Consider the following 57,671-nt stretch of genomic DNA (forward strand, 5'->3'; position numbering starts at 1 on the left):
TGAGCCATGATCAAACTCTTCAATTAAAAAGTTTTATGTCTTTCGACAGCTCAATGAATTCTGAATTTATTTTAATATCTTTCGATATTGAATTGACTGTGCCGAATAATTACCGAAATAATTATTCTGTTGGTCACTCAGTTTTCAATTGAGACTCTAATTTTTTTGCCTCGCTACCTAAGTAGGTTGGCTGTTAGAACTCAATCTGTACGAGTGCCCACACAGATGATTGCTTTATATTGTTAAAGAACGTTTTGAGTCGCTTTAGCGTCTCAAGGGATGCGAATAATACACCCTTTATTTTTCGAGTCAACACTTAGTTTTAAACTTTCTTTNGTTTTAAACTTTCTTTTTAGAAGATTTAAAACCGAAGTTTTATTTAACTCTCTGAGTTGTTCGTGCCTCGCTATGCGTTGGCGTTTCCCGTCTCAGTGGGGTCGCATTATAGGGAGATCCGAAAACAGATCAACCCTTTTTTGAAGAAAACTTGAAATAATGTGCTGTTCGCACATATTTGCATCGAAATGGTTACTTTAAACACTAAAAAGGCCCTGATGGGCCTTTTTAATTAGTTTACTATGAGCTTCCACCCAAGTTTACCTTGCTGTTTAGACTCTTGTTGTAGCTCGCTGGCCATTAATGGATGATCTTTTAACCAGTTACTTTCAAACTTAAGGTCTAACACTTCATTTTTAGCAGTTAACTTAAACTTAGGCAGTACGTCATCTTGTCTGCGCATTGATAAGATGACTGCTATTCGTAGTAATCTCACTATATATTGCGCTAATAGACTATTTACGCCGAGTGAATTAAAACAGCCTTTTGGAAAATCAGAACGATGCGCATCCGCTACCGCTACTATTAATTTATGCTCTGACTGTGAAAAACCAGGCATATCAGTATTTTCCAAAATATAAGCGGTGTGTTTATGGTACTGCTTATATTCTATTAGTAATCCAATCTCATGAAGCTGAGCTACCGCTTTTAATAGTGGTAACCCATTTAAACTTTCAATTGGCCAATCTTTATCAATACTTACCGCTAACTGCATAGCTAAGCTTGAAACCCGACACGCTTGTTTTTGATCAACGTGATAACGACTCATAAACCCATCAACTGTGCGTTTACGAATGTCGTTATTATGAAACTCCGGAACCATGCTATATAAAACGCCTTCACGCAGTGCTCCACCCGCCAATCCCATTTTTTCTATTTCAAGAGATTCAAATAGTGCGATTAAGATTGCGAGCCCTGATACAAATACCAGTCGACGGTCTTCACTTAATCCAGGAAGGTCTAGCGCTGCAATAGTGCTGAATGCAATTGCTTGCTCTTTTATAGTGTTGAGCTTTTCAAGCGTAAGTAAATCGTCAAGATTTTGAGCTACCATAATTTCTTGAATTGCTTGCACTGTGCCAGAAGCACCAGATGCAATTTGCCATCCCGCTGTTTTATATTCTGGAGAAATTTCATCAATGACTGTACGAGCTGCTTTTATGGCTGCGTTAAAGTTACTCTTACTTAATTGGCAGTCTTTGAAATAGCGTTCAAGATAGGTAACACACCCCATATTGAGGCTTTTGTAATGTAAGGCATCAAATGCTTTACCAATTACAACTTCGGTACTTGCACCACCAATATCAATAACAAGCTGTTTGCCAGTACAAGATGAAGTATGAGCAACACCTTTATAAATTGTACGCGCTTCTAATTCTCCGCTAATAACATTAATGTTATGGCCAAGAATCTTTTCTGCATGATTTTTGAATACTTCGGCGTTAGTGGCTAGCCGTAAGGTGGCTGTTGCTACTATGGTGATGTTTTTATCTGGGATATCTTGTAGACGCTCAGCAAAAAGGGCAAGGCATTCCCAGCCTCGCTGCATTGCTTCAGTGCTCAATACGTTATCTTTATCAAGCCCTGCGGCTAATCGGACTTTGCGTTTAACACGTCCAATTGTTTGTAGACCGCCAGCAATTGATTTGGCTATAAGCATATGAAAGCTATTTGAGCCCAAATCAATAACTGCGTACACATTTTTTTGCGGTTTAAGTTGCCCCACCGTTCAAAAACCTCTAGTTACTACTACTTATACAAACGGTCGTTTACGACCGTCCTTTTTGGTAACTATTATTTGGGCGACGTCCGCTGTTATTACTACGGTTACGTGGACCTGTTGAATAGTTGCGCTTTCTTTGAATAATAGGCTGAGTTAAATCATCTAGCAATGCTGTTTTATCATAATGTGATAAAGGAATGCTGTGCTCTATATATTCTTCAATTTCATGTAAATTATAAGCGTATTGCTCACAAGCAAAGCTTATTGCATGACCTGATGCACCAGCGCGGCCAGTACGGCCAATACGGTGAACATAATCTTCACAATCGTCAGGTAAATCAAAGTTAAATACATGACTTACTTCTGGAATATGAAGACCACGCGCTGCAACATCAGTCGCAACTAAAAAGTCTAAGTCGCCTTTGCTAAACTGCGCTAATATAGTTTGGCGTTTTTTCTGGTTAACATCACCAGTAAGCATACCTACACGATGACCGTCTGACTTAAGCCAAGCATATACTGTTTCACAACTGTGCTTGGTATTTGCAAACACGATTGCTTTCTCTGGCCATTCTTCTTCAATTAAGGTTAACAACAGCTTAATTTTATCTTCTTGCGAAGGATGAAATAGCTCTTCTTGAATACGTTTACCCGTTTTAACGTCAGGTTCAATTTGAACATGTTCTGGGTTTGTCATATGCTCAAAAGCTAATTCTTGTACGCGATACGATAATGTGGCAGAAAATAATAAGTTTAAACGCTTTGATGTATCTGGCATACGATCGAACATATAGCGAATATCTTTGATAAAACCTAAATCGAACATACGATCAGCTTCGTCAAGCACGACTACCTCAATTTCATTAAGGGTGTAACAGCCTTGCTTATACAGATCAATTAGACGACCTGTAGTACCAATTAAAATATCAACGCCTTTTTCTAGTTGTGCACGTTGTTTTTCGTAATCTTCGCCACCATATACTAAACCTAAGTTAAGATTACAGTGCGGCGCTAAAATTTTAGCATCTTTGTGTATCTGAATCGCAAGCTCCCGAGTAGGGGCCATGATCAGGGCTCTTGGATGTTTACTAGGTGCTTTGCTAGATTGTAATAACCGATGGCACGTGGCAGTTAAAAACGCCAACGTTTTGCCTGTACCTGTTTGAGCTTGGCCCGCGATATCGCGTCCATCACAAATAAAAGGTAGGCATTTTGCTTGAATAGGTGTGCAATATTCAAACCCATTCTCGGTTAAACCGGCAACCACTTCCGGTGCGATAGCAAAGTCTGAAAACTTTTTATCGGTTAAATGTGTCTTAGTCATAGCGTTTAAGCATAACGTTTAAACTTGCAATAAGAAACAAGAGTGTTTAAATACGCACTAAATATTTCGCCTAACTAAATCGGAGAGCGCAATGAGCGAGAAAATAATCCAAATTACTGACGATAGCTTTGAAGCTGACGTATTACAATCTGACAAACCAGTACTAGTAGATTTCTGGGCTGAATGGTGTGGACCTTGTAAAATGATCGCCCCTATTCTTCACGAAGTTGCTGATGAATACGACAGCCGTGTGACTGTTGCTAAATTAAACATTGACCAAAATGCTGGCACACCGCCAAAATTTGGTATTCGTGGTATCCCTACTTTACTTCTTTTTAAAGATGGTCAAGTAGCTGCAACGAAAGTAGGTGCTCTTTCAAAAACTCAACTTATTGAGTTTTTAGAAAACAACATCTAACTGTAAGCTAGAACAATAAAAAGGGCTTTTTGCCCTTTTTTAAATTTATTTTGTATAAAGACTGGACGCTTTGCCAGTGAACTGCTAGTTTATAAAGCCAACTAATCCTTAGTTATATTCAACAAACCTCACTCAACGATCAAAGCGATTTTGAGTATGACAACTGTAATAAAGAACCCACCAATATGCATTTACGCGAATTAAAAGACAAGTCCATTAAAGAGCTTGTAGACTTAGCTGAGTCCATGGGGCTCGAAAACGTAGCCCGCTTAAGAAAGCAAGATATCATTTTTGCCATTCTTAAATCCCATGCCAAAGGCGGAGAGAATATCTTCGGCGGCGGTGTATTAGAGATTTTACAAGATGGTTTCGGCTTCTTAAGATCATCAGAAGCCTCTTACTTAGCTGGCCCAGATGACATTTATGTTTCACCTAGCCAAATTCGCCGTTTCAGCATGCGTACTGGCGATTCAATTTCAGGTCTTATTCGTCCACCTAAAGACGGTGAACGTTACTTTGCTTTACTTAAAGTAAATGAAGTTAACTTTGATAAACCTGAAAACTCTCGAACTAAAATTCTTTTTGAAAACCTTACTCCATTACATGCAAACGAACGTTTTCGCATGGAACGTGGTAACGGCAGTAAAGAAGATATTACAGCCCGTGTACTTGATTTAGCATCTCCTATTGGCCGCGGCCAACGTGGTTTGTTAGTAGCTCCGCCAAAAGCGGGTAAAACAATGCTACTTCAAAATATTGCACAATCAATTACGCACAATCATCCTGATGTAACATTAATGGTTTTACTTATTGATGAACGTCCGGAAGAAGTAACAGAGATGCAACGCCTAGTTAAAGGTGAAGTTATTGCATCAACGTTTGATGAACCAGCTTCTCGTCACGTACAAGTTGCCGAAATGGTTATCGAAAAAGCAAAACGCCTAGTTGAACATAAAAAAGATGTTGTTATCTTATTGGATTCAATCACTCGTTTAGCACGTGCTTATAACACCGTTATTCCTTCATCAGGTAAAGTACTTACTGGTGGTGTTGACGCTAACGCATTACATAAACCTAAGCGCTTCTTTGGTGCTGCACGTAACGTTGAGGAAGGTGGTAGCTTAACAATCATAGCTACAGCTCTTATCGATACTGGCTCTAAAATGGATGAAGTTATCTACGAAGAGTTTAAAGGTACTGGTAACATGGAACTTCACCTTAACCGTAAAATTGCGGAAAGACGTGTATTCCCAGCTATCGACTTTAACCGCTCAGGTACTCGTCGTGAAGAATTACTAACAAAACCAGATGAACTTCAAAAGCTTTGGATTTTACGTAAAATTGTTCATGACATGTCAGAAATTGATGCAATGGAATTCTTAATCGATAAACTATCGATGAGCAAAACCAATGATGAATTTTTTGATTCGATGAGACGCCAATAAAAGCGTTTTAATTGAATAAAAAAAGCGCCTTAGGCGCTTTTTTTGTGTCTGGATTAAATACAGTTTAACTTTCATTATACTTTTTAAGTACACCCTGCAGCGTATCAACGAGCGCTTTAAAATCATTTGCACTGCTTTTTTGGCTTCTGCGTAGAAGTGCTCTGTCTAAATTTTTAGTCGATTGCGCAATTTCATCCAAACCAAACATTTGTGCAGCCCCTAAAATGCGATGGCTATCTTTTTGTAGCGCATCTAAATCTTCGCTTATAAAATGCTGCGTAATCGTTTCACTCTCCAAAGCAAAGCTCTGCTTAAAACTAATGACAAGATCGCTCATATCAACTTCATTTTGCTTTGTAATTGGCTGATCTTCTGCATTATGTAGGTGGCTGGAAAGCGCTTTATAAAATGACTCTTTATCTATCGGTTTACCTAAGTAACCACTAAACCCTAACTCTAAATAGCCATCTACTTCATGACTCATAGCATTTGCAGTTAAAGCAAAAATAGGCCGCTCAAAACCACACTGTTTTAATAGCTGAAAAGCAGAACGCCCATCCATCACAGGCATTTGAATATCGAGTAGCACTAAATCAGGATACTCTTTTAAGCACTGCTCTACCGCTTGCTCACCATTTTCAACGGCAATAACCTCGAGCCCCATTGAACGTAAATAGCGGCTTATTAACCTTCGATTATCAGGGTGATCTTCTGCAAGTACAACACGCCCTGCCAATTGCTTATTTACCTTTGGAGCACTTTGAGTTTCAATCAGGCTTTGCGATTTATTTACTTCTGCGCACGGTAAAAAGAACGAAAACTGACTGCCCTTTTTGTATTCGCTTTGTACACTGATATAACCGCCCATCATCGCGGCTAATTGTTGCGATAAGCTAAGGCCTAACCCTGTCCCCCCAAAGCGACGGCTAATACTGTTATCAGCTTGGCTAAAGCATTCAAAAATAAGCTTTAACTGTTTAGAGCTCATACCAATACCGGTATCTTTTACAATAATCACTAGCCCTTGTTCACTCTTATTTAAAGCAATAATGATTTGGCCAGCGTGAGTAAACTTAATAGCATTAGCACATAAATTTATAAGAATTTGTTTTACGCGTATTAAATCCAGCTTAGTGTAAAACTCATTACCCACTTGATTGTCTAAAATGAGGCGTAAATTTTTTGCTTTTGCTTGAGTGATAAACATTGCATGTACGTCATTTACAAGCTCTACAATATCAAAGCACGAAATATTTAACTCTAATCTATTGGCTTCAATTTTACTTAAATCGAGCACGTCGTTTATTAAGCTTTTTAAATGGTCACTGTGACGCTGAATTACTCTTAGTTCATCTTTAAGTGACTCAGGCTCATATAATTCATTAATTAAAGCATCTGTTTGCCCTAAAATAGCCGTTAGTGGAGTGCGGATTTCGTGGCTAATATTGGCCAAAAACTGGCTTTTAACATCGTTAGCTTCTCTTAGCTCCTGTGCTATTGCCTGTAACTCGGCAGTGCGCTGCGTAACTTGCTCTGTTAACTGCTGCTTAGCACGTTTTTCTGCGCCACGGCGGTAAAGCGCAATACCAGTTACAACAACCAAAAGTAATAGTAAAAAAGAGAATAAAGTAAGCTGAGAACGCTGCGACATTTTTAGCTCTTGCACACGTCGATCTTGTTTAAGTTTTTCTATCTCTTGGTTTAATTGGGTTGCTTTAAATTGATGCTGAAGTACCGCTAATGCATTTATAATTGCTGTACTTCTGAGTTTTCGTAGCTCACTAATATATTCTTGTTGCAAGGCCATTGCGCTTGAATAATCGCCTTTACTGGCTTCAAGTAGTGCTTTAGTCCCTAAACCCTCCCTAATTATTCGCTCACTGCCATATTCGTGGGCAAGTGAAATAGCTCTATCTAAACTTATTTTCGCCTCTTCTAAGTTGCCTTTAACAAACTGAATTTTACCAAGTGCATGTAGCGCATTAAGCTCTAAATTATGGTTACCTATTTTAAGCGCATAGTACTCACCTAATTTAGCTTGCTCGTACGCTTCATCTACTTTTTTTAACACTAAATTAGTATTTGCCAAGTTGGTATATTGCGTAGATAACTTATTGTAATCATTGGCTGAAATATAATAACGCAGCGCTAGCTGGTAATAATGAAGTGCCAAGTCAAATTGATTACTCTCCATATGAGCAACACCCATATTGTTGTATACCTGCGCAATACCGCTTTTATCATCTAACCGCTGATAAACTTTAAGTACATCTTGATAAAGACTAAATGCACTATCGTAGCGTGATAAGCGTATATAAACGCCTGCTATATTAAGTAATATGTCGGTTTGATCTTGCTCACTACCGTGCGCTTCGTAAATAGCTTTTGCCTTTAAGTAAAACTCTAGGGTATCGCCTAGCTTATTCATATTAAAATAAGCCAAACCAATATTATTTAGTAAATTTGCTTGTTCAAGTAGTTGTTCATTTTTTTCAGCTAATACTAGGGTGCGGGTATATTCACTTATGGCCTTTTGAAATAAGCCTTGGTAAAAAAGTGCTACACCTTGCATTTTTATTGCACGAAAGTGCTCGTCAGGAAAGAAAGTATCTGAAGTGTTTTTTTCTAATAATTTAAAATAGTGTAAAGATTCTTTAAAATTATCAGCCGATAACGCACTATTACCTAATGCCGAATAAACAGCGACACGCTCTTTTTTAGAAACGTTTTTATTAGCAAGTAACGTATTTGCTAATTGTAATTTAGGCTCCCACTGCACTTCGTTTTTGAATTGCTCAAATAACGAATCATTATTTTGGGCATAGCTAGGAGCTATTAGTACACAGCATATAGTAAATAAGAGGCATTTTAACTTGCCCAGCATAATTTTAATCCTTCAAACCGTTACTTATATCAGTGTAATCTTTATTGAAGATACACCAACTACTAGGGCCTAAACAATGCTTAACCCACTGATTGATGAGATTTTTGAGCTAATACTAACAAAGCAGGTTTGGCAAGTTCATACTTTAGCAGCAGAACTGACAAACCGCAGCGCTATGACCACTCTCGATAAAAGTCCTGAACGTGATTTATTTAAACGTAACTTTTTAATCATGAATGCACTGTACCAACTGCAGGCACAATTACGCCCTCAGAGTTTACTCATTTCAGCTCTGCATATCGAGCTTTTAGAAAAAGGAGATAATAGTTTAGTAACAACAAGCGAAAATTTGCGAGATTATTATTTAGATTGGCATAATTACGATACCAGTGAAGAGCAGATTGATGAGCTTTTAAATAGCTTTTGGCGTCAGTTTAAAACGACATCACCACAACAGGCTTTAAATGAAAATGAATTTAAAGCGTTGGCTTTAGAATGGAAGTTGCCTGAAAATTTCACTCTTAAAAATGTTCAAAAGCGCTGGAGACAACTTGCATTACAAGTGCACCCAGATAAACCAAATGGCTGTGAAGTTGAGTTTAAAAAAATAAAAATACAATACGAGCAGCTAAAGGTAGCTGCTCGTTAATCTATTAATTTAGAAGTTTAAATTAACGAGTAAGGCGGCGTGCGCGTATTTTACGCCCTTTAATATTGCCTTCGGTTAATTTACGAAGCGCAGGTTTTAATGAGTTACGCTCAACAGCAACAAACGCTACGTTATCAAGTACGTTAATTTTACCCACCTGACGACCTGCAACCCCATCTTTACCCGTTAAAGCACCTAAAATATCACCTGCACGTACTTTTTGTTTTTTACCTGAATCAATCATCAAAGTAACCATTTCAGGGCGGTACGGTGGCTTGTCTAATAAATTAAATGGTGGCATTTGCTCTGGAGTAATATCGCGTTCGTAATGTTCGCCTATTTGAGCAATTTTAAACGCTTCTGCTTCACCGTAAATAGAACATGCAATGCCCTTTTTACCAGCGCGACCTGTACGACCAACACGATGCACATGTGTTTGCGTGTCATGTGCTAAATGGTAGTTAATCACCATATCCATATCGTCAATATCTAAACCACGTGCAGCAACATCGGTTGCAACAAGTATTGAAGCACTTTTATTTGAAAAGTGAATTAACGTACGTTCACGATCGCGCTGTTCTAAATCACCGTGTAGCGAAACAGCACTAAAGCCTTCATCAGCTAAATCGTCACACACTTGTTGTGTTTCTACTTTAGTATTACAAAACACAACACAGCTTTGTGGTGTAAATTTAAGTAATAATAATTTTAGCGTTGGGTAGCGCTGCTTATTATTATCCATTTTGTAGAAGTACTGCTTAATTGTGCTTTTGGCTTGCTCTTCTTCTACTTTAACCATTTCTGGATTTTTAAGTACACGCTTAGCAATTGCTTCAATAGCTCTTGGGAATGTTGCACTAAATAACAATGTTTGACGATTTTGTGGGATACGCTCAATAATTGCATCAAGTGTATCTTGAAAACCCATATCAAGCATTTGATCGGCTTCATCAAGTACCAATGTTTCAACATCATCTAAACGTAAAGTACCTTTACGAATATGGTCATCAACACGCCCAGGTGTGCCAACAATAATATGCGCGCCATGTTCAAGCGAGCCTATTTGTGGACCAATTGATACACCGCCACATAACGTTAATATTTTAATGTTATGGATACCGCGCGCTAATTTACGCATTTCAACCGCAACCTGCTCGGCAAGCTCACGAGTAGGACACAACACTAAAGATTGAATACGAAAGCGTTTTACGTTTAATTTAGCTAACACACCCAAGCTAAACGCAGCAGTTTTACCTGAACCGGTTTTTGCCTGAGCAATGATGTCTTTACCAGCAAGTACAGGCGGTAAACTTTGCGCTTGTACAGGTGTCATATGCGCATAACCAAGTGTTGATAAATTATCAACGAGTCCAGCTGGTAAAGCCAAAGATGAAAAAGCAGTTGAAGTCACAGTAAGTTCCATAGCAATAAAAATAACGTGGGGGAAAGCCCCACTAATATGCAGCTTATAATAGCAGAATTCGTAATTGGCAACCATTAACAAACACATTATAAAACATGTTAATGAAAGGTGTTGAAAATGATAGTAGTTTGCATTAAGATCGCGATTGTTTTTTACATACCTGCGCTGGAAGCAATTAATGAAACTGAATTCTATTTACATAGCTCTATTAGCAAGCATTACGACAAGCACATATGCAAACACTACCGACCTTGAACGCATAGAAGTAAAGGGTAGCTACTTTAACGATTACAAAGTAGATAACGCTAATGGCGCAATGAGAACATCAGCTTCATTACTTGAAACTGCGCAATCTGTCACTGTAATAACCGACACTATTATTAGCGAACAGCTTGCCACTACACTTGGCGAAGTACTCACAAATGACGCAAGCTTAACTGCAGGCTCACAACAACGAAATCGTGAGGTATTTAACTTACGCGGCTTTGAGCTGAGCTCATCGACAGGTTATTTACGCGACGGTCATCAGCATTGGTCGCACTATCAGCAACCAATCGAAATTTTGCAGCAAGTTGAAGTAATTAAAGGCCCATCAAGTATTTTATATGGTCAGTCAGGCCCGGGTGGCTTGGTTAACATGGTAACTAAAAAGCCTACCGCACAAACATTATTTAATGCCAGTGCCGATGTAGATCAGCATGGTTCAACTCGCTTTATGGTAGATGCTGCAGGCGCATTAACTGAATCTGAAGATTTACGTGCTCGCGGGATTTTAGTAAAGCAAGACGTTGACTACTGGCGTGAGTACCAAAACGGTGAAAACCGTGAACGCGACCGCTTTTTAGGTGCTTTAGTTGTAGATTACGATATTAGCGATAACGCATTAGTACGTGTGCATTACGACCGCACAGATGACGAAGCAGGTTTAGATACTGGCGCATGGATAGACGATAATGCCAATATAATTGGTAACGATAAAACAATCCGTGATATGTCTTGGGCGTTTACCGATATTACCGTAGAAAACCTAGGTGTAGACCTAGAAGTATTTTTAACCGATAACTGGCAAGTAAAACTTGGTTACAACGAACAAACGTTTGAGCGCCAACGCTTTGAGTCATCTCCTAGTCGAAATTCTTACGACGCGCAAACTAATACATACACCTCGAATCCATACGATCGCTTTGATGATTGGCAGTTTAAAACAGCATTTATCGATTTTATTGGTGAATTTGAAATGGCTGGCATACAACACCAATTTCTAATTGGTGCTAACTCGCTTGACTACTATTATGGTCAACTGCGTACATCTGCTGATTCATTTAGTTTTACAGCAGGACAAAATGAACCTGCCCGTCCAGATATCAGCTATAAAACAGATCTCACTAAAAGCGAAACTGAATACGACTACTATGGTCTATATGCGCAAGACTTAATTACTTTCTCTGAACAATGGCAGGTGTCTGTTGGTGCTCGCTTTGATAAGCAAACACGTGAAGGCCAAAATAACGAATCTTTCTTACCTAAATTTGGCGTACTTTATCATCCAAATGCATCGGCCACTATCTATGCCAGTTATACAGAAGGTTTTGAGCCACAAAATGAAACCATCACTAATGATAAAGATATCAACTTCGGTATGGAAATAGATGCTGTTACCTCTGAACAAAGAGAACTAGGTATAAAATGGCAACTGCTTGATGACCGTTTACTGCTTAGTGGCGCCGTTTTCGATATAAGTAAAAACGGAACGCTGGTAACTGAAGACCTTGAGGCTCCTATTGGCTCAATTACAACCGAGACAAATCAGGTTGGTGAACAACGCCACAAAGGCTTTGAAGTTGCAGCACAAGGCGCTGCAACAGATCGTTTATTTGTAATGGCCTCTGCGATGTATTTAGATGCGAACTATGAAAGAGCGAATGAGGAGCTGCAAGGTAAACGCCCTACCGATGCACCTAAATGGTCAGCATCTCTGTGGACTCGTTATGAGCTAAATGATGCGATTGCTTTTAACGCTGGTGCTTTTTATGAAGGCGAGCGCTTTGCAGATAGCGATAATACAATTACTAAAGATGCATATACACGTGTTGATGTTGGCGCCACTTATAAGTTTAACTTAAGCAATACCGATATTAACTTACGCCTTAACATCGAAAACTTATTTGATAAAAGCTATTTAGGTGGTGGCGGCACGAGTAATGTAACTGTTGGCGAGGGTACAAATCTTCGTTTAGCAGCGCAATTTAGCTTTTAATTAAATGCCTTAAATAACAGTGTTAAAATATAGTCCGCGTACATTTACGCGGGCTTTTTTATATCTAAACGTTTATACCTAACAGCATTAAATCTATTACAAAGCCTATTCATCTCATCTATTTTTTATCATGTTTGTTACATGTTCTAATAGCGCTAATTATTAAAAAGGCTTACCCAAATGAAAAAACTAATTACCGCACTGCTGCTTACTAGCAGTATGGCTGCAAACGCTAACAACGCCGAATTTACCCAAAAGCAATTACAACAAGTCAATGAAGTGCGCACCTCTGCACTAAATAGTGATTTAAGCTATAAATTACTAGAGTCATTAACAACTGAAGTAGGCCCTCGCTTACCTGGTACTGAAAATGATAAAAAAGCAGTGGCATGGGCTAAAGCTAAATTTAATGAGCTTGGTTTTGATAAAGTATGGCTTGAAGAAGCGACTTTTCCTGAATGGCGCCGTTATAGCGAAAGCGGAAAAATACTAACACCAAGCGAGCAACCTCTACATTTAACTGCATTAGGTAACAGTATAAGCACGCCTAAAGATGGGATCACAGCGCCAGTAGTCTTATTCGAAACACTTGATGAGTTAATTGCAGCACCTGCAAATAGCCTAAAAGGTAAAATTGCGTATATTAATTACCGCATGAACCGCGATATAGATGGGAATGGTTACGGACCTGCTGTAAAAGCACGTGGCACAGGCGCTATAGAAGCGTCTAAAAAAGGCGCTGTTGCCTACATGATGCGCTCGGTAAGTACTGGTCATCATCGTTTTGCACACACTGGCGGTAGTTACTACAAAGAAGGTGTTACAAAAATACCTAATGTAACCATTGCTAATCCAGATGCCGATCAAATAGCACGACTCATTGCTTTAGATAAAGACGTATCGGTAAATATTAATGTGCAAACCGAAAGCCTTGGTGAAGGCACTGGTTATAACGTTATTGGCCAATTTAATGGTACCGAAAACCCTGAGCAATATGTATTAATTGGCGGGCATTTAGATTCTTGGGACTTAGGGACTGGCGCACTAGATGACGGTGCAGGCGTTGCGCTAACAATGGCAGCCGCTAAACATATTAGCGATGTAAAACGTCCTAAGCGAAGTATTCGTGTGGTACTTTTTGCAGCTGAAGAGCTAGGTCTTTGGGGTGCAAAAGCTTATTTTGCAGAGCATAAAAACGAGCTAAGCAATATTGTTGCAGCCGCTGAGTCTGATTTTGGCGCCGATGTTGTATATGCTTTTGAATCGAACGTAAGCGCAGAGTCACTTCCTGTAGTTCGCGCTATAGCAAAAGAACTTGCGCCGTTAAATATTGAGCACATTGGTAAAAACCAAGCGAATGGTGGCCCCGATCTAATTCCACTTAAAGCAGCAACGTCAGCGCCTATTTTTGAACTTGCTCAAGATGGAACAGATTACTTTGATTACCACCATACAGCTGACGATACGCTTGATAAAGTAACACCTGCTAAGCTTCGTCAAAATACCGCTGCATATGCTGTATTTGCTCTAATGGCTGCCGATGCAAAAACAACAATTAAGCCTAAAGCTCAAAATAAGTAATAACAGACATACTTACTTACAGTTTGTAGCTTTAACTAACACGCTTCTTGTTTTACCTTTAGGTAATTAAACAAGGAGCGTGCTTTATGTTACTTTTCAACACGAGTGAATCATTTCCATATTTTGCACAAACAACACGCTGCCCTCATTGTCAAAGCGACGCCTATCATTTAGTAAATAAAAGCCGCTATTTACGGTTTAGTATTTTACCTATGTTTGCCTTAAAATTAAGCTATAAACGCGAGTGCTATCAATGCGGAAAAAGCGAACCTGTAAAAATAACGCAACTACCGTTAATAGAAAAACTAAGCCTACCTAAATACTTTATTGGTGTATTTTTATTACTTTGGATTGTTTTATTTTTTTATCAACAGCACCTTAATAGCGAGACTCGAAAGGAAGGCTATTTAAATACGCCTAAAATATATGATACTTACTTAGTACACGCCGACAAATTTACACACGAGCCCTGGACCCTAACCAATTTAAGAATTGCTCAAATTTTAAATTTTGACGAACAATTTATTACCTTTCAGATAAGCAACTACAGCTATAAACGTAATAATAGTATTACTTTGGCAATGCGTACTAGCCAGCTAATTCAAGACAATTACTTTTCCACTAAAACAATCACCCTCCCTCGTGATGAAGTAGCACGCCTTTACAACGACGAAGCTATTTACGACGTGCTGCGCCCCTATGCCAACATCCTTTATGGTGGGTTTGTGATGCATCCTCCCAAACCTAAGCCACTATATAAAGGCTTAAAGCTCGATAAAAACAATCAACAAGGCATTATTTATTTTAAAGATGGTTTGTTTGTTGAAGCATTTAATAGTTTTAAACAAGCTGCTGAAGCGGGCTCTCAATGGGGGCAATTAAATTTAGCGCAAATGTATCGTGATGGTCAGAGAATAGATCAGGATCAACAGCAGGCTATTTATTGGTACAAAAAGGCCATTGAGCAAAAAAATACTAAAGCACAATTTGAATTGGAATCTCTTTGTAAAATAGCTAACTGTGAATGAGTGAATTTCAATATAGCTGGCGCAACAAGTACGCCAGCTATAAACTATTTTTTAAATAACTTTGTATAACTTACATGTATAAGCACAACAACTAAGCCGGCAATAACACCTAGCAAACCATCAAATAATAGAGGCGCTAATACTTCTCCTGTGCCGCCAGCAACAGACTGAGCATAGCTCGTTACATCTATCTGCGTGTGATGCAGTAACTCAACACCATGCACTAAAATCCCCCCACCTACTAAAAACATCGCAATAGTGCCCGCAAATGCTAAAAACTGCATTAATCTAGGCGCTGCTGCGAGTAAGCCTTTACCAAGTAACTCTTTAAATTTATTAGCTGACACTTTAGATTGGTTGAGTAAATAAAGCCCGGCATCATCCAGCTTTACAATACCGGCCACTAAGCCATAAACGCCAATCGTCATTATAATTGCGATAACACAAAGCACTAAAGCTTGGTTAAGTAATGTAGCGCCTGCCACAGTGCCTAAAGTAATAACAATAATTTCGGCTGAAAGAATAAAGTCGGTTCTTATTGCCCCTTTTATTTTTTGTTTTTCGTACTCAACTAAATCTAATTTTTCATCTTCATCTACCACTTCATTGTGATGAGGCAAAAACTTAGCAAATACTTTTTCAGCTCCCTCAAAACACAAAAACAAACCACCCATCATTAAAAGCGGTGTTATTAACCAAGGCAGCCATACGCTTATTAATAAAGCAGCGGGTACGAGTATCGCTTTATTTAAAAATGAGCCCTTTGCCACAGCCCAAACAACCGGTAATTCACGCTCTGCTGCAACACCTGTAACCTGCTGTGCATTGAGCGCTAAGTCATCGCCTAATACACCCGCTGTTTTTTTTGTTGCTACCTTACTCATTGTCGCAATGTCATCAAGTAAAGTGGTTATATCGTCTAATAACGTTAAAAGGTTAGTGCCTGCCATAAAGCTTCCGAGCTCAAAAAATATTGCTATAAACATAACGTAAAGCGCTACTTTCACCAACGGTTAATTTTGCTTTGTTATTCTTACGTTAGATTAAAATTTTGCCCTGTGTTTTAACTAACTTTTAAAGAAGATGGGAGGAAAAAATGAAAGTATATTTAGCATTAATCGCTATTTTACTAAGCTTAACCGCATGTAGTGATTTACAAACCAGTACTGCTTACCAATGCGATGATGAGAGTGTAAAACTCAATATCATTAATAATTCTGAAGCCGAACTTATCTTTAACAATAAAGTGCATGTACTTAATCACGAAAAAAGTGCATCAGGGAATAAATATATAAGTGAAGAGGTACTGTTTTGGGGTAAGGGAAATGAGGCCATGCTAATCATTGCTGGTAAAAAAAGACAGTGCATCAAGGTTTAACACAAAACTAACCAATAAATTACAGAAATGCTACAATAATTAAAGACCCATTATTGTGATGAAGTTATGCGTTCAATTGCGATCAAACATAAAATAATTTTAGCTTTTACAGCCATTGGTTTATTGGTGCTAACAAGTAGTGTGTTTTTTATTGGTCATTAAACAAAATTAGCGTTAACAATACCCGAACCGAAAAATTAGCAGTTCCGGTACAACAGTTCAGTAAAGATTTAAGGCTATCATTACTGTCTATTACCAAATTTAATGCCTTAGCTTACAGCCAAGCAAACCTTGATTTACTTCAACAAAATAAAAAACAGGCGCAAGCTGAGCAACAACAATTTAGCGATATGCTCAATTCGTTAAGCACTCAACTAAATCAACAAATAACAATGCAAAATTTACTCGCCAGTACCAACGAAGGCTTTGAGCAACTGACTAAAGTAAGTGTCGCAATGTTTAGTGCTAAAGAGAGTAAGTTTGTAGCGCAAAATTCCACCATAGAATTATCAGCAACGTTTAACGAGCAACTTTACAATTTAAGTTCTAACTTACTTGATATAGAACTTTTAGAAGTGCCTGCAAACCAGCAGGCGCTACTTAATGCTATGTTTGGAACAGCGACCCGTATAGATGATTTATTGTTTAACTTAAGCAATAATATAAAAAGCATTACTCAAACTACAAGTATCAATGATTTAAATAGCCATCAGCAAGATACCCTATTTCTACTAGATAACATCCAACCTAATTTCACCTATTTAGAGCAACAAGCGCTACCCTTTAATAATGCGTTTAATGCTAAAAATTTAACGACTAAGTTTAATCAATTAAGAGAGTTACTTAACAACAATACAGGAATTTATGCCCAACAAAATAAAGTACTCAAAAGTACTATTGCTGCGGCTCAAAATTTTGAACACTTTCAACAGCAATTTATAACAACAGAAGGTCAGCTTATTGAACTTAATAAATTGGCTGATGAGCGCTTTAATGCCTTACAAACTAATGCAAAGGCCGCCATAAATACTGGGATTAGTTCTGTAGTAATTATTACGCTTGTTTTAATTATATTGATTATCGCTATCTCTATTTTTACAACTCGCGCAATGCTAAAACCGCTTAAAAAAGTAAACCGCGATTTAGCCCGAATCGCCTCAGGTGATTTATCAAAGCGAAGCCATCCGCGCAGTAAAGATGAATTTGGTACTTTGCTAAATAACATAAATAAACTCAGTGAAGACCTTACCCAGTTAATTGGCGCAATTAGTAGTGACGCCCATGAACTAGACCGCAGCGCTATTAAAACCAGTGAAAAAGGTCAGCAAATGACGGTTGTTGCACAACAGCAGTTGGAGCGAAGCGCGTAGGCAGCACTGAGGAACTAGCCCAACACACTCAGCTTATTGAAGCCATTGTTGAAACAATTAGCAGCATTGCCGAGCAGACCAACTTATTGGCACTCAATGCTGCAATTGAAGCAGCGCGAGCGGGTGAAAACGGACGCGGGTTTGCTGTAGTTGCTGATGAGGTTCGATCATTAGCTGCACGTACACAGACCTCGACTAGCGAAATAAACACCATGATCCAAACATTGCAACAGCACACTCAAACAACTCAAGAACACATTACCGATGGCCAACACCAAGCCAAGCAATGTGTTAAAAACAGCACTGAACTAAATAAAGCCGTAGAGCGTATTAAAAGCACATTGTTGTCTGTTAATCAGATGAGTGAGCAGATTGCTCATGCATCACATGAGCAATTGACTAACAGTAACGACATTCAACAAATAATGGCCAAGGTGACAGAGCAAGCAACCTTGAATGCCAAAAACGCGACAACCCTAGCAAGCGAAAGTGAAGACGTAAATCAACTTGCACACTCCTTAACAAGTGCCGTAGAGCGCTTTAAGTTTTAAGTGCAAGTAATGACTTGGCTTGCATGAAATGGGTATAATACTTCAACTCTTTTGCTTAATAGCGGCCCACAATGAAATATAAAGATCTACGTGATTTTATCGATTTGCTTGAAAAAAAAGGCGAACTTAAACGTATCACCCAAGAAATCGACCCGTATCTTGAAATGACCGAAATATCTGATCGCACATTGCGTGCTAAAGGTCCTGCGTTATTATTCGAAAATCCAAAAGGCTACGATATGCCGGTGCTTACCAACTTATTTGGTACACCAAAACGCGTAGCAATGGGCATGGGCCAAACAGACGTTAGCGAGCTGCGCGAAGTAGGTAAACTACTCGCTTTTTTAAAAGAGCCTGATCCACCAAAGGGTATTAAAGAAGCACTAGGCGCTATACCTATTTTTAAGCAAGTGCTTAATATGCCAGCAAAAGAAGTTAAAAAAGCGCCTTGCCAACAAGTAGTTTTAGAAGGTGATGATGTAGACTTAACTAAATTACCTATTCAGCATTGCTGGCCAGGTGATGCAGCGCCATTAATTACTTGGGGCCTTACAGTCACTAAAGGGCCTTATAAAAAGCGCCAAAATTTAGGTATTTATCGCCAGCAATTATTAGGCAAAAATAAAATAATTATGCGTTGGTTGTCGCATCGTGGTGGCGCGCTTGATTTTCAAGAATGGTGTAAAGAAAACCCTGGGCAGCCTTACCCTGTCTCGGTAGCACTAGGTGCCGATCCAGCTACTATATTAGGTGCAGTAACGCCTGTACCCGACACATTAAGCGAATATGCATTTGCTGGTTTATTACGTGGTAGCAGAACCGAAGTTGTAAAATCTATTTCAAATGACCTACAAGTCCCTGCCAGTGCAGAAATAGTACTTGAAGGTTACATTATGCCAGGTGAAATGGCGCCAGAAGGCCCTTATGGTGACCATACCGGTTACTATAATGAAGTAGATGACTTTCCAGTAATGACGGTAACTCACTTAACGCATCGTAAAGATCCTATTTATCACAGCACATTTACTGGCCGACCGCCTGATGAGCCTGCGATTTTAGGTGTAGCACTTAATGAAGTGTTTGTGCCAATATTACAAAAGCAGTTTCCTGAAATCGTCGACTTTTACCTTCCGCCTGAAGGGTGCTCATACCGTATGGCGATTGTAACAATGAAAAAACAATATCCTGGTCATGCTAAGCGCGTGATGATGGGAGTTTGGTCGTTCTTACGTCAGTTTATGTATACCAAGTTTGTAATTGTGTGCGATGACGATATTAATGCCCGTGATTGGGAAGATGTTATTTGGGCTATAACAACCCGAATGGATCCTGCTCGCGATACAACATTAATAGAAAACACACCTATTGATTATCTCGATTTTGCATCGCCAGTCTCTGGCCTTGGTTCAAAAATGGGAATGGATGCCACCAATAAATGGCCTGGCGAAACCACCCGCGAATGGGGCGAGCCTATTGTTATGGATAAAGACACCAAAGACCGCGTAGATGATATTTGGGAAAGCCTTAATATTCTTTAAGTGTTTATATGTAAGTACATAACAGGCTATAAAATAATCCTGCAGATATGCTAGAATCGAGTCATTCGATTGCGTATCTGCTGTTTAAAGCGCTGCTAAAAGGTAAAAAATGCAAACATTAAAAGCTGAAGTTGTAGCTATCAGCCCACTTACAGAATTTGTTCACAAAGTAATTTTAAAGCCACAACAACCTGTGACCTTTGAAGCTGGCCAATACATGCAACTCGTATTGGGCGAAAAAGACAAACGTGCTTTTTCTATAGCTAGCCGCCCTTCACAGTGCGATGCAATAGAACTGCATATTGGCGCGTCAGGTGCCGATTCGTATGCAATGCAATCGCTGGAACATTTACGAAACGCCCATACCACTGGGCAGTTAGTAGACATTGAAGCTGGCTTGGGTATTTCACAGTTGCGCCTGCAATGTGAGCGCCCTATTATTTTACTTGCCGGTGGCACTGGTTTTTCATACGCAAAATCAATGGCTGATCACTTAGCTGAAATTAAGTGCGACCGTCCTGTATTATTTTACTGGGGTGTAAAAGAAGAGTCAGCTTTATACGCACATACAGAAATGCAAACATGGGCCGATAGCCACAAAAACTTTGAGTTTATCCCTGTGGTAGAAAATCCATCTGCTAATTGGCAAGGTCACACTGGCTATGTACATAAAGCGGTAATGCAAGATATTGTATCACTTGAACCATACGATATTTATATGGCCGGTCGTTTTGACATGATAGGTATTGTCCGTGATGACTTTATTACTCATGGTGCAATTCGTGAAAACATGTACGCAGATGCATTCGCATTTATCAAATAATTGAAATTAACTTTCAGTTATGAATAAAGGCACCTAATCGGTGCTTTTATTTTATATAACAACAAATACTTAATAGTTAAAACCTATCAATCTCATCAACATAAACAATTTCCTAAATCCCTATTTATAAACCATACTTTGTATAGAACATCAGCGGGAGAGACCCAAATGCTAAATACAAAAGTAAAAGATTTTATGCAACGCAAGTTGCCAAATATCACACCAGATACAGAAATGACGACAGCCATAGCAGAACTACAAAAATTTAAACTACTTGGCGCACCAGTATTTGATAAAGATAAATGCCTAGTCGGATTTATCTCTGAGCAAGAACTATTAAAACCACTTACGCAAAGCAGTTATTTTTGTGATGGGATGGTTAAAGTATCGCAACTTATGCAAACAAAGGTAGTGACCGTTAGCGGCGATACCAATATTATTGAGCTTGCAGAGCAAATGCAGCCCGGTAAACCAAAAAACTACCCTGTTGTAGAGGGTGTTAAAGTAATCGGCATGATCAGCCGAGCAGATGTACTTAAAGCACTTTACGATAATTACATGAGCTGCCAAACACACTAAATTACAGATAACAAAATGCCGCTTATAAAGCGGCATTTTTAATGTGTATTAAATAGAGTTAACGTGCGCTAACGATTGCTGAAAGCTCTTTTTTATCGCCATCGCTTAAAAATGCTATTTCTAATGCATTTTTTTGGGCTTTTTCCATATCAGCTTGAGATAAGCCCGCTTTAGGTGCTGCAACGGTATATTCGTACTCAATTTCAATGCCTTCAACCGCAGGGTCATCAGTATTAATACACGCTAAAATACCGTGATCTAAAAACTGTTTAAGTGGGTGCTTAGCTAAATCGTTTACTGTACTGGTTTGAATATTACTTGTTAAGCACGACTCAATACCAATACGGTTATCGCGTAAGTAACCCATTAGTTTTGGATCTTCAATAGCTTTAACGCCATGCCCTATTCGGCTTGCACCTAGCTCATTAATTGCTTGCCAAATACTTGGAGCACCGAGTGCCTCTCCAGCATGAATAGTCGAAGCTAAATAAGCATTTCGTACTTTTTTAAAGTGCTCTACAAACAACTCACCAGGAAAGCCAATTTCGTCACCGGCTAAATCAACAGCGACTAAATCATTTTTAAATGCGAGTAAAGCATCAAGCTCTTTTTGACATGTTTTTACGCCATAAGTACGCGATAAAATACCAATCAAGTTAGCTTTTATATTTGCACCCTTTGTTGCTGATTTAATACCATCAACAACCGCCTCTACAACCCCTTCTGGGTGTAAACCTTGGCTTTGTGCCATGTAGTAAGGGCTAAATCGAAGCTCTACATAATCAAGGCCTTGTGCTTGTGCATCTTCAATGTTTTCAATCGCTATGCGTCTACACGCATCGTAGTCGCCAAGTACAGTGACACCCCAATCTAACTTTTGTAAAAAAGCCATAAGGTTTGGCTCAGGGTCAATAACTTGAACATGAGGAATTAATGCCTCAACGTTATCTGCAGGTAACTCTATATTAAACTGACGACCAAGTTCTAATATGGTTTGCGCACGTACATTACCATCTAAATGACGGTGAATATCTAGCAAAGGTAATTTTCTATTGATCATAATAGCAACCCAGTTTAGTTAAATTTGCGCGCATGATACGCAGATATAGTTATTTTTCAAGTCTATATGGTTTGCGTTAAGTTTAAGCGGTCATATGTCTGCTTTTTGTGCAAAAAATAACGTTACTTATTTATTTGATAAATAATGCCAAAGAGTTTTAAAAAGCGTATTTGCATCAATAGGTTTGGTAATATAACTATTCATTCCAGAGGCTAATGCCTTTTTAACGTCATCGTCATGGGCGTTCGCCGATAGCCCTATTATGGGTAAATCAATTAACCCTAAATCACAACGAATTACTTTTGTTGCTTGGAGTCCATCCATTTTTGGCATCTGAATATCCATAAGAACAATGTCGTAGCTATTTTCGGTTAGCTTTTCTATGGCTTCAAAACCATCATTAGCAATGTCGGCAATACACCCTTTTGTTTTTAAAATGGCACTGGCAACATGCTGGTTAAGTGGGTTATCTTCGACTAAAAGTAACTTATAGTTTGCGAATGATAAGGTACTTACATCTATTTCGTCGTATTGCTGTTGAATTTGCTCTGCCTTTGGTAAAGGCGATATAAGCGGCAAACTAAATGTAAATGTAGAACCTTTACCTTCATAACTGACTAAATCAATTGCACCACCCATTAACTCAACCAGCTTTCTGCAAATACTTAACCCTAAGCCTGTACCACCATATTGACGTGAGGTTGAGCTATCGGCTTGCGCAAACGGTTTAAACAATTGTTTTTGTGCTTCGCTACTAATACCAATACCCGTATCGTTAATACTAAAGTAAGTCATTTTTTTCGACTGCCAAATTTTCAGAGTGATCTCACCTTCCCCTGTAAATTTAACCGCATTATTGAGCAGATTCAGCAGCACTTGTTTTAAGCGGATTGGATCGGTATTAATGACCAAATTTGATGTTTTATCAAAATCGAGACTTAACTTTATTGATTTAATGTCAGCTTCAAACTGAAGTAAATTAAGCATTTCATCCGCTAAACTCGCTACATTAATAGGCTCTTGCATTAAGTCTAGCTTGCCTGCTTCCATTTTTGAAAAGTCGAGCACATCGTTTAATACCCGCAGTAAAACACCCAGTGCTCCATCTGCTTGTTCAATGTAACTTCTTGCTTGTTGCCAATCATTCTGTTGCAGCGCTAAATAATGCAGCCCTTTTATACCGTTAATAGGGGTGCGTACTTCGTGACTCATGTTTGCTAAAAACTGTCCTTTAATATGACTCGCTTCATCTGCTTTTTGTTTTTCTTTGCGTAATGTATGCGTTTGCTTAGCCACTTGTTCCCGAATTTGTATGTTTGTACCTGTAACTGAAATCAAAAATGTAATCAGTAACCACACAAACAACATACCTACTATTTGTGCAAGCCAATACATTAACCAAGACGTTCTAACTATTGGTTCATATAACTCGACCTGCCACATGCGTTTGCCAATCAACAATTGATATTCTTTAAACAGCGTTTGCGAGTTATCGGTATCGGCAATATAAATTGCCTGCTTTTTCCCTGGTATCGTTGTATCAAAAAAACTGACTGAAATTGAGTTGTTGTGATCAAATAATAGTGTTTGCGATAAGCGTTTCAGACTGACAATCGCAGCCACAAAACCTTGAAAATCATCTTCGGTAGACGACTCTCCAAAAACAGGATATAAAAAGAGTACACCGTCTTCAGCTGTATTTTGGACTAAATTAATTGGCTCACTTAGTGCAAGTTCATTAAGCTCTTTCGCTTTGCTAAGCGCTGCACCTCTTACTTTACTAGAAGCTAAATCAAACCCTAAAACACCTTCATTATCTTTTAAGGGATATACATATTTTACAGGAAAGTAATTACTACGAGTACCTGCAGGTTGCCAACCTCCATCAAGTGACTTTTCTTTTATATATAAAGGTTTGCCTGTGGCTGTATTTTCATGTGTTTCAAAATCTGCGAGTTTATTTGCTGGTACATAAGGTATCCATTCAAATGCTAAAATTTCTTGGCTATAGTCCAACTGCTTTGAAGTAAATTGTTTAAACTCTTTAAAGTTCACGTCATTACTACTAGCAAAAAATGTAGCTAACAATCCTAAGTGAGCAGTAATACCATCGAGCTTCTGGCTTATAGCATTTTGCACAGTAAGTATTTTGGCTTCTTGCTTTTGAATGTCTTTTTCTTTTTTAACACTGGCAGCGCCATAAAAACTAACGCTGATTAGTATATAAATTAATAGTGAAGGTAAAATTACCAACATACGGTGGCGTACTTGCGTGTAATTAAAGGCTGCGAGCATGAGTGGAGTAAATATAAGTACACCGATACTGTCGCCAATCCACCATGCTATAAAGCTATCAAAAATAGCATGCGTAGGGATCACATTATTCAATGCTAATAAACTAGTTCCCACACCTGCAGCAATAACACAGCATATTGGTCCTGCTACTATTAAGCTCTGCACACTGTGTTTTAAAGAAGATAAATCTAGTGGAGCCTTTATAACATTTACTATAATTTGACGACCAATCCAAGCCTGTAAAACAGAGGCTAAAGTGACGCAAATAGCTTGTAAAAGCACATTAAAATGAAGAATATCTACGGTGTTATCAAGATGAATTAAGTTAGTACAGAAAGCACCAAGAATAAGGCCAATAAATGACTTACGTCCCCAAATTAAAAAGCTCGCTAAAGCAATTCCTGAGGGCGGCCAAGAGGCGACCGCATAGCCATCTACAGAAAGAAGTGAGTTGCTAAAATACCCAGTAAAAAAGTAAGCACAAGCCAAGCTAAGGGTTAATATTAAAAACTTTCTCAATGCTTGTGCTCCTGAACTACAAAAAATGCTAAGTAGTTATAGTGTAGTCATTTATTGATATAAAACGAGCGCCTTTTCTGCTTGTGCACTATTTTTATAACTTAAAACAGCTTGTTCAGAGAACTGTTTTTTATTGTCACTATTCAGTCCTTTATCAAAAATTCTAGCTGCTAAGTCATAATCACCTTTAGCATTAGCAAGGCAAGCCAGCGCAAGTAATAGTGAATTATTGGAATCATCCTTTTTAAGGCGTTCTTGTATGTTTATTTGCAACTTAGGCGCATCGGCTGCTGTTGCTTTACTTAATATATTGGCAAGCTCTAAGTGTTGCTCATTGTGCTTAACCATTTTAATTAAGTCACTTTCGATAACAGCCAATTGACCTGCTTGCGCCATTTGCATTAAATATGCGGTGTGGGCATGAGCTTGCAGTTTTTTAGGTAGCTGTTTATATTTTTCACTCAGTTTGTCTGCATCTAACGCATTAAAGTAGGCACTAAATAACTGCGTCCACTGTGCATCAGTAAGTGCTTTTTTGCGCAGTAAACGCGGCAAAAAATCTTCCAGCGCACTAAAGTGTTGTTGCTGTACTAATACTTCTGCATAAAGTTTTAACTCAAGTGCGGTGGCTTTTTTAGCTTCTGCGCTAATACGCATTTGTGATTCAATCGCGCTACTGTCGCCACTTGCCAACCATAGCTTTGCTACTTTTAATTGATGCTCTGGGCTTATTTCAAATAAACGCTCAAGTGCTTTATCTGTTTGATTATTAGCAAGCGCTGCTTTTGCAAGTAATGCTAAGCGAATATCTTCAAACTTATCTGGTACGCTATTACCCGATAGAGCCTGCTCTACATGCTCATAATCATCATTAATAGCACTCCACAGAGCCTGCTCAATAGCTACTTGTTTGCGCTCTTGGCTACGTGCAAAAAAGCCATGTTTAGTATTATGATAAATCGATAATAAGTAGCGAATTAGCTTATATGTTAAATATAAAACAACAGCGGTAATGACTGCCATTATACAAAACGATACTATCGTGCCTTCTATCGTCGTATTGTTAAATGAAATAAGTACATAACCTTTTTCATCTAGCACAAATGGAGTAACCGCTAGTACAACAACAATAGCTACAATTAAAATAATTAGCCCTATCATTGCGCCCACTCCTTAACCTTTTGTGTACTATTTAAGGTTATTTTTGGATTAAAATTAAGCTGCTCTTTTTCGAGTTTAGACAACGCTTTAAGTACCGTTTTGGTTGCATCATCGTCTTGCTTAAAGTACTCACCAACTAAACGTTTTGCTTCACTTAAGGCGCTAAAGAAAATACTCGCCTGCTTACTCATAAGTGCATCTTGTGCCTGAGTTATATTAAGCTTGATTCGTTGATTAATTAAATGGCGCTCTTGATCTGTAAGTAATGGCTCAATGGAAACACCTTCGTGCTGGCGAATAGTAATAAAGCTATCCACAATTTTATTCCAGCTATTACTCAGGTTTTGCTGCCAATCACTCACGTCATCACTTAAAGCATTTTCATCTATTGCAGCCGTTTCTTCTGGCAAGTTAACCGCATTAAAAACTAAATTATCAACGCTATTAAGTGCACTGTTTAGCTGTAAATAAATAGCCTCTGTTGCTATAGGTTTAAGGCTATCAAGTGTTTGTATGTCTTGCATAATAGCTTGGCGAACTTCAACTGTTCCTGGGTGTTCGCTAAGTAATGCATCTAAGCGCTTTAAAACAGCACTAGTGCCTTGGTAATCTTTTTCAGCCCATAGTTTAAATTCAGCCATACGCTGTAAGCTGGTTACTTCTTGTGGGTTTAAAGACGAGCCTTGTTGCTGCGCTTTTTGCAGAGCTGCTTTTAGCTCTTGCTGATTTTTAACTGCACTTTCACTTAGGGTTGCGGCTACTTTTTTCTCACTATTAAACAGCGCTTGCTGCAAATTAGATTGCGCCGATTTAAGTGCTTGCAGCTCTTGAACGAGTAACTTATTTTGCTCGCTTAACTCATTAACGGCTAGGTTTTGCGCCTTACCAGCATTTAATTTTTGATAAAACTCGTATCCAACACCAGAGGCCACAATTAACGAAATAAGAAGCGCAAGTGCTGCAACCTTACTTACCTTTTGTTTGTTTTTTTCTGTCGTATTTTTTGTAGCTGCTGGCTCTTGCTTAGCTGATTTAGCTGAGGCCGGGTTAGCTATTGTTGATGTGGCTTTTTCTGCCGTAACTGGCTTTGACTGTTCGCTCATGTTGCTACCTTGCTGATTTATGCAGGTAAACATAGCATTATCGCTAGCCCCTGCTGCAATGTGTATATTAGCCGAACTTACTTGTTGCAACTTTAAATAAGCGGCTATCCGCTCGCTTGCAACATAAAATCGGCACTGTTGTAACCATTGTAGTTGGTGTGCAGTAAGGCTTTTAAATATAGCATCAACTGCTGCATTACTTGTTATGACTATACCGTGTACATTCTGGCTTTTCCAGTGGTCTGTCCAGTTAGGGATGATACTCTCTGTGGGTTCACGTTTGTACACAACACAATTATTTAAAAAAGCACCACGCTCTTTTAGCGTTTTAGCTAACTCAGGGCGGCCACCTTGCCCCTTAACTAACACTATATTACTGCCATCAACCTCGGCGAGTGATTTGAGCGCAAGTAACCCTTCTGAATCATACTGCTTTGGTACTGCTGCGCGCACACCAAATTGCTCATATATAATGTCGGCTGTTTGTTGTCCAACCGCATAAAACTGCGCCTTGGTATTTATATCGGGTTTTAATTGCGAAAGTGCACTGACTGCATCTTGCGATATAAATATTATTTTATCTGCATTTAACAGCGGACTAAGTTCAGTGCTGGAGGGTGTTAAATGCGTTATTTTTAATACCGGAAACAAAGACGCCTGATAACCCGCTTGCTCTAATTGCTGTGCAAGGGCTGCGCCTTTTCCTTCGGGCCGAGTTATCAGAATATGTGTCATTTATGCGTCTCTATAAACTTCAGCTAATATTTTGTCTGCGCCTTGAGCTAGTAATTTTTTAGCAAGCTCAATACCTAGTTCTTCTGCGTCATTTACATGACCTGTTACTTCGTCACGTAAAATTTCGCTGCCATCAACAGCACCCACTAAACCACGCAAATGTACCTGCTCGCCATCAACTAATGCATAAGCACCAATAGGAACTTGGCAACCACCTTCTAAATAGCGGTTCATCGAACGCTCTGCATTTACGCGAATACGTGTTTGGGTATGCTCAAGTGGTGCAAGTAATGCTTTTGTTACTTCATCATCAATACGACATTCAATACCTACAGCGCCTTGACCATTTGCCGGTAATGACACTTCTGGCTCAATGTAGTCAGCAATACGCTTACTCATTTTTAAACGAATAAGCCCCGCTGCCGCTAAAATAATAGCATCGTATTGGCCATCATCTAATTTACCTAAACGCGTATTTACATTACCGCGCAAATCACGAATATCTAAATCAGGGCGAAGTGCTTTAATTTGGCACTGGCGGCGTAAGCTCGAAGTACCCACAATGGCGCCCTGTGGTAGCTCGTTTAAATTTGCAAAATTGTTTGATACAAACGCATCACGTGGATCTTCGCGCTCACAAATAGTATACAGCTCTAATCCTTCTGGGAACTCTACTGGCACGTCCTTCATAGAATGCACGGCAATATCAGCTCGGCCATCTAACATGGCTTGCTCTAGCTCTTTAACAAATAAGCCTTTACCGCCAATTTTAGCCAATGGCGTATCTAAAATTATATCCCCTTGCGTCGACATTGGGACTAATTCTACGCGCACATCTGCATGAAAACGCTCAAGCTCTGCTTTTACAAATTCGGCCTGCCAAAGTGCTAAGGCGCTTTTGCGCGTTGCGATGCGTACTAATTTTGTTTTTTCTGTCATAGGGGTATCCAATTAATTACTGCGTTTAGCTAGTTTTAGTCAGCTAAAATTCTAAATTCTTTTTGGGCAATTAAATTGCCTTGCTCATCAACTACATCAACACGCCAATGGCCTGTCTGTGTGTCCATGATATTTTTTGTTGAGTACGTTCTGTAGCGAGGCGAAGTGACATTAAGTGTAATTTCAGCCATAGTCTCACCCTCAAACGACCAAACATGCTTAACTTGCTGGCCTTGAAGGTTTTTAATCTCACTAAAAAACGATACGCCTTCATCAAACTGACTTAATCGAATATCAGCAGCAAATACATTAGTGGGCTCACGCTTACTTACTTTACGAGTAAGTACCGCACGGCTAATTTTACCCGTGTCTATTTGTGCGCCCAATGCCACACTTGCCACTTGTGCTGTAGGCGAAAAACCTTCAGTGCCACTCAATGCGCCATCATCACTTTCTAACTCTAAAAGTAAGTCGCTTTGACTGGCTGGCTCAGCTACGTTTTGAGCTTCTGCGGTTTCTTCTTGCACATCATTATCAAGGTTTGAGTTTAACTCTGTATTAATACTTTCGCTTTGTTCAGTAACACTATCGTTGTTAGCCAATAAAACAGGGGGATTATTTACAAGCTCAGCCTCATCAGATGTATTACTTGAAATGCTTAGTTGAGCCTCATTTTGCTCAGCTGGCAACGGTTCAATCCGAGCTTGCATTACCTCTGCAGGCTCATTATGGGTATTGTTTACTGATGATTCAGGCTCAACATCCGTTACTTCAACGTTTGTCTGGTTTTGAGCGTTATTGCTAAAGCTTAAAAATTGCTCCTGCTCATTTGGATGCTCACCTTGCTCTGCACTGGCTGACGTTGTTAAGCCATACACAACTGCTGCAGAGGTCATTAATACCAACATAGCAATACTCACAATACGACGCCAATTCCACTCGTAGCTTACCGTTGGTACACTCTCTTGTAGTTCGCGTTTAACATTTGCTTTAATAACTATTTTTTGACTCATATTGACCTCAGCGGTTCCAAAATTAGCTTAAACGAGCAATTAACCATTGGCGAATAGCTTGCAATTCTTCTGCGCAAACTTGGTGAGCCATTGGGTATTCTTGCCAGCTTACATCCATGTTATGTGCTGTTAATACTTCAAACGCACTTCTTCCCGCACTATGCGGTACAACGTTATCTTGGCTACCATGAGCCATAAATACGTTTAAATCAGTATGCTTTGCTTCATCAGCAAATTTTTGCGGCACACACATATAAGTAGAAAGCGCCATAACACCCCCAAGCTTTTGCTCAAAGCGCGGCGCTAAATGCAGAGACACAACACCACCTTGAGAAAAGCCAGCTAAAATAATTTTATTAGCAGGTATACCATTAGCAATTTCTTTATTAATTAACTCTTCTACCTTTGCAGCCGAATCCCTTACGCCTTGTTCATCGGCACGCTTATCTAATTCTATAGATTTAATATCGTACCAAGAGCGCATTTCCATGCCACCATTTATGGTGACCGGTTGTACTGGCGCATGCGGAAAAACAAACCGTATACCAAGCTCACTTGGTAAATTAAGCTGCGGAGCTACTGGCGCAAAACCATCCCCAGAGTCACCTAAACCATGTAACCAAATAACCGTTGCTTTGTGCTCACTTTGGGCTGCATATTCTACAAATTCTAAACTCATAGTGATGATTGCCACTTAACTTCTTGGCCTGCTTGGCGAGTTGAGGCTTCATTTATAAACGCCCAAAATTCAGCGCCAGAACGGTTATCAATCCATAGCCCATCACGCATTTCAAAATGATGTCCGTTAAACTTAGTCGCAACCCATACTTGATGAAGAGGTGCTTGCTTGTTAATCACTATTTTACTTTTATCAGGAAAAATAATTTCTAAAATACCTTGTGCCGATTCGTAATCTAAATCAGCTTCGCAATCATCAACCTGCTCTTCAATAGTGAACATAAGAGCTTCGGCTAATTGGTGATATTCGTGTTCAGTCATTGTTATTTCCTTTGCAGGCGAGCCGCCTAATATTGGGTACGTTTTAGCTTTGAATTAGCTTTAAAAATGTGCAGCTAGTGTAACAGGAATAAAATCATCCGCGAATAGCTGCATTTTTTAGATATTCTGTTACTCTGCGATTATAAAGCCAGCAACCGTATTAATCTAATGAAAGCGACACATACCTTACAATTAAAAAAACTATTAATAAGCACTGTACTGTTAAGCGCCTTAGCTGGCTGTGGACAAAGCGGTCCGTTATATTTACCAGAGCAACAAACAGAGCAAAACCAACCTCAAAATACAGTTAAACCAGCCACTACCGCTGAGCAAGTCAAAACATCGCAAAGTCAGGAGCAATAAATGGATTATTTTAACTACAAAAACAACCAATTATTTGCCGAAGACGTCAGTGTGGCAAGCATAGCGCAGCAATACGGTACGCCGTGTTATGTGTACTCGCGCGCTACATTTGAACGCCATTACTTAGCGTTTGCTAACGCCACTAAAAATCATAAAAGCTTGGTATGTTACGCCGTAAAAGCAAACTCAAATATAGCCGTGCTTAATATATTAGCGCGCCTAGGTTCGGGTTTCGATATTGTATCCAAAGGCGAACTTGCGCGTGTAATTAAAGCGGGAGGCGATGCTTCTAAAGTGGTTTTTTCGGGCGTGGCGAAAACGTCTGACGAAATAGCTTACGCATTAAAACTGGGCATTAAATGTTTTAACGTTGAATCAGCCTCTGAGCTTGAGCGTATTTCTGAAGTGGCTTGCGAGCTTAACCTAGAAGCGCCTATTTCTATTCGCGTAAACCCCGACATAGATGCAAAAACACATCCGTATATTTCTACTGGTTTAAAAGAAAATAAATTTGGTATTGATATACAAACTGCTGTAAGTGTTTATCAACAAGCAGCGGCTTTACCTGGTTTAAAAATTATTGGTGTTGATTGCCATATTGGCTCTCAATTAACTGAAGTAAGACCATTTTTAGAAGCCCTTGATAAACTCATGGCGCTTATTGATGAGCTAAAAACTAATGGTATTGAGCTAACTCACTTAGATATTGGTGGCGGTTTAGGCGTGCCATATAACAATGAGCAACCACCACACCCAAGTGAATATGCAGCGCAAGTTACCGAACGCTTAGCTAACTACAAACATCTTGAACTTATTTTTGAACCAGGGCGCGCTATTGCAGCTAACGCAGGTATTTTAGTTACTCAAGTTGAATTTATTAAACAAAACCAAGACAAATTTTTTGCCATCGTAGATGCAGGTATGAACGACATGCTTCGCCCTGCGCTTTATCAAGCGTGGCAAAAAATCATTCCGGTATCAGTTCGCGACGACGAAACACCGACTCACAACTTTGATATTGTGGGCCCTGTGTGCGAAACCGGCGACTTTTTAGGAAAAGATCGTGAACTAGCGCTTAAACAAGGCGACTTACTCGCACAACGAAGTGCTGGTGCATATGGCTTTACCATGAGTTCAAACTACAACTCGCGCCCGCGTGTTGCAGAAATAATGGTAGATGGTCAGCAGCACCATCTTATTCGTGAACGCGAAACTATTGAAAGCCTTTATCAAGGTGAGAAAGTTTTACCATAAACGTTTTTGTCTACTAGCTGCTCTGTGGCATGATTAGCACAGAGCAAAACCGAATTAGAGCGCTATGTTAGTTAATTTTTCCAAAATGCACGGCTTAGGCAACGACTTTGTTGTGATTGATAACATTACACAAAATGTTTTTTTGTCGCGAGATCAAATCAAAAAACTGGCAGATCGCCATTTTGGCATTGGCTTTGACCAATTGCTAATGGTTGAAGCGCCATATTCTCCTGATCTCGACTTTCATTATCGAATATTTAATGCCGATGGTACCGAAGTAGAACAATGCGGTAACGGCGCACGCTGTTTTGCCCGCTTTGTACGTATGAAGGGCCTTACTAACAAGCATAAAATTACTGTGTCGACCAAGTCGGGCAACTTAACGCTCTACATAGAAAAAGACGGTCAAGTAACGGTTAACATGGGTCATCCAAATTTTGAGCCAAGTAAAATCCCTTTAAAAGCGAGCAAGCGTGAGCTTACTTATATTATTAGAACCGAAGAACACACTGTATTTAGTGGCGCGGTATCTATGGGTAACCCGCATTGCGTGCTAGAAGTTGACGACGTAACCACCGCGCAAGTTGATATATTGGGTCCATTACTTGAAAACCACGAACGTTTTCCGCAAAAAGCGAACATTGGCTTTATGCAAGTTGTATCGCATGAACACATTAAATTAAGAGTGTGGGAGCGCGGCGTTAACGAAACCCTAGCCTGTGGCACAGGTGCGTGTGCAGCAATGGTGATTGGTCATATGCAAAATAAGTTATCAACAACCGTTCAAGTAGATTTACCAGGCGGTAGCTTACAAGTACGTTGGAGTGGCGAAGGTCACCCAGTACGCATGACTGGCCCCGCAGAGCATGTGTTCGACGGGCAAGTAGCGCTATGAGCGAGCTAAGTAAAGAACAGGTTATTGATTACTTACAGCAACATCCTGATTTTTTGGTTCAGCACCCTGAGCTACTTGCACAACTTGAGTTGCAACTGCAAGCTCAAGGTGCAACGTCGCTGGTACATATTCAGCAACGCCAATTACGCGAACACAACACGCTTTTAAAAAACCAGATAGACGCTATGAGCAAGCATGCAACGCAAAACGAGCTTGTATATCGTTTGTTTAGCCAGTGCCATCGCCAGCTTTGGAATCATGACGATTTTGACACTCTTGCAAATAATCTACGCAATATAATTTGCTCAAGTGAAGATGTTAACGACTGCAAATTAGTGAAATATGATCCCGATTACGACGAACTTATTTCACATCGCCTTACTCATTCTGGGCATTATTTAGGGCGTATTAATCAGCAAGAGCGCGAATTATTATTTAGTGAAGATACACAATCTGTCGCGATTTATTTAATTGGCGACACTAAACACCCTATCGCTATTTTGGCGTTTGGTAGCAGTAACGTAAACCATTTTGAGCCCGCTCAAGATAACCTCTTTGTACTCGACTTTATAAACGCATTACACCTGCGGTTGCAAAAACTAGCATGAGTGACGATGCGCCTAATACTACCCAGTTAAGCGACAATTGGCGTACACCCATAACGCTATTTAGCGATTATTTAAAGTTTGAAAAACAATATTCAGCGCACACCGTAAACCAATATGTAAGCCAGCTTGGCTTTGCAGCCCTTTATTTTAGCAAACTATGTGATGACTGGTTTGGCGTACAAGGCGAACATATTCGCCGCTACAGCATGGCACTGCGATCAAAACAATTAAGTGGGCGTACTATTAGTTTAAAGCTCAGCTGTATTCGTAGTTTGTATAAGTTTTTAAAAGCAAAAAACATTGCCGAGCAATCGCATTATCATAATCCGGCTATAGGTATAAAAGGCCCTAAATTTGCAAAGCCCCTACCTAAAAATCTCGATGTAGATCAAATGGCACGCTTACTCGAAATACCCGACGACGAGCCTCTCGCAATTAGAGATAAAGCAATGATGGAGCTTATGTATTCATCAGGGCTGCGTATAAGCGAATTAGTTGGCGCTAACATGCAAGATATTAGCGCTGCTAATGGCGAAATTTTAGTGCGTGGTAAAGGCAATAAAGAGCGATTAATTCCGGTGGGTAAAAAAGCGTTAGACGCATTAAAAAAATGGCTCACAATACGCCCTCAATTTACAAAGCCCGATGAAATAGCAGTATTTTTAAGTAGCCAAAAAAATCGTATTTCGATTCGCCAAGTGCGCCTACGCATGCAAGAGTGGGGAATAAAACAAGGCATTAGCTCGCAGGTTCACCCGCATAAGCTGCGCCACTCGTTTGCGTCACATATTTTAGAATCATCTGGTGATTTACGCGCCGTGCAAGAATTACTAGGGCACAGCAGTTTGTCGGCTACACAAGTGTATACACATTTAGATTTTCAGCATTTAGCCAAGGTGTACGACAACACTCACCCTCGCGCAAAAAAACGAACTGATTAGGAAAATAAATATGATCCGATTTAATCGTGCTATTAAGCCATTTTCTGTCATGAGCTTTGACTTAGACGACACGCTATACAGCAATCACCCTATTATAAAAGCAGCCGTTAAAGCCCAACAAAATTATTTAAACGCGCTACCGGGCTATCAAGAGCAAGGTCCAAAGTACTGGCAACTATGTCGCGAACTTGCCGTAATACAAAACCCAGATCTCGCAGATGATGTAACTAAATGGCGCAAACACACCCTACGTTTAGCGCTTTCTAAACTTGGGTTTACCGCAGATGATGTAGAGCGCCATGCAAATGCCGCCTATAACGCCTTTGCCGATGCGCGCAGCAACATAGTCGTAAGCGATGACGTACTTAACTTACTAGATAACCTAGCCAAACACTTTACGCTTGTTGCGATTACTAACGGTAACGTTGAAATTGAACGCTTTAACTTACACGATAAATTTGAACTCGTACTGCAAGCAGGTATGCACGGTAAAGCAAAACCTCACAGCACCCTATTTGATAAAGCAGCCACACATTTAAATGTTGCTAAAAGCGATATTTTACATATTGGCGATAGCCTAGATACCGACGTACAAGGCGCAAATAATGCCGGTTGCCAATCGGTATGGTTAAATGATCAAGGCGCCAATTATGCTTATAAAGGGCTGGCTGATATTGAAATAGTCAACATCCATGCTTTAACGCACTTTATTAAATAACCTACTCGTTTAAAAATAAGAGGTCACAATGAGCCACTATACCAAGCTAATCACCTTGCTATTAATTGGCTCGCTTAGCCTTAACGCTTATTTATTATGGCCGCAGCCTGCGTTAACTACACCACAAAAAACGCAAAGTGCCCAGCAAAGCATATCGCCTAAACAACAAGATACGTTACTAAATACGGCAAAGCAGCAATTTAAACAACACCAATTTGAAGCCGCACTTAGTAGCTATCAACAACTCAAAAACAACAATCCAGAAAGTGCAAAAAACCTTTATTCATCGTGGCTGATACAGCTTGAAACATGGCTAAATAGCAATTTATTACTCAGTGAATCATTTCTCAATGCGCTATTAAATAACAGCCCTTATAACGTAGAATTACTTAACTTACAGGTTGAGTATTTAATAAATAGCGAGCAAACACAAAACGCCATTATTGCTTTATTTGAGCTTAATTCATTACAACCTGCTGATCAGCAAAACAACGTAAATACACGTTTAAATACGCTCACTCAAAACGAATTACACACATTAACTGAGCAACAAAATTGGCAAGCTATTATTGAGCAAACACAAATTTGGCTTGATTATAAAAGCGATAACGCGCAGTTTTTATATCCGCTTGCGTACGCCTACTTTCAGCAAGGCGATTTAATTAGTGCACAAGCAACCCTTAATCGAATGCCAAACCAGCACAATCTAAAAAGCCAAGTGCAAACACAGCAAGCTATGATCAATAAAGCACAATCGCAAGACGACTTTGTTGCTTTAACGCCTTACGGCGCGCATTACTTAATAAACACCGAAATAAATAACAATCTATCGACCGAACTAATGATTGATACAGGCGCAAGCGTAACCTCACTACCTACAAGTATAATTGAGCAAATTTCGCCACAACCTTTATATTTAGGCGATGTAACGGTAAACACAGCTAACGGTCAAATTGTTGTAAAACGTTATCAAATTGAATCGTTTAAAGTGGGCTCGCAAATTATTTATGGTTTTGAAGTGTTGAGCATTGAAAACACACGCGGACAAGGTTTGCTAGGGATGAACTTTTTATCGCGATTTAAATTCAATATAAATCAGCAAACAGATGAGCTAGAGTTGAGCGCTAAATAATTAAAAATCCAAAGGTAACACATGACACTAAATAACTATTTAAAAGCACTTGCTGAAAACCCAAAAAGCATTCAATTTACCGATACAATGGCGGTGATTGAAGCAAATTACGACTTTACTGCATGTGGCTTTAATAACCATGGATTACTTAGCGCTGCGAGTGAGAACAACGGCTCATGTAAAATTTTTGCGTTTGCTAAATTAAACGATTTAAGTAAACAAAATACGTTGGATTGTTTTGGTAAGTTTTACCGAGACGACGTGCTGCAAAACCCAAAAGGCGATGATCACCTAAATATTCGCACTTTTATGTTAGCACCAGAGGCAACACCTTTTTTAGGTATTACCTTTGAAGGCGAGCCACTAAAAGAAAAATAGCCAGCAAAAATTAAAGTGGCTTTTCCATAAAGTAACGCGTACCTGAGCGTGGGTAATTATTAAGTTGATACTTAACACTATAACCGCGCTTTTCGTAAAAAGGTTTTGCTTGAAAATCAAGTGTATCAAGCTGAGCAGTTGTTACTCCTAGCTCAATAGCAGCTTGCTCAAGTGCCGTTAGCAATTTATCTGCAAGCCCTTTACCTCGTGCACTATCGCTACACCAAAGCCAACTAATCATCAGCCAATTTCCAAACACACACCCACTAATACCGGCAACAAGCTCGCCTTGCTCATCAGTAAATTTATAGCCTAATGGCACTCTTTGCGCATCAAAATGCTGGGCGTTAAATTCAACCATTTGTGCGCGAAGCGCTGAGTTTAACGCATCGGTATTATCTACTTTTAACTGATACATTTATCGCCCTTAAAAAGCAGATACTAGCAAATTAGCTCAATCAATAAAGATTATTTTTACCGTAAGGTACTTCAAGCATATTGCTACCGGTTTTTTCTGGCTGACCGCACATTTCGTCGTAAGCGCTTGTTTGGCGCAGTACCATTTCGGCATACGCTATTTTGTCAAAACGCTTTTGAACATGCAGTGGGCTTAGCGCTCTTAAAAACTCACCGCTGTCTTCTGTTACATAGTATTCAACGTTATTAATCATTACTGATACTTGATAAAGCGCCATATCTAACGAGTGAACAATGACTTTTTGTAGCGGCTCGTGCTTTTTTAACTGTGAAAATTTAATACCCATCCTGGCTACCTTTTTATATTTAACCTGAGTTCTGGTTATTTAACATTATCGATACGCAGCTTTGCTATAATCACGATCAAATTTTTATTAGCCGCTGGCGTCACACGTTATGAGCACAAAAGTCCGACTCGCTAAATATATTGCCCATGCAGGTATTTGTTCTCGTAAACAGGCATCGCGTTTAATTGATGAAGGTGTTGTGACTGTAAATAATCGCCCAGCGAATCATATAGATCACGTTGATGAGCAAGACATTGTAATAGTGAATGAAAAAGAAATTAAAGGTGCTGCCGATTTAGTTTATTTTGCGTACCACAAACCAGTAGGTATTGACTGCAAATTAAATATTGATGACCCAGCCAGCCTTATTCACCATTTGCCCACACTCACCCGCGTTTACCCTATTGGTCGATTAGATAAAGACTCTCGCGGTTTGCTTATTTTGACCAACGATGGGGATTTTTGTAATCAACTAATACATCCTGACTTCCACCAGCCTAAACATTATTTAGTCACCGTAAATAAGCCTTTAGACGATGCTTTTTGTAAAAAAATGGCAGCAGGCGTACCAGTTGATAAACACATAACCTTGCCTTGTGAAGTAAATAAAATAGCCAGCAATCAGTTTAGTATTGTTTTAAAACAAGGGCTAAACAGACAAATACGTAAAATGGCGCATTACTGCGGATATAAAGTAATTGATTTATTTAGAGTGCAATTTAGTGACCTCACCCTTTCAAAACTAAACCTACCTGAAAACCAATATATACAAATTAATAAAAACGATATTTCAAAAATCTAATACCAAGTCACTTAATTACATCTCAAAAAGTTAAAAATAAACTTGCAATTAAAGATTACAGGTGTAGTCTTTAATTAAAGATTACATTTGTAGGCAATAGCATGATTGAGTTATCAAAAGCAGAGTTTGACGTGCTCGACGCACTTTGGATTAACTACCCCGCCACCGCGAGCCAAATAATTGAGCGCTTAAGCGACGATAAGCAATGGCACGAAAAAACCATTAAAACCCTACTAGGTCGACTAGTAAAAAAAGGCGCACTTACATTTGAAAAAGAAGGTCGTCAGTATATTTATATGCCGTGTATGGAGCGCGCCGACTACACCTTAAAAGAAAGCCAAAACTTTATTGAGCGCTTTTTTAGTGGGCGTATTGCGCCACTTGTAAGTGGTTTTGCTAAATCGGAGCAGCTTTCTCAGCAAGATATAAACGAGCTTAAAAAAGTTATAGATGACTGGGAAAAAAACCAAAAGTAAGGGATTAACATGGTTATTCAAACTGGTTTTAATTGGTTGATTGAGCAGCAATTACTATTAAGCATTTTGTTTTGTGGATTTATTTTACTCGAGCGATTTGGTTTAAAAGCCCTTGGCTCGCGGTTTGTATATAAATTAGCATGGCTATTACCTGCGGCATTGGTTATTGCTAATTTACCAAATGCGATTAAACCACTGCAAAATAGCAATATTAGCCATTACTTAATCACCCCTAACCAGCCTTTTACACATGAAATGGGTATTAGCTGGGCGCTCATGTATGTACTTATTACCGCAGGGTTATTAATAGCTAGCTTTATTACACATACCCGTTTTGTTAAAAGCCTGCAGTTAACTGAGTTAACACAATTTGAAGGCACTCTTACCGCTGATGTTAAAACTTATACCAGCCAACATGTAGCCACGCCAATGGTGGTGGGTATTTTAAACAGCAAGCTGGTGTTACCGAGTAACTACAATACCCAGTTTGATAAAGCCACATTAGCGCTTATTTTAGAGCACGAAAACGTACACATAAAACGCAAAGACAACCTAACAAACGCACTTGTATTACTACCTACTATTTTACTTTGGTTTAACCCACTAGCTTGGTTTTGTTACGCAAGCATGCGCCGACTACAAGAGCTGACTTGTGATGAACGGGTACTTAGCAATAAAACCACACAACAACATATTTTATATAGCAAAGCCTTGATAAACTGCGCGGCAAATGCGCCCACAGGACTTATGGCTTATTCACACTACGGAGATAAAAAAACCATGTTACAACGACTAATTAATATAAAACACAGCGGGGAGCGTTCAAAGCTTGCTAAAGGTGGCTTATTACTTGTAGCCGCAAGTATGCTAAGCGGATTAGCAATTGCAAAGCAACCAGAAGTAAATAAAACGCAAGAGGAACATATTTCACCAACAATACGCATTGAGCCGGCTTATCCAATACAAGCAGCTCAACAAGGGATCAGCGGCTCTGTTGTATTAAAATACGATATTGCAGCAAACGGTAAAACAAAAAACATTAGTGTTATTCAATCAAAACCTAAAGATGTTTTTGATAAATCAGCGAAAGAGGCACTAGCAAAATGGAAATATAAAGCATCAGATTCAGGTTTTGAAGATGTACTTGTGCAACTAGATTTTGCGATTAATAGTGAAGTGGCACCTACCGATTTAATTGAGCGAATTAAAGTATCGCATTAACGCCACGAGTTGTTCAAGACTACAAAGCAAGCGCCCTTTTAGGCTGCTTGCTTTGTAGTTTTACGCTATAAAGTTATAAGCTCACCACAATCATGGCAATGGCTGTACCCAAACCAATAAACCACACTAATGAGCGAATTATATCTAGGTTCATATAGTAAAATACGCAATACAAAATACGCGACACAATATGCGTAACCGCTAGCATTTCGGTCACTGCACTTACAGAGTTAGTGCCCAGTACAACTGCAATCGCGACAGCAAAAACAGCGAGCGATTCAAAACAGTTTTGATGAGCAGCGAGCGCCCTTGCGCCAAAGCCGGTTAATTTTGTTTGTTGTGCCCTCGGATGTTTGTTGTCGTATCGACCTAATTTTGCCATTGCTATAGCAACCGGCACTTTTGCAAAGTAAGGCATTAATACCGCAAGTAATGCACATACAACTAATGTTGTCATAATTTATCCTTTTGATGTTTCGGATAATTTAGCATAAGCGCAATAAAAAAGCCGCCATATGCGTTTTATGACAAACTCTGGCGGCTAACAATAACATCAGGCTTACTATAGCTAAATATATCCTCAAACCCATGCGACATAATGTCGCAGATGATGAATATTCAACATCATAGTTAATACATCGCTTTACTTCACAAAGCTTGTTAACTTTACTGCCTTACATTTTAACGATGACGACCATGACCTGGATATTTTTCACTTTTTTAGCCGCCTTCATGCAAGCATGGCGTAATGCCCTGCAAAGTAAATTAAGTAACGATGTGAGTGTTGCTGGCGTAACCCTCTCCCGCTTTATTATTGCAGGCCCTATTGCTGCCGTGTATTTATATGGTTTGTATCAATACCAAGATACCGCCATGCCTACGTTTAATAATGCCTTTTGGGGCTTTATTGTAGGCGCAAGTGTTATGCAAATACTTGCCACTGGTTTAATGGTTAAGTTATTTAAAATGAATAATTACGCCGTAGGTGCTGGGCTTGCCAAAAGCGAGGCGTTAGTAGCTGCTATTTTAGGTGTATTATTTTTTGGCTCGGCACTTTCTTTACTCGGTTGGCTTGGTGTGTTTTTTGGCGCTATTGCCGTATTGCTACTTAGCGGCATAACAAGCGTTAAACACTTTAATGCTAAAACGGCATTACTAGGACTTGCTTGTGGTACTTGTTTTGCACTTACATCACTGTGGGTACGTGAAGCGAGCTTAAACTCAGGATTATTATTTCCACACTCAGCCGCTTGGGTTTTGCTGTTTGTAATTAGCTTACAAACACTAATACTACTGAGCTATTTATTACTAAAAGAGCCAAAAACGCTCAGTAAACTGTGGCAATACAAAGGCACTACAGCCGCTATTAGTGTTTTTAGTTGTGTCGGCTCTATTGGCTGGTTTAGTGCAATGAGCTTACAGCACGTTGCTTACGTTAAAACACTTGGACAGGTTGAAGTATTTTTTACCATGCTAATTGCCGTACTTTGGTTAAAGCAGCCACTTAAAAAACAAGATACTGCAGGCTTAATACTCATAGCCATTGCCGCTGTTTTAGTCATGTTGCCAAGTTAAAAGCATAAAAAAGCGCAGGCTTTTATACCTGCGCTATTCATAATTAAGCGTTTATTCAAATTACCAATTAAGAGCTTATTTTAAGTGTTATCACACCGCTAATAATCATTAATACTCCCGCAATACGACCAAACGTAGCTGCATCGTTATAAAACAATATACCGACTAAAAACGTACCTGCAGCGCCAATACCTGTCCACACGGCGTATGAGGTGCCCATTGATATTTGCCTTTGAGCAAGCCACAACATAAAGCCACTAGCGACTAAAAATGCCACCGCTATTGCTATGCCTTGCCAGCGAGTATCTGAGTTTTGTGAGATTTTTAAACCTATCGGCCAGCCAATTTCAAGTAAACCGGCAATAACCAAATAAATCCACGCCATTAAACATCTCTCTTTTTCAATATAACTTCATATAAATCTTCGCGGCGATCTTTTAAGTTACGCACTGTACCTTCGCTATGAAGGATTTTAAGCTTATCCATATCAAGGTCACTAAATAACAGCATTTCTGTATTAGGTGTGGCTTCGTTAAGTGTTGCATCGTGCGGGAACGAAAAGTCCGATGGCGTTAACACAGCCGATTGTGAGTACTGCACATCAAGGCTTTCTACTTGTGGTAAGTTACCTACCGAGCCTGCAATAACCACATAACATTCGTTTTCTATTGCACGCGCTTGTGCACAATGGCGCACACGTAAGTAGCTGTTTTTAGTGTCGGTCCAAAATGGGACAAACAAAATATCTAACCCTTGTTTTGCTAATATGCGTGAAAGCTCAGGAAACTCTACGTCATAACAAATTTGAATACCTACACGCCCAGCATCGGTTTCAAATACAGCAATTTTGTCGCCGCCTTGAATAACCCAATCGTTTTGTTCATGCGGGGTAATATGTATTTTACGTTGCTCGTCTATTTTACCGCTGCGGTGGCATAAATAACTTACGTTATAAATTTTATCGTCTTCGGCAAGCGGCATAGAGCCGGTAATAATATTGGCGTTGTATTCTATTGCCATACGCGACATCGCGTTTTTAAACGTTTCGGTATATTCCGCTAAATAACGAATCGCTTCAGTTTGGTTGCTTTGATTTCCTAAGCCCATTAATGGCGCGTTAAAAAATTCAGGGAATAGGATAAAGTCACTTTTGTAGTCAGATACGGTATCTACAAAGTATTCAACCTGTTTTAGCATTTCTTCAACTGATTCAACACAGCGCATTTGCCATTGCACAGCACCCACACGCACAATTGATTTAGTTGACTCAAGTACCGTGTCGGTTGGCTCATACATAATGTTATTCCACTCAAGTAAAGTGGCGTAACCAACTGACTCTTGATCCTCCGGTAGGTACTTTTTAAGTAAACGCTTTACCTGAAAATCGTTAGATAACTGAAAGCTTAAAATAGGATCGTATAGCTCTCTCTGATCTACTTTTGCAATGTATTCCATTGGCGTCATTTCACTACTGTGATTGTAATAACGTGGAATACGACCACCCGCTAAAATAGCGCGTAGGTTATATTGGCGGCACAGTTCTTTACGGGCATCATAAAGGCGACGACCTAAGCGCATGCCTCTGTGAGTTTCGCTAATGGCAACATCTAAGCCATATAGCGCATCGCCATCGGTATCGCTAAATACACGGTCGTGACCATCTGCAATATCTTCGTATGTATGCGGGTTTGAAAAACGTGTGTAATCAACTTGTACGCTCAGCGCTAAGCCCACCAGCACGCCGTCATCTACAATACCGATTTGCCCTTCAGGAAATTGGTCTATTAATCTAAAAATGGTATGACTTGGCCACGCACCACCTAAGTCGGGATACGCTTGATCCATCAAGGTTTTAATTTGCGGATATTGCTCTCTGGTTAAGTTACAAATTTCAAGATGGGTTTTTTCTGCCGACATACACAACTCCTTTAGGCATAAGAAAATAAAAGCCGAATGTACGCTCGATTAAATCAAGAATACACTCAGCTTTGTATCATGTTTTTTACTTTAGATGTACTACTTTAAACTGCGATAAAAGAGTGTGGTTACTTTCTCTTTTGGTAACCAGCCTGCGTATTCAAGACCAAGTTCTGCCAATGGATCGGCTTTAAGTACTTGCTCTAAGCTTGCATTATTTTGCATTGCTTTTAGCATTACGTCTTTCGCGTTTTGAACTAGCTTACCATACGCTATCAGTCCTGAACGGTCACTTACCTTACCGTGTCCTGGTATTACTTTAGTGTTGTCGTCAATTTGTTTAACTACATCGTCTACTGCCGCTAAAATACCATCAACGCTGCCGCCGCTATCTACATCAACAAACGGTAAGCTGCCAAAATTAAAGTAAATATCGCCCATGTGCACTATGTTGTCGTTACTAAAAAAAACAACCGAGTCACCATCGGTATGTGCATGTTCGTAATGCACTACATGGGCGTGTTCATTATTAAAATGCAGTTTTAAATCGTGACCAAAACTAATGCGCGGTAAAAAGTCTGACCCTTCGCCATGCTGCTCTTCTAAACGTTTATGTACATTGTCGTGTGCTATAACGTGCGCACCCGCTTTAGCAAAGTTTTCGTTGCCACCGGTATGATCGCCATGATGATGCGTATTAATAACAAACTCTGCACTGCCTGGTTTTAAGTCGCTAATTGTTTTTTTAATGTCGTCTGATAACTTGGCAAACTGATCATCAATAATATAAATGCCATCATCACCTACACTTGCTGCAATATTACCGCCTTGCCCAAATAGTACGTATACATGCTCACTTAGCTTTTGTGCTGTTACTGGGCCATTATCTGCTTGCGCTGTAGTGCTTAGTAATAAACCTGTTATTAATGCGGGTAGTATTTTTTTCATTTTTGTTCTCTGTTGTATGAATTAATAAATATAGAACGTTTTTATCACTATTTAAGCTCACTCACTGATCACTTAAACGTTATTTAATAGGACTTATGACTATTTGATGTATAAGTGTTTGCGGCAATAAAGGTGTATGTTTACCCTCTACGTAATCACTAAACCCCGCTCTATAAAATTCAGAAAGAGGGTGCCCCGATTGCCCACCGGGAATAGCTAAAATTGCATGTTCTAAATGCCCAGGTTGGGCAATAAAGCGCTGCGATGCGCCAAAACTACGTCCTTGTACGGCGGGCATGTAGCTATCACCAAAACCCGCTGCTGTGGGCATATTTAATAACTTAGCAAGTAACGGCATTTGCTTTGCAAACGGATGCTCTATCACTAACTCATTGACCTTGCCCCACTGCCAGCTTTGTACATTATTACCAAATTGCTCAGTAAGCTTAGTGATAGTTTGGTTAAATGCACCGTGTAATTGTGCATCCCAGCTTTTAAATTGCGGGTTTATCCACGTATCGGGTTTGTTATTAATAAGCTGCCAAACTGCGGGCTCTAAATCTCGTTTTACGTATTTAAGTGTGCCTTGCTGTTTATTTAATTGGCTTTCAATATTACTAAATAAAATATTAATCACTTCATCGCGGTAGCGCTTAACTAAGGTATACCCTATGGAGGTTGAACACGCACATTGCTGCCAATTTTCGAGCGCTGTTATATATTGCTGATTTTTGGTTTGATCTGTTTTTAATTGCTTTAATAGCAGAGCATGCCAAGGCATTAAAAAGCGAGCTTGATTATCGAGCTGTAGTGCGTAAAAGTCGCTCTCTGCAAATGTTTGTTTTTCAAATAATCTATCGCGAATTTGACTCGAACGTGCACCGAGTGCATAGCCACCATTGCCAAAACGCGCGTTATCTTCAGCCGATACCACGCGAGAATTACCAGTCCATAATCTGCCGCTTTGTGGGTTTTTAATAAAGGGACGTTCTAATTCGGTTTGCTGCCAAAGCGCTGAGTAGTCATCGGCATTTACGCCAAGCTCACTTGGCGTTTTACGCGCCGGTATACCGCCCATATTTTTCCACGCTGCGTTACCAAGGCTGTCTACCACCATTAGGTTTTGCACAGGTATTCCTACATCGCTTGCTACAGCAAGTGCATCATCTACTGTTTTGGCTTGCTCTAACTTTAAGAGTTGCATATTAACGGCGTAAGGCTGATGCGCAGCCCAGCTCAATGCATAAGGTTTTTCGTTAATGTATTTTACAGGGCCATATTCGCTGAGTAGTAATGAATAGTTTTCAACCTCCCCATCGGGTAATACAATAGGTTCATCTACTTGCCATGTTTTACTATCATCGTTTAATGCAATCCAATCGGCTGTATCTAAATAACCGTTAGTAAATCCCCATGCAACATTGTTGTTAGTGCCAACAACGATGGCCGGCGCCCCGGGCAGCGATACACCGGTTACCTGAGCAGGTTTTCCATTTTGTGTATAATTTAGCTGAGCTCTGTACCAAATTACAGGCACTGCCATCGATAAATGCATATCATCCGACACCATACCAGCACCTGTTTTAGTCAGCGCCCCTGTAACAGCCCAGTTATTACTGCCGCGCTCTTGGTTAGCTTCAATGCTTTTAACTGTATGCTGTGTTTGAGTTGGCAAAGTAGGTATACCGGCGTTATAAGGCGCTAATTTGCTGCCATCAAGTGCGGCTTGGTACTTACTTGGTTGCGTTAAAAAATCAACCATTTGCTTTGTGTACGCTTGCTCAATTTGAATGAGTGCTTGGTCGCGCTCAAATGTGGCGCTTTGTAAATCAAGGTACATGCTAAATATCACAAGTAGGCTGTCTTCGCTTTGCCATGGCTTTTGTGTTGTACCGGTTAGTAAATATTCAAAGCTTGAATACCCTACTTGCGCTAAACCTTCGTTTACACCTTGAGCGTAACTTTTAAGTAATTGCTTATCGGTCTCAGGCAGCGTTTGTAAAATAATTTGGCTGCGTTTACGCAATTGATGAAAACGCATCTTTTTATCGAGCCCCAACGCGGCTTCGCCAAATAATTCACTTAGCTCGCCTGCGGCATTACGTCTTAGTAAATCCATTTGAAAAAATCGGTCTTGCCCATGCGCATAACCTAAACCATAGGCGGCATCGTTTCGGCTATTTGCATTTATCACTGCTTGCCCTAGTGCATCGCGCGAAATTTTTACGGGCTCTACTACCGCGTTACTACGTCCGTTTCCATCAAGGGCAGGTAAACTTAAACTAAGCACACCATAAACAACAGCGGTACTTGCCAGCCCTAAAATCACAATTAATAATAACAAGCGTTTGATTACTTTAAACATCAACCTTTCCTTTGCACGTTTTGACCAAGCGTTAAGGACATATAATAACCACAGTTTTATTAAATAATAATGTTCTTGCTCGCAAAGGGTGAAATAAACATCAAAATCCACGATAATGTCAGCTCCACACATCGTGCAGAACTAGTTGAGATCAATATGACTGAAAAAACATTTATCAAAGGTAAAGACCGCGACCTAGAATCGTCAATCTCTACCATGCAAAACAAGCTTGAAGCCCTACACATTAATGTTGAAGAAGCGCTTTGGCTTAACCCTGTAGCTAACTGTTATTCGGTTCATATAAAAGACAGTGACTGCGGTGTTATGTTTACCAATGGTAAAGGCGCTACCGACAAAGCCTCTATTGCCTCAGCACTCGGTGAATACTTTGAGCGTTTAAGCTGTAACTACTTTTTTGCAGACTTTTATCTAGGTGAAGAATTTGCCAATGGCGAGTTTACTCATTACCCAACCGAAAAATGGTTTAAAGTTGAAGGCGATGAAGTACCACAAGGTATTATGGATGAAAGCTTATGGGATTACTTTGACCCAGAGCGCGAACTTACCGCATCACACCTTTTTGATTTTAACTCAGGCAATATTGATCGTGGCATTTGTACCCTGCCCTACACTCGCCAACGCGATAACCAAGACGTATACATTCCGGTAAACGTTATTGGTAATATTTTTGTATCGAACGGTATGAGCGCAGGTAACACAAAATTTGAAGCTCGCGTACAAGGTTTATCAGAAGTATTTGAGCGCGCGATTAAAAACCGCATCATCGCCGAAGGTATTTGTTTACCAATCGTGCCTGAAGATGTTGTTAAACAATATCCTAAAATTCACGAAGCGTGTGAAGAGCTTCGCAGCCATGGCTTTCATTTACGTATTGCCGATGCATCGCTTGGGGGAATTTACCCAGTAATGAGCGTAACGCTTATTAACCCAACTGATGGTTCTGTATTTGCTTCTTTTGGTGCTCACCCATCATTTGAAGTTGCGCTTGAACGTACCGTTACCGAGTTACTACAAGGTCGTCGTTTAGATCAACTAGATGTATTCCAACCTGCAACATTTGATAACGATGAAGTAGCAACACCAGAGAACATTGAACTGCACTTTATTGATTCAAGCGGTTTGATTTCGCATGATTTCTTCCGTGCAAAACCTGACTTTGAATTTGTACACTGGGACTTTAGCGGCACAACAGAGCAAGAATATAACTTCTGTACTGACCTGATTCACAGCATGGATCACGATATATACATCATGGATTACACGCACCTAAACGTATACGCATGTCGTATTTTAGTACCGGGCATGTCAGATATTTATCCAGTTGATGAGCTTATTTGGCGCAACAACAACGAAGGCGCAAAATTTCGCGAAGCATTCCTATCGCTTGATCAGTACGATGCAGAGCAATGGATGGAAATTTACGACAGCCTAGAAGAAGCCGGTCATAGCGATATTATCCGCGCCGCAGAATTTATTGGCTTAGCAACCGATGCCGACACACCATGGCACACACTGCGTATAGGTGAGCTTAAAGCGCACCTATGTTTAGCCGCAGGCAGCGAAGAAGCCATTGATTGGGTTGATTGGATACTTCATACGGGCCAAGTAAACGAAGATGCAATGCGCCACTTCCGCTGTTTAAAAGCGATTCTTGAAATTAAATACGATGACGAGCGCGAATACGCTGATTACCAAGATGCATTAGGCTTAATGTTTGGTGCTAATAATGTAGCGCTGGCTATAGAAATTGCCGAAGGTAAAAAGCAGTTTAACGGTTTAACTTTCCCAGGTTTATCGCTTGAAGGCTTTAAAAAGCATGCGGCACTACTTGATGGTTACCGCAAGCTACACGTAGCAAAGCAAAATCATTGGGCGCGTGAAGTTAGCGATTCGTAACTCGCTAAACTACTAATTATAAAAAATAAACGGCGCATTTGTTAATGCGCCGTTTTCATTTATGTCATAAATTAGCTATAGTTAATTTGCCTAAATTAACGCCACGATGTAGCTAATGCCACCGTCTAGTAATAACAAAAAAACGAATGTTCATAACTTTAAGCTGACCTTTTGGTTATCGCTTACGCTAACTGTACTAGTTGGTGTTGTTCTTGATCGTATTAACTATAATCGTGTAAAAGATGCTCACCGCCTACAAATTCTTTCAGAAGTAAGTACTTATAGAGCTCAACTCGAATCAACCTTAGTTTCTAATATTCAACTAGTACGAGGTTTAGGTGTTGCCGTTGCCGCAGAACCGGGTTTAGAACAAGAACGCTTTGAACAAATCGCAGCCCCTCTTTTTGATACATCAAATGAACTTCGTAATATTGGTGGCGCTCCCAATATGGTCATTCAAATGACCTATCCTTTAAAAGGGAACGAAAAAGCAATTGGCCTTAATTTTTTAGATAATAGAAATCAGCGTACTGATGCACTTAGAGCCCGCGATACCAACACAATTATTATGGCAGGACCGCTAACATTAGTTCAGGGGGGGGAAGCATTAATCGCCAGGGTTCCGGTGTATACCCCTCCCAATAATGAGTTTTGGGGGTTGTTGTCGGTTGTACTCGATATTGACAAGGTTTATATCAATTCTGGCGTTTACGAATTAGAAAAACAGTACAACGTTGCCATTCAAGGGCGTAATGGTTTAGGTAAAAAAGGCGAGTTTTTTTTCGGCAATCAAAATATTATTCAGCAAGATCCCCTTGAATTCACTCTAAATTTTCAAGGCGGCAGCTGGCAGTTATATGTAGCGCCAAAAATCGGTTGGAGCCCTCCTATTTCATCAATATGGCCACTTCGGTTATCGATTATTATTATTTGCGGGTTATTAATCTGGGCCTTTTTATTCTTTTTGAAAATGCTTAATCGTCAGCAACAAAACGAAAAAATGCTTGAAGCAATGAGTGATCTAGCTCAAATAGGCGCATGGTCATTTAACTTAGAAACTAAACAAGTGTATTGGTCTGATATGACCAAAAAACTATTTAAATACCCATTAAATAACCAACCAGAATGGCCTAAAGATTTAAACTACTTTAAAAAAGGCACTAGCCGAGAAACAATTAAACCTTTAATTGAACGAGCCATAAAATATGGTGAAAGCTACGAAGTTGAATTAGAAGTAATGGATGCAGAAGGTGAATCTGTTTGGGTACTCGTACATGGTGAAGCAGAACGAAAGAATGGACGATGCACACGTATTTTTGGCTCACTACAGAATATTGATACCCGTAAAAAAATTGAATTAGAAAATAATAAAACCGCATTACATAACGAAATTTTAGCTTCTCTTACCGTTAATAAATTAATATTAAATGGGCAACTTAGCCAATCGAAAGATATTATCACTGAAGCAATCTGCCAAGCATTCGATATTAAACGTGCCAGTATTTGGTTTTTTAATGAAGACAAGTCTCAACTAAGCCCCTTTGCCATACATAGCAAACATTCGTCTAGTGACAAAATTGACTCTATTTGGCTAAGAAAAAACAACCCCGGCTTTTTTAATGCAATAGATCATCAAGCAGTATTTAATGCACCCGATGCACTAGAACACCCAATACTCGCACCAATTAAAGAGCAGTATTTAATGCCACTCGAGATTAAATCAATGCTGTGCGTAATTATTCCTGCGGGAAGTGGTGCTATAGGCGTTGTTTGCGCCGAGCAATGTCAATCCAAGCGCCACTGGTCTAAAAACGAAGAAAGCTTTTTAATTGCCGTTGCAGCGTTAATTGGCAGCTTGCACTCGAGTCAGCAACGAATTGAAACTGAACAAAAGCTGGTTGCTGCCAAAGAAACAGCAGAACAAGCTGTTGAAGCTAAAAGTGAATTTTTAGCAAGTATGAGCCACGAAATTCGCACACCAATGAATGGTGTTTTAGGCATGCTTAATATAATTAAGCAAACGCAACTAGACCTACAGCAAAAGCATCATATCGAACTTGCTCAGTCATCAGCTCAATCTTTACTTAATATAATTAACGACATATTAGACTTTTCTAAAATTGAAGCCGGTAAGCTCGATATTGAAAACGTGCAATTTAACCTACCTCGGTTATTAGGAGAAGTGGTTGAGTCGTTTGCTTTAAAAGTAGAGCAAAACAATACAAAACTTATTTTAGATGCCACTCAAATTACAGTCAGCGAAATAATTAGTGATCCGAACCGCTTACGCCAAATTTTGAATAACTTAATTGGCAACGCCGTTAAATTTACTATTGATGGCGAAGTAGTTATTACCGCCAAAGTGGATGAAACAACGGATGGCTCGTTCCTACAATGTTCGATTATTGATACTGGCATTGGTATTGACCCTAAAAAACAAGCGTCGTTATTTGATTCGTTTACACAAGCAGATACCTCAACTACACGCCAGTTTGGGGGCACAGGGCTTGGCCTTGCCATAGTAAAACAACTGTGTGAGCTGATGAACGGTGAAGTAAGCGTAAACAGCATGCAAGGTGAAGGAAGTACATTTTCTTTCACAATACAAATACAGCCTCGCTTAAGTAAAGAACAAGATTTACCGAGTCATTTAATTAAAAACAAACATATTTTAATTATTGATGAGTGCTCGTTAAATGCAAATACAGCCAGCAAACAACTCACGGTATGGGGTGCAAAGGTTAATTGCATACATGACTATCTTGAGGTTGATGATTATTTAAATAATGTAACCACCCACCCTGAAGCTATTTTAGTTGATTACTACTTTTTTGAAAAAGCGCCGCAAACGCATATAACTGCGCTTAAAAACTTTATAAATATGCATAGTTGCAAGTTAGTTCTTATGGCGCCAATGAGTTATTCACCAGAGGAGTCTAAAGTAGGTATGGAAGTCGACTGTATGATTTTCAAACCACTCACACCTTCTGATTTGTTTGACTCACTCACTAACGATAAATACATTGAACAACAGCAGCAACAAGCACAACTACAAAATAAACTAACTAAAGCACCAGTACTCGATTCATCAGAGCCACAACTACTGCTCGTTGAAGACAATAAAATAAACCAAGTAGTTGCCTCGGCGCTATTAAAGCAAGCAGGTGTGACTTTTGATATTGCTGAAAATGGGCTTGAGGCAATTGTAAAACTCAATGCAAAACAAGGTAAGCCATATAAACTAGTTTTAATGGATTGCCAAATGCCTGAAATGGATGGCTACCAAGCCACTAAAGCCATTAGAGAAGGCGATGCAGGTAAGGGTAATGAAAATATTACTATTATTGCACTTACAGCCAATGCCATGCAGGGCGATAAAGAAAAATGCCTAGCAGCAGGCATGAACGACTATTTAAGTAAGCCGCTCGATTTAGCCGCCCTAAAACCTAAACTCCAGCAATGGCTTGGTATCCAATAAAGGTGTAAGCTAATAAAATACGCTTACTAATTTGAGATTATTTATGCAGTTATCAGCAAATCAACAACGTATTCTTGGTTGCTTACTAGAAAAACAAAGCACAACGCCAGAACATTATCCGCTATCGTTAAACGCTCTAGTGAACGCATGTAACCAAAAGTCTAATCGCGATCCTGTGTTAAATCTTACAGATAGTGACGTGCAAAACGCACTTGATGAACTAATAGACATGCGTTTGGTAACTATAGATGAAGGGCTTTCTGGTCGCGTAAATAAATACGACCACCGCTTTTGCAACACTGAGTTTAGTAATCTGCAATTTTCTGCTCAGCAACGTGCCATTGTTTGTTTATTACTTTTACGTGGTGCCCAAACCCCAGGTGAATTAAGAACTCGCAGTGCTAGGCTTGCTGATTTTAATAACGTAAATGAAGTAGAAACAGCGCTCAATAAACTGATTGAAAGCGATTACGCCCGTAAATTAGAACGAGAAGCAGGCAAACGCGACAGCCGATACATTCATTTATTTGGCGAACAACAAAATAATCCCGCCGATGCCTTTGTTGCTCTACCAAGCGAAGTAATTAAAGATAAAGAATTAAGTGATTTACTAGCAGAAGTAGAAGAATTAAAAGTAGAGCTTCGCAAAATAAAAGCTCATTTAAAACTTTAATTAATTAAGACTAAATCACATAATAAGTTTATTGCGTATCACATATTAAATTTTATAAGGAGCTGGCAATGCGCGCCGAAATTATGGCTGAAATGAAGGTTAAGCCAACTATTGATGTAAATGCTGAGATAACTCGCCGGGTTGCTTTTATTAAAGCACGTTTAGTAGCAGCTCACTCACGATCACTAATATTGGGTATTAGTGGTGGTGTTGACTCATCAACTTGCGGCCGCTTATGTCAACTTGCCGTAAACGAGCTAAATAAAGAACACGATACTGACAAATACCAATTTATTGCTGTGCGCTTACCTTATGGCGTACAAGCCGATGAAGACGAAGCGCAAATGGCGGTTGATTTTATCCAGCCAAGTAAACGTATGACCGTAAACGTACAACCTGCGGCTGATGCATTGCATGAGCAAGCTATAGCTGCTGTAGTTGGCTGTGGTGAAGCACTGCCTGAGCAAGCTCAGATAGATTTTATTAAAGGTAATGTTAAAGCACGCCAACGTATGGTTGCTCAGTACGAAATTGCTGGCTTTTGCCAAGGCTTAGTAGTGGGTACCGATCATAGTGCTGAAAACATTACTGGTTTTTATACTAAATTTGGTGACGGCGCGTGCGATTTAGCTCCGCTATTTGGTTTATCAAAACGCCAAGTGCGTGCACTTGCTACTGCACTCGGTGCCCCAGCTTTATTAGTAGAAAAAGCACCTACAGCTGATTTAGAAAGCGACCGCCCGGGGCTTACCGATGAAGAAGCACTTGGTTTGAGCTATGAGCAAATTGATGACTTTTTAGAAGGTAAACCTGTTTCTAAAGACGTTGAACAAAAGCTTGTAAGTATTTACATACGTACACAACATAAGCGCCAACCAATTCCGACAATTTACGATTAATGTTTTAGTAAATAAAATAAAGCAATTAACGCCTTTGAGGATTAATTGCTTTTTTGATCGACAGATTAAGAAACAGCGTATATTTTAATAAATTAACGCTTTGAATTTTATAATACCAATTGCGTTAAGTTAGTGATCTATTATAGCCCTAAGAAAATAGCGATAGATCGATCATGTTTTAACAATATTGGTATAAGTTACCCGCCAAAGAGAACACTGCCTTATATGACATCGCCCATCTTAATTACCGGCGCAGGCCAACGTATTGGTTTAGCGCTCGCTCAGCATTATATAGCCCAAGGGCAGGCTGTTATTATTACGTATCGTACTCGCCACAACGCTGTTGATAAATTAGAGCAACTAGGCGCTGTATGTATTTATGCCGATTTTAGTACCGATGACGGTATAAGTGCATTTATAAATACGCTTAAAGAGCATACAACATCGCTGCGCGCTATTGTTCACAATGCATCAAGCTGGGACTGCGAAGCTAACAATCCTGACTTTGCAGTACTGTTCGATAATATGATGCGTATACACGCCAAAACACCGTATTTAATTAATTTAATGTGCGCTGAGCTGCTTATAAACTATCAGCAAAGTGAAAAAGTACCTGCTGATATAATTCACCTTACTGATTATGTAGTTGAAACAGGCAGCCCTAAACACTTAGCTTATGCAGCAAGTAAAGCAGCTCTCGATAACTTAACTAAATCGTTTAGCGCTAAATATGCGCCAAACATAAAAGTGAACTCGGTTGCTCCATCACTCATTATTTTTAATGAACATGACGATGAGCAATATCGAGCTAAGACCCTTAAAAAATCATTAATGGGCATTGAACCCGGATGCCAAGAAATTATCAATAGCATTGATTTACTATTACAAAGCCACTACATCACAGGGCGCTCTTTGCCTGTTGATGGCGGCCGTCATTTAAAGTAAATATAAATAAACTGAGATATTTATGCACAATGAATTAAAAGAAAGTTACGAAAAAATCATCACCGCAGTAGGCGAAGATGCTAACCGCGAAGGCTTACTTGATACGCCAAAACGTGCTGCAAAAGCAATGGAATATTTAACGCAAGGGTATCGTCAAACGCTTGATGAAATAACTAATAAAGCGGTATTTACATCTGACGCTGACGACATGGTGTTAGTGCAAGACATAGAGCTTTACTCTATGTGTGAGCATCATTTACTACCTTTTATTGGCCGTTGCCATATTGCTTATATTCCAAACGGTAAAGTATTGGGCTTGTCTAAATTTGCACGTATTGTTGATATGTTTTCACGCCGTTTTCAAATTCAAGAACAGCTAACGCATCAAATCGCTAAAGCAGTTGAAGAAGTTACTGGCGCTAAAGGTGTGGGCGTTATTGTTGAAGCAAAACACATGTGTATGATGATGCGTGGTGTAGAAAAGCAAAATTCAAGCATGCGTACATCAGTAATGTTAGGTAACTTTAGAAGCGACCCTAAAACACGCAACGAATTTTTGCAGCTTATAAAAGGTTAACCCTATGGCTAATGCAATTATTAACGTTACTAATTTGCGCCTGCGTACGTTTATTGGCTTTAACCCCGATGAGCGTGAAAAAAAGCAAGATGTAGTGATCAACCTAGAGATTCACTACCCTGCTGATGACGCGTGTAAAACGGATGAAGTTGACCAAGCACTTAATTATAAAGTGATCACCAAAGAAGTAATTAGCTTAGTAGAGCAAGGCCACTTTTTACTGCTCGAAAAATTAGTGGCTGAAATTCTTGCGGTTTGTCACTCACACCCAAGTGTTCATTACGCTAAAGCACGTGTTGATAAACCGCATGCACTGCGTTTTGCCGACTCGGTGTCGTTAACGCTTGATTGGGCTAAATAAGGTCTTAAAAAACTTATTTAAAAAAGCTTTTCGAATCCTACGGCAAGGGCGATAACCGCTAAATAGCGCGCGCCTTTGCCTAGTGTTACTAGTAATAAAAACATACTAAAGCGTACTTTAAATATCCCCCCAATTACAGTTAGCGGATCGCCTACTACTGGCAGCCAAGCAAACAACAAACTATACACACCGTATTTATTAAATTGCTTTTGTGCGTTATCAAGCCCTTTTTGCGATACCGGAAACCATTTTTTATCTTTAAAACGCAGTACTTGTGTACCTAACCAGTAATTAACGCAGCTTCCCAATACATTTCCAAGTGTTGCTACGCACCACATAAGCCATAAATTAACTTTACCTTGGGCAATCATCCCCACCATTATCACCTCAGAAGAGCTAGGCAGTAATGTGGCAGATATAAATGCGCTAATAAATAACGTGAGATAAAGCATAATGTCCTTATGGCTAAACGTAAAAACCCAGCCTATAGCTGGGTTTATAATACCAATTTTATTAAAAACATGATCATTCTAGCGTATTAAATAACTCACTAACGACGTTAAAAATTATTTATATAGAACAACTATGTATCATAATTTTAGCCTTGTTATTGAGCTATTTTCTTATCGCTATAATAGATCACTAATTTAATGCAATTGGTATAAAAATAACTGAGGTTTTATTTTATCAAATTTAAACTAAACGGGTAATTAAACTCTTTACCTTCGTTAGCTTTAATACTTGCCATTACAACCATTACAAACCCAAAAATTGCCACTATAGGTAGTAATATTAAGCCTACTGCTACAAACATCAGTAAAAAACAAACTACATATGCAATTGCCATCGTTATTTGAAAGTTAAGCGCCTTTTTACCGTGCACGTCAACAACTGGCATCTCATCTCTTTTAATTAACCACACAATTAATGGCCCAATTATTGAGCCAAACGGCACAATAAATCCGGCAAGCGCACTCAAATGGCATAACATAGCCCACATACGGTCATCTTTATTAACTGGTTCAACCTGTTGATTTTCTTCCATAACACTCTCCTTTTTGTTTTATGTATGTTGCCTCTTAACTAAACAAATGTCTACAAATCAACCAACGTATTTGTATTTAAAAATCACAGCGTGAAATCTTGTGATAAAAAAGTGATAAGTTTGTGAGAGTTTCTGGAGACGATTATTCAATACTTAACTCGAATCATCACTTACAGGAATAATAATGAAAACTTCTACATTAACAATTGCAATTCTTTTAGCGGCAGCTAGCCAATCGACTATGGCCGCAGAATTAGACCTAAAAGTTACTAACCTAACCAAGGGTAT

52 protein-coding genes and 1 pseudogene (1 of these 53 running past the window's edge) are annotated in these 57,671 nt (G+C 39.5%); 31 read left to right on the forward strand and 22 right to left on the reverse strand.

Going from position 1 to position 57,671, the window contains the following annotated elements:
• Positions 1-568: 568 nt before the first annotated feature.
• Both gppA and rhlB read right to left on the reverse strand, forming a co-directional pair.
• A complete protein-coding gene (gppA, locus tag I6E70_RS16715) occupies positions 569-2,062 on the reverse strand; it encodes a guanosine-5'-triphosphate,3'-diphosphate diphosphatase (protein ID WP_010555420.1) in 1,494 nt (497 codons plus the stop codon).
• A 43-nt stretch (positions 2,063-2,105) separates the two neighbouring features.
• A complete protein-coding gene (rhlB, locus tag I6E70_RS16720) occupies positions 2,106-3,383 on the reverse strand; it encodes an ATP-dependent RNA helicase RhlB (protein ID WP_002960940.1) in 1,278 nt (425 codons plus the stop codon).
• Between the two features lie 91 nt (positions 3,384-3,474).
• Here rhlB and trxA point away from each other — a divergent pair, with 91 nt between their 5' ends.
• Together trxA and rho are read left to right on the forward strand one after the other, a co-directional pair.
• On the forward strand, positions 3,475-3,801 hold the full coding sequence (gene trxA / locus I6E70_RS16725; RefSeq protein WP_002960942.1) for a thioredoxin TrxA: 327 nt from the start codon (positions 3,475-3,477) through the stop codon (positions 3,799-3,801).
• A 185-nt stretch (positions 3,802-3,986) separates the two neighbouring features.
• Positions 3,987-5,246, forward strand: coding sequence for a transcription termination factor Rho (rho, locus tag I6E70_RS16730; protein ID WP_002960945.1), 1,260 nt, complete (start codon positions 3,987-3,989; stop codon positions 5,244-5,246).
• A gap of 64 nt (positions 5,247-5,310) precedes the next feature.
• Here the strand turns inward: rho and I6E70_RS16735 are convergent, their stop codons facing one another.
• Positions 5,311-8,130, reverse strand: a complete 2,820-nt coding sequence (locus I6E70_RS16735; protein ID WP_197189234.1) for a tetratricopeptide repeat-containing hybrid sensor histidine kinase/response regulator — start codon at positions 8,128-8,130, stop codon at positions 5,311-5,313.
• A gap of 76 nt (positions 8,131-8,206) precedes the next feature.
• Here I6E70_RS16735 and I6E70_RS16740 point away from each other — a divergent pair, with 76 nt between their 5' ends.
• Positions 8,207-8,779 (forward strand): DNA-J related domain-containing protein, encoded by a 573-nt coding sequence (locus I6E70_RS16740; protein ID WP_007580582.1) that lies wholly within the window; start codon positions 8,207-8,209, stop codon positions 8,777-8,779.
• 22 nt (positions 8,780-8,801) lie between these two features.
• Here I6E70_RS16740 and dbpA read toward each other — a convergent pair whose 3' ends face one another.
• On the reverse strand, positions 8,802-10,190 hold the full coding sequence (gene dbpA / locus I6E70_RS16745) for an ATP-dependent RNA helicase DbpA (protein ID WP_007580581.1): 1,389 nt from the start codon (positions 10,188-10,190) through the stop codon (positions 8,802-8,804).
• A 190-nt stretch (positions 10,191-10,380) separates the two neighbouring features.
• Between dbpA and I6E70_RS16750 the strand changes: the two genes are divergently transcribed.
• From I6E70_RS16750 to I6E70_RS16760, 3 genes are all read left to right on the forward strand, one after another.
• Complete coding sequence (locus I6E70_RS16750) at positions 10,381-12,459, forward strand: TonB-dependent siderophore receptor (protein ID WP_039486848.1); 2,079 nt, start codon at positions 10,381-10,383, stop codon at positions 12,457-12,459.
• Positions 12,460-12,639: 180 nt separating this feature from the next.
• Complete coding sequence (locus I6E70_RS16755; RefSeq protein WP_182737823.1) at positions 12,640-14,040, forward strand: M20/M25/M40 family metallo-hydrolase; 1,401 nt, start codon at positions 12,640-12,642, stop codon at positions 14,038-14,040.
• Between the two features lie 86 nt (positions 14,041-14,126).
• Positions 14,127-15,068 carry a tetratricopeptide repeat protein gene (locus I6E70_RS16760; RefSeq protein WP_197189235.1) on the forward strand — a complete coding sequence of 314 codons (942 nt, stop codon included), beginning with the start codon at positions 14,127-14,129 and terminating at the stop codon, positions 15,066-15,068.
• Positions 15,069-15,112: 44 nt separating this feature from the next.
• Here the strand turns inward: I6E70_RS16760 and I6E70_RS16765 are convergent, their stop codons facing one another.
• Positions 15,113-16,018, reverse strand: coding sequence for a DUF808 domain-containing protein (locus I6E70_RS16765; protein WP_169045189.1), 906 nt, complete (start codon positions 16,016-16,018; stop codon positions 15,113-15,115).
• Positions 16,019-16,164: 146 nt separating this feature from the next.
• On the opposite strand from I6E70_RS16765, the gene I6E70_RS16770 reads away from it, so the two are divergent.
• The 5 genes and pseudogenes from I6E70_RS16770 to I6E70_RS16790 all read left to right on the forward strand — a co-directional run bounded on the left by I6E70_RS16770 (position 16,165) and on the right by I6E70_RS16790 (position 21,307).
• Positions 16,165-16,446, forward strand: a complete 282-nt coding sequence (locus I6E70_RS16770; RefSeq protein ID WP_007580576.1) for an MliC family protein — start codon at positions 16,165-16,167, stop codon at positions 16,444-16,446.
• Positions 16,447-16,512: 66 nt separating this feature from the next.
• A pseudogene (locus I6E70_RS16775) lies at positions 16,513-18,367 on the forward strand (methyl-accepting chemotaxis protein).
• 71 nt (positions 18,368-18,438) lie between these two features.
• Positions 18,439-19,905 (forward strand): 4-hydroxy-3-polyprenylbenzoate decarboxylase, encoded by a 1,467-nt coding sequence (ubiD, locus tag I6E70_RS16780; RefSeq protein ID WP_007580574.1) that lies wholly within the window; start codon positions 18,439-18,441, stop codon positions 19,903-19,905.
• Between the two features lie 109 nt (positions 19,906-20,014).
• Positions 20,015-20,728, forward strand: coding sequence for an NAD(P)H-flavin reductase (gene fre, locus I6E70_RS16785; RefSeq protein ID WP_024589658.1), 714 nt, complete (start codon positions 20,015-20,017; stop codon positions 20,726-20,728).
• Between the two features lie 168 nt (positions 20,729-20,896).
• Entirely contained in the window at positions 20,897-21,307 is a 411-nt protein-coding gene (locus tag I6E70_RS16790) for a CBS domain-containing protein (RefSeq protein ID WP_007580571.1), read from the forward strand.
• 58 nt (positions 21,308-21,365) lie between these two features.
• Here I6E70_RS16790 and add read toward each other — a convergent pair whose 3' ends face one another.
• From add to cyaY, 8 genes are all read right to left on the reverse strand, one after another.
• On the reverse strand, positions 21,366-22,367 hold the full coding sequence (gene add, locus I6E70_RS16795) for an adenosine deaminase (RefSeq protein ID WP_197152252.1): 1,002 nt from the start codon (positions 22,365-22,367) through the stop codon (positions 21,366-21,368).
• 126 nt (positions 22,368-22,493) lie between these two features.
• A complete protein-coding gene (locus I6E70_RS16800; protein ID WP_165736043.1) occupies positions 22,494-25,181 on the reverse strand; it encodes a CHASE domain-containing protein in 2,688 nt (895 codons plus the stop codon).
• Positions 25,182-25,232: 51 nt separating this feature from the next.
• A complete protein-coding gene (locus I6E70_RS16805; RefSeq protein WP_197189236.1) occupies positions 25,233-26,342 on the reverse strand; it encodes a heme biosynthesis HemY N-terminal domain-containing protein in 1,110 nt (369 codons plus the stop codon).
• Positions 26,339-28,180 (reverse strand): uroporphyrinogen-III C-methyltransferase, encoded by a 1,842-nt coding sequence (locus tag I6E70_RS16810; protein WP_197189237.1) that lies wholly within the window; start codon positions 28,178-28,180, stop codon positions 26,339-26,341. The genes I6E70_RS16805 and I6E70_RS16810 overlap by 4 nt, the downstream gene beginning before the upstream one ends.
• The gene (hemC, locus tag I6E70_RS16815; protein ID WP_010554568.1) at positions 28,181-29,119 is read right to left on the reverse strand and encodes a hydroxymethylbilane synthase; all 939 of its coding nucleotides are present in this window, start codon (positions 29,117-29,119) and stop codon (positions 28,181-28,183) included. It lies immediately after the preceding gene.
• A 35-nt stretch (positions 29,120-29,154) separates the two neighbouring features.
• On the reverse strand, positions 29,155-30,132 hold the full coding sequence (locus I6E70_RS16820) for a DUF2914 domain-containing protein (RefSeq protein WP_197189238.1): 978 nt from the start codon (positions 30,130-30,132) through the stop codon (positions 29,155-29,157).
• Positions 30,133-30,154: 22 nt separating this feature from the next.
• A complete protein-coding gene (locus I6E70_RS16825; protein WP_007580555.1) occupies positions 30,155-30,811 on the reverse strand; it encodes an alpha/beta hydrolase in 657 nt (218 codons plus the stop codon).
• A complete protein-coding gene (gene cyaY, locus I6E70_RS16830; protein ID WP_002960979.1) occupies positions 30,808-31,131 on the reverse strand; it encodes an iron donor protein CyaY in 324 nt (107 codons plus the stop codon). The genes I6E70_RS16825 and cyaY overlap by 4 nt, the downstream gene beginning before the upstream one ends.
• A gap of 168 nt (positions 31,132-31,299) precedes the next feature.
• Between cyaY and lptM the strand changes: the two genes are divergently transcribed.
• The 8 genes from lptM (at position 31,300) to I6E70_RS16870 (ending at position 37,420) form a co-directional block, all read left to right on the forward strand.
• Positions 31,300-31,494, forward strand: coding sequence for an LPS translocon maturation chaperone LptM (gene lptM / locus I6E70_RS16835; protein WP_197189239.1), 195 nt, complete (start codon positions 31,300-31,302; stop codon positions 31,492-31,494).
• On the forward strand, positions 31,495-32,748 hold the full coding sequence (gene lysA / locus I6E70_RS16840) for a diaminopimelate decarboxylase (RefSeq protein ID WP_007580550.1): 1,254 nt from the start codon (positions 31,495-31,497) through the stop codon (positions 32,746-32,748).
• A gap of 64 nt (positions 32,749-32,812) precedes the next feature.
• Positions 32,813-33,643: a diaminopimelate epimerase gene (gene dapF, locus I6E70_RS16845; RefSeq protein WP_007580548.1), complete on the forward strand. Its 831-nt coding sequence runs from the start codon at positions 32,813-32,815 to the stop codon at positions 33,641-33,643.
• Positions 33,640-34,251 (forward strand): DUF484 family protein, encoded by a 612-nt coding sequence (locus tag I6E70_RS16850; protein WP_197189240.1) that lies wholly within the window; start codon positions 33,640-33,642, stop codon positions 34,249-34,251. The genes dapF and I6E70_RS16850 overlap by 4 nt, the downstream gene beginning before the upstream one ends.
• On the forward strand, positions 34,248-35,192 hold the full coding sequence (locus I6E70_RS16855; RefSeq protein ID WP_197189241.1) for a tyrosine recombinase XerC: 945 nt from the start codon (positions 34,248-34,250) through the stop codon (positions 35,190-35,192). Before I6E70_RS16850 ends, I6E70_RS16855 begins: the two co-directional genes overlap by 4 nt.
• Positions 35,193-35,202: 10 nt before the next feature.
• Positions 35,203-35,910: an HAD-IA family hydrolase gene (locus I6E70_RS16860; protein WP_197189242.1), complete on the forward strand. Its 708-nt coding sequence runs from the start codon at positions 35,203-35,205 to the stop codon at positions 35,908-35,910.
• Positions 35,911-35,938: 28 nt separating this feature from the next.
• On the forward strand, positions 35,939-37,042 hold the full coding sequence (locus I6E70_RS16865) for a retroviral-like aspartic protease family protein (protein ID WP_197189243.1): 1,104 nt from the start codon (positions 35,939-35,941) through the stop codon (positions 37,040-37,042).
• Between the two features lie 21 nt (positions 37,043-37,063).
• Positions 37,064-37,420 (forward strand): HopJ type III effector protein, encoded by a 357-nt coding sequence (locus I6E70_RS16870; RefSeq protein ID WP_007580539.1) that lies wholly within the window; start codon positions 37,064-37,066, stop codon positions 37,418-37,420.
• A 10-nt stretch (positions 37,421-37,430) separates the two neighbouring features.
• On the opposite strand, the gene I6E70_RS16875 is transcribed toward I6E70_RS16870, so the two are convergent.
• Entirely contained in the window at positions 37,431-37,838 is a 408-nt protein-coding gene (locus I6E70_RS16875) for a GNAT family N-acetyltransferase (RefSeq protein ID WP_121953451.1), read from the reverse strand.
• A gap of 40 nt (positions 37,839-37,878) precedes the next feature.
• The gene (locus I6E70_RS16880; RefSeq protein WP_024589642.1) at positions 37,879-38,184 is read right to left on the reverse strand and encodes a DUF6482 family protein; all 306 of its coding nucleotides are present in this window, start codon (positions 38,182-38,184) and stop codon (positions 37,879-37,881) included.
• A gap of 109 nt (positions 38,185-38,293) precedes the next feature.
• Here I6E70_RS16880 and I6E70_RS16885 point away from each other — a divergent pair, with 109 nt between their 5' ends.
• From I6E70_RS16885 to I6E70_RS16895, 3 genes are all read left to right on the forward strand, one after another.
• Positions 38,294-38,986 (forward strand): pseudouridine synthase, encoded by a 693-nt coding sequence (locus I6E70_RS16885; protein ID WP_197103193.1) that lies wholly within the window; start codon positions 38,294-38,296, stop codon positions 38,984-38,986.
• 101 nt (positions 38,987-39,087) lie between these two features.
• The gene (locus I6E70_RS16890; RefSeq protein WP_007580531.1) at positions 39,088-39,462 is read left to right on the forward strand and encodes a BlaI/MecI/CopY family transcriptional regulator; all 375 of its coding nucleotides are present in this window, start codon (positions 39,088-39,090) and stop codon (positions 39,460-39,462) included.
• A gap of 9 nt (positions 39,463-39,471) precedes the next feature.
• Positions 39,472-40,683, forward strand: coding sequence for a M56 family metallopeptidase (locus tag I6E70_RS16895; RefSeq protein WP_197189244.1), 1,212 nt, complete (start codon positions 39,472-39,474; stop codon positions 40,681-40,683).
• Positions 40,684-40,756: 73 nt separating this feature from the next.
• Here the strand turns inward: I6E70_RS16895 and I6E70_RS16900 are convergent, their stop codons facing one another.
• Entirely contained in the window at positions 40,757-41,140 is a 384-nt protein-coding gene (locus tag I6E70_RS16900; protein WP_197189245.1) for an MAPEG family protein, read from the reverse strand.
• A 239-nt stretch (positions 41,141-41,379) separates the two neighbouring features.
• Between I6E70_RS16900 and I6E70_RS16905 the strand changes: the two genes are divergently transcribed.
• Positions 41,380-42,258: a DMT family transporter gene (locus tag I6E70_RS16905; protein WP_197189246.1), complete on the forward strand. Its 879-nt coding sequence runs from the start codon at positions 41,380-41,382 to the stop codon at positions 42,256-42,258.
• Between the two features lie 67 nt (positions 42,259-42,325).
• On the opposite strand, the gene I6E70_RS16910 is transcribed toward I6E70_RS16905, so the two are convergent.
• The 4 genes from I6E70_RS16910 to I6E70_RS16925 all read right to left on the reverse strand — a co-directional run bounded on the left by I6E70_RS16910 (position 42,326) and on the right by I6E70_RS16925 (position 47,488).
• Positions 42,326-42,643, reverse strand: a complete 318-nt coding sequence (locus I6E70_RS16910; RefSeq protein ID WP_007580521.1) for a DMT family transporter — start codon at positions 42,641-42,643, stop codon at positions 42,326-42,328.
• Positions 42,643-44,175 (reverse strand): bifunctional GNAT family N-acetyltransferase/carbon-nitrogen hydrolase family protein, encoded by a 1,533-nt coding sequence (locus tag I6E70_RS16915; protein ID WP_010554553.1) that lies wholly within the window; start codon positions 44,173-44,175, stop codon positions 42,643-42,645. The genes I6E70_RS16910 and I6E70_RS16915 overlap by 1 nt, the downstream gene beginning before the upstream one ends.
• A gap of 99 nt (positions 44,176-44,274) precedes the next feature.
• Entirely contained in the window at positions 44,275-45,123 is an 849-nt protein-coding gene (locus I6E70_RS16920) for an MBL fold metallo-hydrolase (protein WP_197189247.1), read from the reverse strand.
• A 79-nt stretch (positions 45,124-45,202) separates the two neighbouring features.
• Entirely contained in the window at positions 45,203-47,488 is a 2,286-nt protein-coding gene (locus tag I6E70_RS16925) for a penicillin acylase family protein (protein ID WP_197189248.1), read from the reverse strand.
• Positions 47,489-47,644: 156 nt separating this feature from the next.
• On the opposite strand from I6E70_RS16925, the gene ycaO reads away from it, so the two are divergent.
• The 7 genes from ycaO to folX all read left to right on the forward strand — a co-directional run bounded on the left by ycaO (position 47,645) and on the right by folX (position 56,338).
• On the forward strand, positions 47,645-49,405 hold the full coding sequence (gene ycaO, locus I6E70_RS16930) for a 30S ribosomal protein S12 methylthiotransferase accessory factor YcaO (protein WP_007580513.1): 1,761 nt from the start codon (positions 47,645-47,647) through the stop codon (positions 49,403-49,405).
• 115 nt (positions 49,406-49,520) lie between these two features.
• Positions 49,521-52,883 (forward strand): ATP-binding protein, encoded by a 3,363-nt coding sequence (locus tag I6E70_RS16935; protein ID WP_197189249.1) that lies wholly within the window; start codon positions 49,521-49,523, stop codon positions 52,881-52,883.
• A 43-nt stretch (positions 52,884-52,926) separates the two neighbouring features.
• Complete coding sequence (locus I6E70_RS16940) at positions 52,927-53,556, forward strand: YceH family protein (protein ID WP_007580511.1); 630 nt, start codon at positions 52,927-52,929, stop codon at positions 53,554-53,556.
• Positions 53,557-53,624: 68 nt separating this feature from the next.
• Complete coding sequence (gene nadE, locus I6E70_RS16945) at positions 53,625-54,455, forward strand: ammonia-dependent NAD(+) synthetase (RefSeq protein ID WP_197189250.1); 831 nt, start codon at positions 53,625-53,627, stop codon at positions 54,453-54,455.
• 225 nt (positions 54,456-54,680) lie between these two features.
• Positions 54,681-55,400, forward strand: coding sequence for a dihydromonapterin reductase (gene folM, locus I6E70_RS16950; RefSeq protein ID WP_007580509.1), 720 nt, complete (start codon positions 54,681-54,683; stop codon positions 55,398-55,400).
• Positions 55,401-55,422: 22 nt separating this feature from the next.
• Positions 55,423-55,977, forward strand: a complete 555-nt coding sequence (folE, locus tag I6E70_RS16955; protein ID WP_002962341.1) for a GTP cyclohydrolase I FolE — start codon at positions 55,423-55,425, stop codon at positions 55,975-55,977.
• A gap of 4 nt (positions 55,978-55,981) precedes the next feature.
• A complete protein-coding gene (folX, locus tag I6E70_RS16960; protein WP_007377309.1) occupies positions 55,982-56,338 on the forward strand; it encodes a dihydroneopterin triphosphate 2'-epimerase in 357 nt (118 codons plus the stop codon).
• A gap of 17 nt (positions 56,339-56,355) precedes the next feature.
• Here the strand turns inward: folX and I6E70_RS16965 are convergent, their stop codons facing one another.
• On the reverse strand, positions 56,356-56,790 hold the full coding sequence (locus I6E70_RS16965; protein WP_197112607.1) for a YqaA family protein: 435 nt from the start codon (positions 56,788-56,790) through the stop codon (positions 56,356-56,358).
• A gap of 227 nt (positions 56,791-57,017) precedes the next feature.
• Complete coding sequence (locus I6E70_RS16970) at positions 57,018-57,383, reverse strand: DUF4870 domain-containing protein (protein ID WP_007580507.1); 366 nt, start codon at positions 57,381-57,383, stop codon at positions 57,018-57,020.
• Between the two features lie 184 nt (positions 57,384-57,567).
• Here I6E70_RS16970 and I6E70_RS16975 point away from each other — a divergent pair, with 184 nt between their 5' ends.
• On the forward strand, positions 57,568-57,671 hold the 5' end (the start) of the coding sequence (locus I6E70_RS16975; protein WP_007580506.1) for a spondin domain-containing protein. Its footprint extends 598 nt past the window's final position; 104 of the gene's 702 nt are visible here — the first part of the coding sequence; its start codon is at positions 57,568-57,570; its stop codon lies off the right edge, out of view.

This window comes from Pseudoalteromonas sp. NGC95, from assembly GCF_015864705.1.
GTDB lineage: Bacteria > Pseudomonadota > Gammaproteobacteria > Enterobacterales > Alteromonadaceae > Pseudoalteromonas > Pseudoalteromonas arctica.

What these genes read in the sequence shown, in the direction of transcription:
- I6E70_RS16850 (WP_197189240.1), top strand. Translation starts at nt 33,640, where the DNA reads ATGAGCGAGCTAAGTAAAGAACAGGTTATTGATTACTTACAGCAACAT.
- nadE (WP_197189250.1), top strand. Translation starts at nt 53,625, where the DNA reads ATGCGCGCCGAAATTATGGCTGAAATGAAGGTTAAGCCAACTATTGAT.
- rhlB (WP_002960940.1), bottom strand. Translation starts at nt 3,383, where the DNA reads ATGACTAAGACACATTTAACCGATAAAAAGTTTTCAGACTTTGCTATC.
- I6E70_RS16805 (WP_197189236.1), bottom strand. Translation starts at nt 26,342, where the DNA reads ATGATAGGGCTAATTATTTTAATTGTAGCTATTGTTGTTGTACTAGCG.
- I6E70_RS16970 (WP_007580507.1), bottom strand. Translation starts at nt 57,383, where the DNA reads ATGGAAGAAAATCAACAGGTTGAACCAGTTAATAAAGATGACCGTATG.
- I6E70_RS16895 (WP_197189244.1), top strand. Translation starts at nt 39,472, where the DNA reads ATGGTTATTCAAACTGGTTTTAATTGGTTGATTGAGCAGCAATTACTA.
- ycaO (WP_007580513.1), top strand. Translation starts at nt 47,645, where the DNA reads ATGACTGAAAAAACATTTATCAAAGGTAAAGACCGCGACCTAGAATCG.
- I6E70_RS16770 (WP_007580576.1), top strand. Translation starts at nt 16,165, where the DNA reads ATGAAAGTATATTTAGCATTAATCGCTATTTTACTAAGCTTAACCGCA.
- trxA (WP_002960942.1), top strand. Translation starts at nt 3,475, where the DNA reads ATGAGCGAGAAAATAATCCAAATTACTGACGATAGCTTTGAAGCTGAC.
- I6E70_RS16790 (WP_007580571.1), top strand. Translation starts at nt 20,897, where the DNA reads ATGCTAAATACAAAAGTAAAAGATTTTATGCAACGCAAGTTGCCAAAT.
- cyaY (WP_002960979.1), bottom strand. Translation starts at nt 31,131, where the DNA reads ATGACTGAACACGAATATCACCAATTAGCCGAAGCTCTTATGTTCACT.
- fre (WP_024589658.1), top strand. Translation starts at nt 20,015, where the DNA reads ATGCAAACATTAAAAGCTGAAGTTGTAGCTATCAGCCCACTTACAGAA.
- I6E70_RS16750 (WP_039486848.1), top strand. Translation starts at nt 10,381, where the DNA reads ATGAAACTGAATTCTATTTACATAGCTCTATTAGCAAGCATTACGACA.
- dapF (WP_007580548.1), top strand. Translation starts at nt 32,813, where the DNA reads ATGTTAGTTAATTTTTCCAAAATGCACGGCTTAGGCAACGACTTTGTT.
- I6E70_RS16765 (WP_169045189.1), bottom strand. Translation starts at nt 16,018, where the DNA reads ATGGCAGGCACTAACCTTTTAACGTTATTAGACGATATAACCACTTTA.
- I6E70_RS16860 (WP_197189242.1), top strand. Translation starts at nt 35,203, where the DNA reads ATGATCCGATTTAATCGTGCTATTAAGCCATTTTCTGTCATGAGCTTT.
- I6E70_RS16880 (WP_024589642.1), bottom strand. Translation starts at nt 38,184, where the DNA reads ATGGGTATTAAATTTTCACAGTTAAAAAAGCACGAGCCGCTACAAAAA.
- I6E70_RS16910 (WP_007580521.1), bottom strand. Translation starts at nt 42,643, where the DNA reads ATGGCGTGGATTTATTTGGTTATTGCCGGTTTACTTGAAATTGGCTGG.
- I6E70_RS16885 (WP_197103193.1), top strand. Translation starts at nt 38,294, where the DNA reads ATGAGCACAAAAGTCCGACTCGCTAAATATATTGCCCATGCAGGTATT.
- I6E70_RS16825 (WP_007580555.1), bottom strand. Translation starts at nt 30,811, where the DNA reads ATGAGTTTAGAATTTGTAGAATATGCAGCCCAAAGTGAGCACAAAGCA.
- I6E70_RS16755 (WP_182737823.1), top strand. Translation starts at nt 12,640, where the DNA reads ATGAAAAAACTAATTACCGCACTGCTGCTTACTAGCAGTATGGCTGCA.
- I6E70_RS16890 (WP_007580531.1), top strand. Translation starts at nt 39,088, where the DNA reads ATGATTGAGTTATCAAAAGCAGAGTTTGACGTGCTCGACGCACTTTGG.
- I6E70_RS16965 (WP_197112607.1), bottom strand. Translation starts at nt 56,790, where the DNA reads ATGCTTTATCTCACGTTATTTATTAGCGCATTTATATCTGCCACATTA.
- I6E70_RS16875 (WP_121953451.1), bottom strand. Translation starts at nt 37,838, where the DNA reads ATGTATCAGTTAAAAGTAGATAATACCGATGCGTTAAACTCAGCGCTT.
- I6E70_RS16760 (WP_197189235.1), top strand. Translation starts at nt 14,127, where the DNA reads ATGTTACTTTTCAACACGAGTGAATCATTTCCATATTTTGCACAAACA.
- I6E70_RS16920 (WP_197189247.1), bottom strand. Translation starts at nt 45,123, where the DNA reads ATGAAAAAAATACTACCCGCATTAATAACAGGTTTATTACTAAGCACT.
- folX (WP_007377309.1), top strand. Translation starts at nt 55,982, where the DNA reads ATGGCTAATGCAATTATTAACGTTACTAATTTGCGCCTGCGTACGTTT.
- I6E70_RS16915 (WP_010554553.1), bottom strand. Translation starts at nt 44,175, where the DNA reads ATGTCGGCAGAAAAAACCCATCTTGAAATTTGTAACTTAACCAGAGAG.
- lptM (WP_197189239.1), top strand. Translation starts at nt 31,300, where the DNA reads ATGAAAGCGACACATACCTTACAATTAAAAAAACTATTAATAAGCACT.
- folE (WP_002962341.1), top strand. Translation starts at nt 55,423, where the DNA reads ATGCACAATGAATTAAAAGAAAGTTACGAAAAAATCATCACCGCAGTA.
- rho (WP_002960945.1), top strand. Translation starts at nt 3,987, where the DNA reads ATGCATTTACGCGAATTAAAAGACAAGTCCATTAAAGAGCTTGTAGAC.
- I6E70_RS16870 (WP_007580539.1), top strand. Translation starts at nt 37,064, where the DNA reads ATGACACTAAATAACTATTTAAAAGCACTTGCTGAAAACCCAAAAAGC.
- I6E70_RS16855 (WP_197189241.1), top strand. Translation starts at nt 34,248, where the DNA reads ATGAGTGACGATGCGCCTAATACTACCCAGTTAAGCGACAATTGGCGT.
- I6E70_RS16925 (WP_197189248.1), bottom strand. Translation starts at nt 47,488, where the DNA reads ATGTTTAAAGTAATCAAACGCTTGTTATTATTAATTGTGATTTTAGGG.
- I6E70_RS16940 (WP_007580511.1), top strand. Translation starts at nt 52,927, where the DNA reads ATGCAGTTATCAGCAAATCAACAACGTATTCTTGGTTGCTTACTAGAA.
- I6E70_RS16735 (WP_197189234.1), bottom strand. Translation starts at nt 8,130, where the DNA reads ATGCTGGGCAAGTTAAAATGCCTCTTATTTACTATATGCTGTGTACTA.
- I6E70_RS16820 (WP_197189238.1), bottom strand. Translation starts at nt 30,132, where the DNA reads ATGAGTCAAAAAATAGTTATTAAAGCAAATGTTAAACGCGAACTACAA.
- lysA (WP_007580550.1), top strand. Translation starts at nt 31,495, where the DNA reads ATGGATTATTTTAACTACAAAAACAACCAATTATTTGCCGAAGACGTC.
- folM (WP_007580509.1), top strand. Translation starts at nt 54,681, where the DNA reads ATGACATCGCCCATCTTAATTACCGGCGCAGGCCAACGTATTGGTTTA.
- I6E70_RS16935 (WP_197189249.1), top strand. Translation starts at nt 49,521, where the DNA reads ATGCCACCGTCTAGTAATAACAAAAAAACGAATGTTCATAACTTTAAG.
- add (WP_197152252.1), bottom strand. Translation starts at nt 22,367, where the DNA reads ATGATCAATAGAAAATTACCTTTGCTAGATATTCACCGTCATTTAGAT.
- ubiD (WP_007580574.1), top strand. Translation starts at nt 18,439, where the DNA reads ATGAAATATAAAGATCTACGTGATTTTATCGATTTGCTTGAAAAAAAA.
- I6E70_RS16900 (WP_197189245.1), bottom strand. Translation starts at nt 41,140, where the DNA reads ATGACAACATTAGTTGTATGTGCATTACTTGCGGTATTAATGCCTTAC.
- I6E70_RS16740 (WP_007580582.1), top strand. Translation starts at nt 8,207, where the DNA reads ATGCTTAACCCACTGATTGATGAGATTTTTGAGCTAATACTAACAAAG.
- I6E70_RS16810 (WP_197189237.1), bottom strand. Translation starts at nt 28,180, where the DNA reads ATGACACATATTCTGATAACTCGGCCCGAAGGAAAAGGCGCAGCCCTT.
- I6E70_RS16905 (WP_197189246.1), top strand. Translation starts at nt 41,380, where the DNA reads ATGACCTGGATATTTTTCACTTTTTTAGCCGCCTTCATGCAAGCATGG.
- hemC (WP_010554568.1), bottom strand. Translation starts at nt 29,119, where the DNA reads ATGACAGAAAAAACAAAATTAGTACGCATCGCAACGCGCAAAAGCGCC.
- I6E70_RS16865 (WP_197189243.1), top strand. Translation starts at nt 35,939, where the DNA reads ATGAGCCACTATACCAAGCTAATCACCTTGCTATTAATTGGCTCGCTT.